The organism is Parapontixanthobacter aurantiacus, from assembly GCF_009827635.1.
GTDB classification, from domain to species: domain Bacteria; phylum Pseudomonadota; class Alphaproteobacteria; order Sphingomonadales; family Sphingomonadaceae; genus Parapontixanthobacter; species Parapontixanthobacter aurantiacus.
In genome coordinates this window covers 1-57671 of sequence record NZ_WTYW01000002.1, presented here as the reverse complement: position 1 = coordinate 57671, position 57671 = coordinate 1, and the positions used below count along the sequence as shown (strand labels likewise).

Here is a 57671-nt window from a genome sequence, read left to right as displayed (position 1 = left end):
ATGCCGACGAGGGAAATCCCGAGCATCGCGAACAGCTTGCCGAGGAAGACGGCATCCATCGGGATTGCGGCGGCGAGGATTTCGATGATCTTGTTCGCCTTTTCCTCGACGAGGTTCGACAGCACCATGCCGGCAAGCAGCATGGACAGCAGGAACAGAAGGAGCTGGCTTGCCTGCGCCGTGACGAGCTGGTCGCGGTTCCGGTCGGCGGTCGTGGAAGTCGTAGGCTGCAAGTCGATCGACGAGAATTCGGTCTGTGCGCTCTGCCGCGCCTCGGCCAGCATGACGGCGACCGCCCCTTCCCAGCGTTCCAGCTTGTCAGGCGACCCGGCGAGCACCGGTTCGTCGAGCGAGCCTGATAAAACCGCTCCGTAATTGCGTTCGTCGCTCCGCAGGATCGCCGCGGTATCGCCAGCTTCTGCCTCTACCGAAACGACCTCGGGCAAGTCGAGCCGCCCGTTTTCCGTGAGATTGCGACGTGCCGCCGTAATGCGCGCATTTTCTTCGGGCGAAAGACTGCTCGCGAGAACCGGCTGATCGACCGATTGCCTCACTTGAGTGCCGATCCCGCCTGCGAGCCCCCCGACCACCAGTGGAAAGAGGGGGCCGAGCAGGAAGAAGAAGAAAGCGCGGCTGAACAGGATGGCGACGAAATCCCTGCGCGCGACGACCCAGGCCGCCCGCCACAGAGGCAGGCGTTCGCCCGATGCGCCCCGTCCCGTGCCACTCATGCTGCCAGTTCCGCCTGCGTATCGGCTTCCAGCGCGCGGGCCGCCGCCTCTCCGGCGATTTCGACGAACGCGTCGTGCAGACCGGCGCGCTCGATGGACAGTGACAGGATGCCCGCCTGCCCCTCGATCAGCTCGCGCAGGAGCGGTTCCGGGCCGGTTTCCGGCAAATCGAAGCTCCACAAATGGGTCTCGGCATTCTTCACGTCATGCTCGGTATCGGGTGGCAGGGCCGCGCGCCAGCTGCCATCGCCGCGGCGCGTCTCCAGCCTGACCTGCGCCGGGATCCGGTCGCGTGCCTCGTCGACGCCGCCGGCGAAGGGAACCTTGCCGCCCGCGATGATCGCGATTTGCTCGCACAGCCGCTCGGCATGGGCGATAACGTGGGTCGAGAAGATGACCGTCGTGCCCTCGTCCGCCAGCCGCCTGATGAGCCGCTCCAGCTTGCCCTGGTTGATTGCGTCGAGCCCGGAAAACGGTTCGTCCAGAACGACCAGGCGCGGGCGATGCACCAGCGTTCCCAGTAGCTGGACGGTTTGCGCCATGCCTTTCGACAACTGCCTGATTTGCTTTTCGACCGCGTGTCCGAGGCCGTGCTCCTCGAGCATCAGCCGCCCCCTCTTGCGCCCCTCACCCAGCGGCAAACCGCGCAATGCTCCCATGAACGCGATCGCCTCATAGGCCTTCATGCTCGAATAAAGCCCGCGCTCCTCCGGCAAGTAGCCGACGGCGCGAGCCACCTCGTAAGGCTTAGGATTGCCGAGCAGATGCCGTTCTCCGGCATCCGGATCGATGATGCCGAGGAGCATCCTCAGCGTCGTCGTCTTGCCCGCGCCGTTCGGCCCGAGAATACCGAAAATGCTGCCTTCCGGGACGGAAATGTCGACCCCGTCCACCGCCACCGCGCCATCGAACCGCTTGACGAGGCCGCGCGCCTCGATCGCCAGCCGACGGTCCGGAACTGCGCGGGGATTGCCCCTTTCAAGAGGTTCGCTTAGCGTCTCGCTCATGGCGTCCCGGTTACATCCCTTTGTCGTAACGGAGCAAGGCCAAGCATGGTGAATCCGGCGCTAATCACCCAATTGCAGCAGTTTATGCAGGATGAGGCGGCGCAACTCGGCTTTTCCGCCATTGGTTTCGCCTCCGCCGAGACCGACGAGCAACGAAGCGCCAATCTTTTCAAGTGGTTGGACGAGGGCCATCACGCCAGCATGGAGTGGATGGAGGCCCGCGCCGACCAGCGCGATGCCCCCCGCCACCTCTGGCCCGATGCGCGCAGCGTCGTCGCGCTCGGCATGAGTTATACCCCGGCAGAGGACCCCCTCGCGTTGGAAAACGCCCCTGAAAAGGCACGCATTTCCGTCTATTCGCAAGGCGCGGACTATCACGACGTCGTGAAAAAGGCGCTAAAATCGCTCGCGCGCTCAATGATGTCTAAAGTGGCCTCAATGGCACCGAGCGACCAGTTCACATCGTTCGCAGATGTCGAGTGCAAGGTCTTCGTCGATACCGCGCCGGTGATGGAAAAGCCGCTCGGCGAAGCCGCCGGCATCGGCTGGCAGGGCAAGCATACCAACCTCGTCAGCACCGCCCATGGCAGCTGGCTTTTCCTCGGTGCGATCTACACCAACATTCCCTTCGAGCCGAGCCGTCCCCATGCCGATCGTTGCGGCTCGTGCCGCCGGTGTCAGGACGCCTGCCCGACCGACGCCTTTCCACAGTCCTACCGGCTCGATGCGCGGCGCTGCATCTCCTACCTGACGATCGAGCACAAGGGCCCCATTCCGCACGAGTTTCGCAAAGCCATTGGCAACCGCATCTATGGCTGCGACGATTGCCTCGCCGTATGCCCCTGGAACAAGTTCGCCGACACCGCCGCGCGCCACAGGAAGTTCCTGCCCCGCGCAGAGCTGGCCGCCCCTGCCATCGGCGATTTCCTTGACCTCGACGATGCCGCGTTCCGCCAGCTTTTTTCCGGCTCGCCCATCAAGCGGATCGGGCGCGATCGCTTCGTTAGAAACTGCCTCGTCGCAGCCGGCAATTCCGGCGAGCCTGCGCTGCTCGACAAGATCGAGCGTCTGACCCGCGATGCGAACCCCGTCGTGGCCGAGGCCGCCCGCTGGGCGAAAGGCGAACTTACAGCATCTCCTTGAGCGGAATATCCGCATCGGCCAGCGTTTCGGGGGCGATTTGCACCCCCGCCTCGACCAGCTTGCGCCCCTGCGCATAGTCGCGGGTATTGTTCACGCAGTCGAGCGCAATGACCTGCCCCTCGCGCAGATAGACGACCGAGAACTTGCGCGCGGCCGGGTCGCCCCGCACCACGGTCGTATCGAAATCCGCCGCGATGCCGACCGTCTGCAGGCGCAGGTCATACTGGTTCGACCAGAACCACGGAAGCGCCTCGTAAGGCGTCTTCGTGCCGCAGATCGCTCGCGCCACGGTGGCCGCCATGTCATGCGCGTTCTGGACCGATTCGAGCCGGATGACCGCGCCGTTGGCATAGGAGTTCACATGGGCGGCACAGTCGCCGATGGCGTAGATGTCGTCGAGCGAGGTGCGGCAGAACTCGTCCACGTCGACCCCGTTCGCCCCGACCGCGCCTGCGGCGATCAGCGCGCCGACGCTCGGCACGATGCCAATGCCCGTGACGACGAAATCGCAGGGCAGCACGGTGCCGTCGGCAAGCGTAACGGCTGCGACGCGGCCGCCCGAGCCTTCCTCGATGCTCGCGACCTCCGCCCCGAGATGGAACGCGACGCCCTGCGCGCGATGTTCGGCAAGGAAGAAGTCGGAGAGATCCTGTCCGGCCACGCGCGACAACAGGCGGTTGCGCGATTCGACTACGAATACCTCGCAGCCGAGCGAGCGCAGCACCGCCGCCGCCTCGAGCCCGATATAGCCGCCGCCGATGACGACGGCCCGCGATGCGCCATTGGCGATGTCAGACCGGATCGCGTCGACGTCCTCGATGGTCCGCACGGTATGTATGCCTTCGAGATCGGCACCCGGTATCGAGAGGCGTCGCGCCTCGCCACCGGCCGCCCAGACGAGCTTGCGATAGGCCATGCGGCTGCCGTCGCCGAGCACCGCCTCCTTCGCGAAGGGATCGATGGCCGAGACGTTCGTACCGGTGCGAATGACGATGTCGCGCTCTTCCCAGAACGATTCGGGCCGCACCCGGATACGCTCGAAGGATTTCTCGCCCGCCAGATATTCCTTGGACAGCGGAGGCCGTTCGTAAGGAAGGCTGCGCTCCCGCGTGAGCATCAGGATCGAATCGGTATGCCCGTTCTGACGCAGGGCGATGGCCACCTGAGTGCCGCCATGCCCCGAACCCACGATGAGAACGTCTGCCCTATCCATTGCGGGTGAGGGTTTGTCCGCGCGCGATGTTCGGGTCAAGACCGAAGGGTGCTGGCCTTGTCTCGTGGCGTACCGGATAGGAGCATTCCGGTCGACTGGTTCGAGATTCGCCCCCGAAAGGTCAGCCACGATAAATGTCCGGCAAAGCATGAAAGACACATGATGAGGAGCAGTGCAGTGGTAAGATGGTTCGCGCCGGTATTGATGATGCTGTCTGGCACCTTCGTCGCGGCACAGGAGCGACCGGTTTCCGTATTGGATTTCGGCGCAGTTCCGGGCGACGGCAGGGCGGATGACGAGGCGATCGTTGCTGCCCTGCGATACGCGCGCGACCGAGGTTTTAACGAGGTCGTCTTGCCGCAGGGCGAATATCTTATCGCGGCGCAGATGTCCTATGTTTCAGGGGTCGATCTTGTCGGTGCAGGATGTGGCCGCACGGTTCTGAAACGGAGCGCTGGTTCGCGTGGTCAGATGATGTTCGAACTCGACGGTACGTCCGATGCAAGCCTGCGCGGGATGACCTTCGAATATTCCGGAGCCCCGGAATTCTATCGTGCGATAGGCTTCAGGGGGGCCGGTTCGCAAAATATCGTAATCGAGCGAAATTGCTTCTCCGACCGAAACCCGACGGGTGTCGGAGGAGACCGCTGGGCCGTCGAGCTATCGGCAGAGGACAGTCCCAGCAGAAATGTCACGATCTCGAACAACGAGGTGCGCGGCAGGCTGCAGTTGACCGCCGGTGGCGGGGCGGGGGTTAGTCGGCTAAGGCTTTCCGAAAATACGGTGATTGGCGCCACGGCCAACGGCATCGGGCTTTCCACGCTCTCGGACAGTGCCGTGTTCGACGATATCGAGATACGTGACAATGATATCCGAAACTCTTCCAGCATCGGCATTTTTATCGGCCCGGATCAGCCTTACGCCGATGGCGGGAAATTCAACAATATCAGAATTATCGACAATCGTATCGACGGCCTGACGTCACGTTTCGGCTACGGTATCTTCCTGCGGGCATCCCGCAACGGCTTCTCGCAAGTGTCGATAAACGGGAATTCGCTGGACGGCGGCGCTGCCGAAAAGACGACCGCGATAAGACTGACCGACGATCACGGTAAGGGTCAGCGGAACTTTTCCGGGGTGCGCATCTGCCAGAACGACGCTCGGCGCTTCTCGCGCGGGCTATGGCTGGAAAATGTAGATACCGCGGCGATTGACGGTAATCGGGTGGATACGGGGCGGCCCTATCTCGTGGAGCCGTCCGTCAACCACGATGTTCGCTTCGACAGCGCCGGTGGCTGCTGAACGATGAGACGCCTCTCCCCACCCGGCGATCTTTCCGATTCGCATGCGAATACGGCGTTTGACTGTCCGGCGCGCAGGGTTCACAAGCGCTCGCGCTCAACCTAGCAAAGAAGAGGGGCACATCATGAAGTTCAGACTGATTACCGCAGCCGCATCCGCAGTCGCACTGGCCGGGCTTGGTGCCTGCGCCGAAAGCGAACAGGAAGCTCAGGAAGATTTCGTCGAGCAGAGCTACGAATCGCAGGAAGACCTGCTCGAAGAGCAAGCCGACCTTGCCGAAGCGCAGGGCGACGAAGTACAGGAAGAAGTCCTCGACGCCGAAGCCGACGCCATGGGCGAAGCTGGCGACGCGGCTGAAGACGCCGTCGAATAAGCCGACAGGCGTTAACCGGTCGGCATCGTCCGACCGGCTGAGAATTGGGGCGGCACCTGTCTTTGCGACGGGGCCGCCCTTTTCTTGTCTGGCGTTTGATTTTGACGACGGAGGGGCGATGGCTCCCCCTTTCGATCAGGCGCGCGCTTCTTCGACGCCGGCGGAATTATGCCGCAGCGCCTTCAGTACGGTCTCGACAATATGGGGCGCGTTGAGCCCGGCCTCGTCATACTGCTTCGCCGGATCGTCGTGATCCTGGAACAGGTCGGGCAGGCGCATCGTCCGCACCTTGAGGCCCGCATCGGTCAGCCCGGTATCGCTTGCATAGGTAAGAACGTGTGCGCCAAGCCCGCCGATCGCCGCTTCCTCGATCGTGACGACCACTTCATGGCTGCGCATCAGCCGGTCGATCAGTTCGGTGTCGAGCGGCTTGGCAAAGCGCATGTCGGCGACGGTCGTCGACAAGCCCTTGGCCTCCAATTCTTCCGCCGCCTTCTCGGCTTCGGCAAGGCGGGTGCCGAGCGAGAGAATGGCGACCTTCTTGCCCATCCCTTCCTTCGGATGGACGATCCGGCCCTTGCCAATCTCCAGCTTTTCGGGCGTTTCGGGCAGGGGAACGCCTGTGCCCGCGCCGCGCGGATAGCGAAAGGCGATCGGCCCTTCGTCATATTCCGCCGCCGTGTAGGTCATATGGACGAGCTCCGCCTCGTCCGCTGCCGCCATGACCACGAAATTCGGTAGCGTCGCGAGGTAGGTAACGTCGAAGCTTCCCGCATGGGTCGCGCCGTCCGCCCCGACGAGCCCCGCTCGGTCGATGGCGAAGCGGACCGGCAGGTTCTGGATCGCGACGTCATGGACAACTTGGTCGTAGGCGCGCTGGAGGAAGGTCGAGTAGATCGCGGCGAAGGGCCGCATTCCCTGTGCGGCGAGGCCCGCGGCGAAAGTCACGCCGTGCTGTTCGGCAATGCCGACGTCGAAGGCGCGGTCGGGATGCGCTGCCGCGAACTTGTCGACGCCCGTGCCGCTCGGCATGGCGGCGGTGATGGCGCAGATGCGCTTGTCGGTCTCAGCAAGCTTCGCCAGCGTCTCTCCGAAGACGTTCTGGTAATTGGGCGGACCGCCCGAAGATTTCTTCTGCTTGCCGGTGACGACGTCGAACTTGGCGACCCCGTGATATTTGTCGGCGCTGGCTTCGGCGGGTTCGTAGCCCTTGCCCTTTTGCGTGACGACATGGACCAGCACCGGCCCCTGCTCGCTGTCGCGCACATTTTCGAGGACCGGAATGAGGTGGTCGAGATTGTGCCCGTCGATCGGCCCGACATAATAAAAGCCGAGCTCTTCGAACAACGTCCCGCCCGTCACCATGCCGCGGGTGTATTCCTCGGCCTTTTCGAGGCCGTTCCAGACCTTGCGGCTCAGCTTGCGGGCGACCTTGCTCGCGAGGCTCCTGAGGCCGAGATACTCGCTGGAGGACACCATCCGCGCGAGATAGGCCGAGAGCCCGCCGACCGGCGGGGCGATCGACATGTCGTTGTCGTTGAGGATCACGACGAGGCGGTTGCCCGCCTGTTCCGCATTGTTCATCGCCTCATAGGCCATCCCAGCGCTCATCGCGCCGTCGCCGATGACCGCGATCGCCTTGCCCGGCTTGTCGTTAAGCTTGTTCGCGATGGCAAAGCCCAGCCCTGCCGAGATCGAGGTCGAGCTGTGCGCTGCGCCGAACGGATCGTATTCGCTCTCGCTGCGCTTGGTGAAGCCCGACAGGCCGCCGCCCTGCCGCAGGGTGCGGATGCGATCGCGCCTGCCGGTCAGGATCTTGTGCGGATAGGCCTGGTGGCCGACATCGAAGATCAGCTTGTCCTCGGGCGTATCGAACACATAATGGATCGCCGCCGTCAGTTCGACCACGCCCAGCCCCGATCCGAGATGCCCGCCGGTCGAGCCGACCGCATCGATCATCTCGGCCCGCAGCTCGTCAGAGAGCTGGCGCAGCTGGTTCTTCTTCAGTTTGCGCAGGTCATGCGGGGTATCGACGGTGTCGAGAAGGGGCGTATCCGGTCGGTTGTTCATGGGCAACGGGCATAGCCGCCCCGTGCTTCGTTGTCGATGAACGAAAGGCGAGGGTGCGCGGCGTCAGGCGCAGTCGCTGCAAATCCCGCGCAATTCGACGACCGGGCGAACGTCGCTGAACCCCTCGGCCCGGCCACTGTCGCGCAATGCGTTGGTCAGCTTGTCGTCGTCGAAATGACTGGCCGCGCCGCATTCGTCGCAGATGAGGAAGATACAGTCGTGGCGGCATCCCGGATGCGTGTTGACGAGATAGGCGTTCGCGCTCTCGATCCGGTTGGCGAGATTGGTCCGCACGAACAGGTCGAGGATGCGATAGACGCTGTTCGGCGCGACCCGCTTGCCACGCGACTTCGACAGGTTGTCGGCAATGTCGTAGGCCGAGGCCGGGCGCTCGGTCCGCGCGAGTTCCTCGAACACGGACTGGCGCATCCCGGTCCACTGCTCGCCCGCCTCGATCAGGCTGCCGCGAGCCGCGGCGACGAGGTCGGTGCCGGTGTGTTCTTCATGCGAATGAGCGTTCATGGCAGAACAATAAGCCTGCGGGCCTCACCCTTCAAGCCGGGGGCAACCGCGGGGAGCCAGACCAAGCGGTCAGTTGCGAACGAAAGCGGCGCGGTAATGTTCGGGATACATCGCCTTCAGCGAGGCGATCTTGGGCTTGTCCCAGCGCTGGATGTATCCGTGGCGCGGGTTCTTGGCCGCGAAATCCTGATGATAGTCTTCCGCCGCGTAAAAGGTCCTGGCAGGCCCGATAGAGGTCACGATCGGCTTCTTCCAGACGCCCGACGCTTTCATCTGCGTGAGATAGGCCGCGGCGACTGCCCGCTGTTCCGCACTCAGCGGCACAAGTTCCGCATTGTAATGCGCGCCGCGATCGGGGCCCTGCCGGTTCTTTAGCGTCGGATCGGCCACGACCGAAAAGAAGATCTGCAACAGTTCATCATACCGCACGAGCTTGGGATCGTAGGTAACCTTTACCGCCTCGACATGGTCGGTCATGCCGGACGAGACGAGGCTGTAGGATGCCTGCCGCTTCGTGCCGCCGTGATAGCCTGAAACCGCGCTCTTCACCCCGTCGACATGGCTGAACACGGCCTCGACACCCCAGAAACAGCCGCCCGCGAAGATCGCCGTTTTGAGCCCGGCCCCCTCGGATGCCTTGCGTTTCGCGGCAGGTGCCTCGACCGCCTGCTCGGCAGCGAGCGCCATGTCGCTGCATCCCGAAAGGGCGAGCGATGCTGCCGCGAGCGCGGAAAGAAGTGCCGTCTTGCGTGCTATCACGGAAGGATCGTAGCGATCGCCTGTGCGATGGCGTCGCCGCTCAACCCGAAGTCACCCGTCACGAGAACTGCGATGCCGCCGAGGAGGAAGCCGAAGCCGAACTTGCGGCTCAGATCTGATGTGAGGAAGGACATGGGCGAAACTTTCTGCTCTTTGGATTCAATTTTCCGGTTGCGTTATTGCTATTGTTTAACACGCATCCTCTTTCGAGATGGTGAACGCGCTGTTTAGATGACGTTCGGCATACGCGCCGTGACCTGGCTCACGATGAAGCCGCTGACGACGCTCGCGACGATTGTCGAAACGCAGCCGTAACAGGAAGATGGGTGCGCGCGTTGCGCCGATCAATGGCGGAAGTGGCGCATTCCGGTAAAGACCATGGCGAGACCCGCCTCGTTGGCTGCCGCGATCACCTCGTCGTCGCGGATCGAACCGCCCGGCTGGATGACCGCCGTCGCCCCGGCCTCCGCGGCGGCAAGCAATCCGTCGGCAAAGGGGAAGAACGCATCGGAGGCGACCGCGCTGCCTTTCGTGCGCGGCTCGGACCAGCCATAGGTCTCGGCTGCTTCCGCCGCCTTCATCGCAGCGATGCGCGAACTGTCGCGCCGGTTCATCTGCCCTGCGCCGATGCCGGCGGTCGTACCGTCCTTGGCATAGACGATTGCGTTCGACTTCACGTGCCGCGCCACGGTCCAGGCGAACAGGCAGTCCTTCAACTCCTGCTCGGTCGGCTCGCGCTCGGTCACGACCTTCAGGTCCTCTGCCGCAATCGCACCGTTGTCGCGCGTCTGAACGAGCAGCCCGCCCGCAATGACAACCTGGCTGATGCCCGGACGGCGGGGGTCGGGCAGGCCGTCCGTGATGAGCAGGCGCAGGTTCTTCTTCTTCGCGAAAGCGGCGCGGGCGTCGTCATCCGCGCCGGGCGCGACCACGACTTCGGTGAAAATCTTGCAGATCGCTTCTGCCGTGGGTCCGTCGAGCGGACGGTTTGCCGCGACGATCCCGCCGAATGCCGATACGCTGTCGCAGGCGAGCGCCGCTTCCCATGCCTCCAGCAGCGTTTCCGCTTGCGCCACGCCGCAGGGATTGGCGTGCTTCACGATGACGATGGCCGGCTCGCCCCCTGAAAATTCCCCGGCCAGTTCGAGCGCTGCATTGGCGTCATTGTAATTGTTGTAGCTGAGTTCCTTGCCCTGCACCTGCTCGGCTTGCGGCAGTCCGGGCGAAAGGACCCGCTGCGGAACGTAGAGCGCTGCCTTCTGGTGCGGGTTCTCGCCATAGCGCAGGGAGGAATGAAGGCGCGAGGCCATCGCGCGCCGCTCGGGGAATGTCTCGCCCTGATCGGCATAGGCGAACCACTGGCTGATCGCGGCATCGTAGGCGGCGGTCGCGGCAAAGGCCTTCGCCGCCATGCGCTTGCGGAATTCGGACGAGGTTGCGCCCGACCGCTCGCCGAGTTCAGCGGCCAGCGCATCGTAATCGGCCGGATCGGTGACGATCGTCACATAGGCGTGGTTCTTCGCCGCGCTGCGCACCATGCTCGGTCCGCCGATGTCGATATTCTCGATGATTTCGGCCCGCTCCGCACCCTTCGCCACGGTATCCTCGAACGGGTAGAGATTGACCACCACCAGATCGATTGCCCCGATGCCGTGCGCGTCCATCGCGGCCGCGTGTTCGGGGTCGTCGCGCACGGCGAGCAGGCCGCCATGCACCATCGGGTGCAGCGTCTTCACCCGTCCGTCCATCATTTCGGGAAAGCCGGTGATCTCCGACACGTCCTTCACGGCAAGGCCCGCCTCGCGCAACGCCTTCGCCGTGCCGCCCGTTGATACGAGTTCGACACCGTGATCCGCGAGCGATTTGCCGAGTTCGACGAGGCCCGTCTTGTCGGAAACGGACAGCAGCGCCCGCTTTACGGTTACGTCGTTCACGTCACTCATCCCATTTTCTTGAACAGCCAGGGGAAACGCCCGCCGCCGCGCGAGATCAGCCCGCTGATTACCAGTTGCTGCGTCGGATGGGGCCGCCCCTGTCCGTCGATCCAGAGGCTTTCCTCGATCTGCAATTCGCCTTCGTCCCCGTCGCTGCCGAACCGCATCTGCCAGTAGGTGCCGTCCGGCAGGGCAAGACCCGCGCCGCGCCCGTCCTCCGACAGGCCTGCCTCGATGCCATGGGCAAGATGGAACCGGATGGCGAAGCCGATCTTGCCGCGCTTGCCCTTCTTGCCCGACGGAATGAGCACGTCCTCGCCGCGCAATTCCTCGCCATCGTCGCGCAGCATCAGGATCCGCTTGTGAACGAGCCCGTAGCGCGAGGCATAGCCGTCATGGCTCGCCTCGAGCTTGGTCGCGCCCGTATCGCCCCGGCGGACGGTCGAGCGCGCGATATCGACTTCCTCGACGCCCTTGCCGATCTGCCCCTTGATGAGGATCGCGGTCGAGTTCGCATCGTCGAGCGTCAGCGTGGAATGGGCCGCCGTCGCGCGCAGGCCTTGTTCGATCCGAACCGGGGTGAGGCCGCCCGCACATTCCGCTCCGCCGCAATTGACGATGATCCGGCTTGCCGCGTGCGAGAACTCGAAGGCCAGCGTCGATGCGCAACCGAAGCGCGCATGGCGGCTGGACGGCGGCGGGGCGGCATCGAATTGTAGGTTTGCCTTGCGCGCCGTGACCAGCTGATAGCCCCATTGGCGCATGTCCTTGCCGGGCCGGGCACGAATACCGCTCGCATCGAGCAGCGCGGCGACCTTTTCCGCAGTGACCGCCGGGGCACCCTGCCAACTGCCGAGACCGCCGTCGCCATGGCGCAGGGTGAGCAGCGGCGGGACGAGCAGCGCCGTCATCGTTTCGATCGCGGGAGGCATTTCCCGCTCAGCCGCGGCATAGACGGCGGTAAGATCGACGAGCATGGCGATTGCGTCCATCTGCGCCACCGGACTGCGCGACAAGACGCCTCCGTCCTCGCTTGCAAGATCGCCCAGGGCGCGCACGAGGCCAGCTTCTCCGAACAGCCGCCGCGCCTTGCCCTCCGCCATCAGGAGGCCCGCCGCCGTGATGCCAACCCAGCCGGCGAGCCGCCCGAGATTGTCGTCCGCCGCCTTGACGTTGCGGTCGAGCCAGCGGGCGGTCCGCTCCATCTCGGCCAGCAGGCGGTCGCGCTCCCGCTCGTTCGCGCCGGTGAGCAGGATATGCGCAAAGACGAGCCAGTTCGTCAGGCGGCGTCCGGCATTCTCGACTGTCCAGGCCGTGCCTTTCGTATGCTCGCGATTGGCGTCGAGCCAGGCCTTCAGAACGCGCTGGGCAGGGGCGGCACATTGTTCGCACGGCGCGCTGCTGGAGAGATCGCGCAGCCAGGTGAAGCCGTGGATCGCCCGCTGGAAGGGCGGCGTCAGGCGCGAGGAGGATTCCATCGCGACCTGGCTAATCGGGGCCTTGAGCCCGCAAACGAGGAAATGCCCTGCGCGCAAGGCGACACCTGCCGAGCGGTCGCCCGCAAGCGAGGTCGCGACATTCGCGACGAGGCGCGGCTTTGCTGCCTTGCGGAAGGGCGCGGCGAGCAACTGCCCCGATACGCCGAGGCCATAGGCGAAGCGCGTAAAGGCCTCGATCGGATTGGCGGGCGGTGCGCGAAAGTCCGCAACGGTCAGCGACTGCGAAGGATCGAGGGGCGCGACCTTTTCGGTCAGCATCCGCGGCGGCTCCTGCAAATCCTTGACCATCAGGTCGCGCGCGGATCGCCTGCCTCCATCGAGCGGCAGGGCGGGCTGGATCGGCTTGGGCGCACGCTGCGCGCCCTTCCGCTGCTTCACGGTTTTCTCGCCCTGCTTTGCAGGTTTCGCGCGCTCCTGCTGTTCGGCAGCGGGAGCAGCCTTGTCGGCCTCAGCCGCCGCCCTTTCATCGTCACGCTCGCGGCGCATCCGTATCTCGCGGGGCAGAACCGTCTCGTGCGAAGAACCGGTTTGCTTGCCCATTACCGCCCCTTCAATGCCGCGATGTTGGCGGCGTAGCTGTCCGGGCCGCCCTTGAACGTCGCCGAGCCCGCGACGAGCACGTCGGCCCCCGCCTCGACGCATAGCCGCGCCGTGTCCGGATTGACCCCGCCATCGACTTCCAGCCGGATGTCGCGGCCCGAAGCGTCGATGCGCCCGCGGATGTCGCGGACCTTCGCCAGCTGGCTCTGGATGAAGCTCTGTCCGCCGAAGCCGGGATTGACGCTCATGACGAGGACGAGGTCGATCGTGTCGATCAGATAGTCGAGCGTATCGATCGGCGTACCGGGATTGAACACGACGCCCGCCTTCTTGCCGAGCGACTTGATCGCCTGCACCGTGCGATGGATATGCGGTCCGGCCTCGGGGTGGACCGTGATGATGTCCGCACCCGCCTCGGCAAATTCTTCGAGATACGCGTCGACCGGCGAAATCATCAGATGGACGTCGAACGGCTTGTCGCTATGCGGACGCAGCGCCTTCACCACGGCAGGACCGATGGTGATGTTCGGCACGAAATGTCCGTCCATCACGTCGATATGTATCCAGTCCGCTCCCGCCGCGTCGATCGCCCGCACCTCTTTGCCCAGCCGGGCAAAGTCGGCGGACAGGATGGATGGGGAAATGAGCGGTTCGGTCATGGGTCTGGTCGAAACGAAAAAGATGCGCTCGGACGGATGGTGCCCCGCTCGTTAGCCGAGCCTGCGCCCGAGTTAAAGGCATGCCTGGCGTCAAACCGTCATTCGCCGCCCCTTTTCCACATCGCTTTCCCGCGCCGCCCCGCTTCGGGACAGTGGGTTAATCGTCGACCTTGTCGCCGGGACGCGCCGCGCTTATCGCCGGACGACATGACGGCCCTTAAGAAACGCGACGACCGCTACATCGCGACCGAGGTCGATGACGAGCTCATCCTGCTGGACATGGAAGGCGGCGAACTGTTCTCGCTCACCGGAACAGGGCGGGAAATCTGGGTAGCGATCGACGGCACGCGCGATGCGGACGCAATAACCGCCGAGGTCGCAGGCGGTTACAATGGCGACAAAGACGCTATCGAGAGTGACGTTCGCACCTTCCTAAAGGAGCTCGGCGCGGTCGGGCTCGTCGAATAGCCGAAGCTCATACCCACCCGACTTGCTCGCGACATGAAACAAGGCTAGTCCGGGTCATCGGGGAAACAAACGACGATGCACGACTACATGGAAAGCCATAACCGCAAAGACTCGCCGCGCTGGACGAGGCCGCAACTGCGGCGGCTGGGCAGTGTCCGCGACATCAAGCAGCCCGGTCTCGACCTCAATCAGGGCGCAAGCGGCAAGGGCGTTCCGATCGCCAGCTGACGACGCGCGAGCCGGCGCTGTTCGATGATTGCCGCCGCACTTTTCCCCAATTCCACTCCGCACTGGTTCAGACAGGACGTCACTGCCGCTTCGCTCGGCCTGTTCGCCGGCGGCCCGGCAGCATTCGCCGCGAACCTGCATTCCTGTTTCGCGCAACTGCACGGTCCCCGCCGCCACGCTCGCCCCAGCACGTCCTGGCATCCCTACCGCAGCGAAACCGGCGCCGCAGTCCTTTTTGACGGGACGATCGACAATAGCGAGGAACTTGCCCACCGCCTCGATCTGCCTTCGGATGCGCCGGTCGAGGCGCTCTACGTCGCTGCCGTCGAACGATGGGGCACGAGCGCCGATGCTCGGATCGTCGGCCAATATACGAGCATCGTTGCCGAACGCGGCGGCTCGCTCCGGCTCGCACGCAGCCCGTGGAACGGCCCCTCGCTCTTCTTCATGGTGCATGGCGGCGTCGTCATGGCCGCTTCGATCCCGCGCGTTTTCTTCGCCGCCGGCTTTCCCAAGCGGTTGAAGCGCGACCAGATCGCGGAAAGCCTCTATCTGATCGAGGATCTGTCCGGCGGCTACTGGTACGAAGGGCTGAATTATGTCGGTCACGGCACGACCGTCACGATCGACCCCGATGGTCGTTGGCACACGCATCGCTGGTACAATCCTCATGCGATCGAGCCTGTCCGATATGCGAGTGATCGCGACTATGTGGAACGCGCGGAGGAGTTGCTCCGCGAGGCCGTAACCGCCGCCCTTCGTCCGGCAAGGAAACCGGGCATTCTCCTGTCGGGCGGTCTCGATTCGAGCATCGTCGCCGACGAGATGTTGCGCCAATTGCAGCCCCATGAAAAGCTGCACAGTTTCACCTTCGTCCCGCGAGCCGACTTCGAAGAGACGCCGCCGCCCGGTATGTTCTTCGACGACAGACCGCTGGTGGAGGCACTCGCCGCAGAGCACCCCGGTCTGGAAGCGCATTTCAGCGACAATGCGGATTACGATTTCGACGGCCTCTATGACCGTTTCCTGCTTGCCGGAGATATCGGGCGTCCCTCTTCCGCGATCTCGGCAGCCTATCACGGTCCCGCAATGTTGGCGGCAGAGAGAGGCTGCGACTGGCTGTTTCACGCCGCGATGGGCAATAATTCCTTCAGCCAGGACGGCCGCTGGGCCTATGTCGAATTTGCGAGGACAGGCCGATGGCGCGAATTGTGGCGCATGGCGCGCTATCATCCCGGCGACGCGCGCCCCATGTGGCGGCGCATTCTCGCTCGCTCCATCCTTCCGCAATTTCCGGCGAGCATGCGCGAAGCGGTTCGGACAATAATTCATGGGCGTCAGCCGCCGCTCAATCGTCAGGCTTCGCTGCTGAAGGACTCGGCGATCGAGCGCCTCGATCTCGATCGACGGGCGCAACGAACGGGCGATCGCCGCTCCGGCGAATGGTTCAGGTCGCGGCGGGAATGGCTGGAGACGATCTGGCGGCTGCACGATCTCGGGGCAGAGCAGCATCACGCCGCAGAACAGGTCTATGGGCTGAAGATGCGCGATGTTACCGCCTACCGCCCGCTGATCGAGTTTTGCGCCGCCATTCCCACGCAGCAATTCGTCGCGGGCGGCGTGCAGCGCCTGCTCGCGCGGCGAATGGCAGAGGGGCGTCTGCCCGAAATTCAGCGTGCGAACACGGATTACGGCCAGCACAATGTCGACTGGCATCTGCGCATGAGCGAGCGCCTGCCGGAATTGCGTGAAGAAATCGCACGGATGGAAAGCGTGCCGGAACTGGCGCAACTTATCGATACGCGGCGAGCATACGCGCTGCTCGATCACTGGCCGGACACGACCCCGCGCGATCCTAAGACGGTCAAGGCACATTTCCACGCCCTGACGGGTGCCATTCTCACCGCACGGTTCCATCGCTATGTCAGCGGGACCAATCACTGAGGCGACCCGTCGCTGAACGGTAAATTCAGCGGTAATTCAGGGGTCGGGCGCTAGTTGACGACGTGTATGAACGCGGTCGAAGACTGCGGCGAAACTATCAATGGGGCATAGAATGAACGGAATGCAGACAATTGGCTGGGCGGGCACCGCTCTGGCATCGCTGGGACTTGCCCTGTCCGCAACGCCCGCCTGGTCGCAGGCGAAGAGCGGTACGGACTATCGCAACGTCATCTCGAATAATCTGTCCGCCTGTGCGCCGGGCAACGGCACGGGCACGATGATCACCATCACCAACATTTCACAGAGTAAGGGCAAGCTGCGGATACAAGCTTATCGCGGCGTGAAGAGCGATTGGCTCGAAGGCGGCAAGTGGCTCAACCGGATCGAGGTTCCCGCTCGTTCCGGCACGATGCGGGTGTGCATGCCGTTGCCTGGACCGGGCACCTACGCGATCGCGGTGCGCCACGATCTCAACGGGAACGGCAAGACCGACCTGACGGAAGATGGCGGCGGAATGTCGAACAATCCGAGCATAAACCTCTTCAATCTCGGCAAGCCGAGCTACACGAAGACCCGCTACACCGTCGGCGACCGGGCCAACAGCATCACCATCCAGATGCGTTACATGTAAGCCTATGAGCGGGGAGAGGCGTGCCGCTTCCCCCGCCATAGCGTCCAGAGCACCTGCGGCGCGGCGAGCAGCGGGTACTTACGCCGCCAGGGGGTCACTTCGAGCGCGATGCCCGTATGCCGCTCGATCTTCCAGGCGGCGTAATCCGCCGCCCCGTCGAAGGTCGTCGAGGCTTTCGACAGACGTAGCAGGTTGAGCGGCTTGCCGAGACGCCGGCGCCGCGCCCACCAGCGCAACCGTTCGCGGCGGCGCTCGGGCTGCAGATGAGGGCACAGAAGGCCCCCTGCATCACGCCAGGCTATCCCGGCAGCTTCCCATGCAAGCGGCAGGAGACCGTCGAAATGCTCCCGGTTGACGGCGAGGATGGATTCCTCGCGTCCCGACTTCTCGACGCGAAATTCCGCACTGTAGGTCGCCCGGAACAGGGCGCGCCAGTAATCTTCCGCCCGACCACATTCCGGGCCGAGCGCGGCGGCTAGCGTCGCTGCCGTTCGTGCAGCATCGGCAATGGCGGCGATGGTGCGATCCGCTGCATCTTCGCTAGCTTGCCAGACGAGCGCCGAGGGTTGCACGAAGCGGGTCCAGATCGTCGTATCACGCGTGTCGCCTCTTGCTGCCTCGGCGAATTTCTCCAGTGACATGGTGGCGATCTTCGCCCGCAGGACTTCGCCCTCATATGTCCACTCGCGATAGCCGATCCGCGGCCATATCCTTTCCTTTTGGACGCCCGGCAGCAGGACGTAGAAATCGAGCACCCCCTCGCGCGATCCGGTCCGCAGGTTCGAACCGTAGAACAGGACGGCCAGCGCTCCGGCCTCCTCGCCCAGCAGTTTGGCGAAGTGGGCGACTGCCGGATCGACCTCTTGCGACAACCGCTCCGCGATGCGCTGCGTCAGTCCTTCCGACGGGGCCGCGGTCATCGTCAGGGCGCCGGGGTCTGGAACCGGAGCGGCGGCCCCTGTTCCACGCGATAGCTTCCGGCCGGAAAGATTTCTCCGTCGAGAATGAATTCGTCGTCCAGCGCGATGTCGAACCCTTCGCTATCGACGCGGTGATAGCCCCAGCTGCCCAGCCAGCCGGGCTCCCAGCCGCGCAGAAGGGCTGGCATTATCGCCCAGATCAGACGCCGCGGCCGATCGATCACCGCGAGTTTCAGGCCGGGCCTGCGCTTGCCAAAGACCGCGAGGCCGAGCGGCATCGACCAGAGCGTCGAGGCAAGCATGATGCTCCGCCGAGAATGCTCGCCCTGTCCGCTATGCACCAGCGGCAGGTCGCCCGGCTGCAGCCGGATGTCGATGGCAACGCCGCGCCGCCAATCGTTGCGATTCGTGCCGAAAATCGTCTGCAGCGCGCCCCAGACCGCCGTCAGCGCGACTGCAAGGCCGCCGAATGCGCCCAGCCGGTGCGCATCCTGCGCGACCCTGACCCCGGTCGTGAAGGAGCCTGCTCCCATGATGAAGCCGGCGACCGGCGAACGCATCCCATCTCGTCGGGCGATGATGAGCGGTCGGCGCTCCGCTTCGAACCCGTTTTCCAGCGCGGAAACCGCGTCGGCGACCGTCCAGTCCTCCGGAATGCCGAGATCGTCGGTCAGCGCGTTAGTCTTGCCGCGCGGCAGCACGGCGAGGGCGGGCCAGCGCTCCTCAAAGACTGGCATTCCCGCGGTCAGCACGTCGCGCACCGTCCCGTCGCCTCCATCGACGATCAGGTAGTCGATGCCCTGCTCTGCAAATTCGCGCAGGACTTGCCGGATATCGTCCCGGTCGACGGGGCTGACGAGCGCAATATTGTCGCGATCCGCATGGGCGAGCGCGGTTTCGTGCGAACGCTTGCGGTTGCCGTGGCTTTTCGGGTTGAAGATGATCCCGATGCGCGCGGCCTCGTCCGCTGCGCAGTCCCAATAGCGCCGTGCCTCGCGCCGTCCCGGCGTTGCGCCGAGTGATTGAGCAGCGGACGGGACGGAGCTGCGATCCGGGCTTGCTGGATCGACCGGCTGACCGTCGGGGCCGTCTATGTCGTCGTTACGATCCATGGATGGTTTTGTTCTGCAACATCGCGAATTGCCGGCTCTTGACCTGATGCTCCCAAGCGGAGCGCCCAAAATCGCTGCCGGTTCGGAAAAACCGTATATGGCCTTATCGTCGTTTTGCGAACCCCGCCCGATATTCGGCTTTTCTCGCTAGCTGCGATACCCCTTCGCCCCGCGAAAGCCTCACAACCGCTTCTAAGCGTGTTCGATCATTTCGGCTAAGTGGTCGATGATCGCCGCGCGCGAGGCCGGTTTCTTCAGGCACGTCGTTTGGCTGAGGTCATCTGGCACGACGGATTCGTCGTAACCCGTAAGGAAGAGGATCGGCACCTCGTCCTCTCGCAATTGCCGGGCAACGTCGAAATTGGGACCGCTGCCCAAATTGATGTCCAGTACCGCCGCCTCCACGGGATTGTCCTCAAGCAAGGCCGGAACTTCGCTCCATTTCCCGGTAGGTCCGACGACGTCCGCACCCCCGCTTTCGAGAAAGGATTTCATCTCCATTGCCTGGAAATATTCGTCCTCGACCAGCAATATCCGGCGCCCTTGCAGTCTCTGATCCGTCATGGCCAATGCTTCCCCTTCGCGCCCGATTCGAAGATGCTGGCACCTTCCGTCAGCGGAAAGGCTATCTCTGCCAGAACGCCCTGTTCGGTCAATGTTATGCTGCCCTGCCCATTGAGTTCGTAAGGAACGCGGTCCTCGATCAGCTCGCTACCGAACCCCTTGACCGAGCCATTCGCGATCGGCTTGCCTCCATTCTCTTCCCACATGAGTTCGAGCCATGGGCCGTCCTCGCGTTTGGTCGCGAACCAGCGGATAGCCAGACGCCCTCCATGCCCGAGAACGCCGTATTTTATCGAATTCGTCGCCAGTTCGTGAACGGCCATCGTCACGACTTCGGCAGCCTTGGCAGACAACTGAACCTCGGGCCCTTCGAGAACCATCAGTTCCTCGTCGGCGACGCGGGCGAGTTCGTCGCGCAGCAGGCTGTCGAGATTGACCGAAGCATCGACGGCCTGCGACAGGATAACCTGCGTACGTGCCATCGCATCGATGCGTCCGAGCAGATGGGCGACATACTCGTCCTTCGTATCGTAGCGGTCCGACGACTGCCGGACGATCGATCGCACCATCCCCAAAAGATTGCGCACGCGATGTTGCAGCTCTTTCAAGAGGAGCCGGGAATACCGCTCGCTCGTCTTTAGCGCCTGCTCTCGCTCGTGCTCTTCAGTGATGTCGCGGGTAATCCCGCCCACCCGCCGGATCCGGCCATCCTCGCTTCGTATCGGAAATCCGCTGTCGCGCAGCCAGCGCAGCGAACCGTCAGGCTGAACGATGCGATATTGCTCGACGACCGCTTCGCCGTCCAGCGTTCGCGGCATGGCCTGTCTTACTCGCTTCCGATCATCCTCGTGGACATGGTCGTGGAATCTTGCAGGGTCCGAGACGAGCTCTTCGCGCGGAAAACCGAACCACGCCTCGAATTGCGGGCCCAGATACTCGAACCGGTTTTGTTCGGTATCGAAGATCCAGAGCAGATCGGAACTTGATTGCGCGAAGTGCCGGAACCTCGCCTCGCTTTCCCGCAGCCGGTTTTCCGCGTAGGCCCGCTTGACTGCGGCCCACAGGCGTTCGGCGACTTCGGCGGTGCGTTGGACGTCCTCATCGCTCCATTCCCGCGGCGAAGTCTGTACAACGCACAGGATGGCCTCGAGCTGGTCGTCCTTCACCAGCGGTACGTTGATCCATGCCATGACCTCCCGCGCTATGTAGTAATCCCTTTCCTGAGCGGCGATGTCCTGTTCCTGCCTGACATCGTCGACGATCCAGACATTGCCGGTTCCGACGATGTCGTAGGTCGTGCGGAATGCCTCCAGCGGATAGGTTCCGGCAAGGCTCGGCAAACCCTCGGCGGCATGGTCGTCGGCAACGACCCCGCAGTCTTCGGCTTCCCGATATTCCACGTAATAGACGCGGTCCGTCGAAAGATTGGCTGCCAGCAATTCACAGGCCATCCGTCGGATCGCCCCGGCATCGCCCAGGGTTCTGAGCCGGTCGCTGAGATCGAGCAGGAACGCCTGCCGCTCTTCCCTCTCCTGCGCAGAGCCTTTTTCGGCGTTCGGCCGCAAGACAGTCATCGCACGGCCATAACCACAAATAACCTCCGATCCAGTCTTTCGACTGCGCGAGCGCTGATCTGCATGATCAAATCAAATGGAGGTTTGAATGGTGTCGTCATTTGCTTGCGATGCGACGAAGTCCTTGTGTTTCGCGATGTTGCGCAGATGACTCTGATAACCCGGAGCCTTGGGCAAGGAAAGGCGTGCTCAACGGGGAGCCGGGTCATTCGCGGCGTAAGAGGAACGTTTCAAAGAACAGGCGCGGCATAGCCGGCGACCCGAAGCACGGTTCGCATCCGGAAATGTCTGTAATCTGAAAAGCTGGCGCACCCGACATTGCTAAAACTTCTGTCGCAGACAGTGTCGGGACGTCCATAACTACTCTGTAAAATCAGGGATTTGTCTTCTACCGTGTTCACGGTTGATCGCCCCCGATTGCCTGCATTTCGATCATCATGTGGGGTCGAAAGTTGGAACAATTTTTATGGTGTGTATAACCTATGGCACTGACAGCATTGAAGGTGAAGAACGCCAAGCCCGGTCGCTACGTTGATGGCCGTGGCTTGTGTCTTTTCGTGAAGGAAAGCGGCTCCCGCAGTTGGGTCTTGCGGATGCAGCATAACGGCAGGCGGCGCGATTACGGATTGGGATCGGCGCTCGATGTGACGCTGACCGAGGCGCGGGACGCCGCAGCCGCATTGCGCCGCCAGGTTCGCTCTGGGATCGATCCGGTTGCCGAGCGACGCAAGTCGCGCAAAGTGGTGCCGAGCTTCGAAACCGCAGCGCGCGAATGCTACGAGGCGTTGAAGGACGGCTGGAAGAACCAGAACTACCGCAACTGGATTTCCAGCATGGAAAACCACGTCTTCCCGCTGATCGGCAGGAAGCCCGTCGATCAGGTGGACAGCACCCACGTCGTCGAGGTGCTCACGCCGATCTGGCTCGAAATCCCCGATACTGCTCGCAAGATCTTGCAGCGCATCGGTGCCGTGCTCGACTTCGCGCATATCAAGGGATGGCGTGAAGAAGAGGCTGCGCTGCGCTCAGTCCGCAAAGGATTACCGCGCCAGACCGACAAGGTCGAGCACTTCAAGGCCATGCCCTATGCCGACATTCCAGCGTTCATGAAGGAGTTGGCGGCCGCATCACCCACCACGGGCCGCGATGCCCTGCGTTTCACGATCTACAACGCCGTGCGGTCGAGCGAGACGCGCAAGGCCGTCTGGACCGAGATCGATTTCGACAAGGCAACCTGGACTATCCCCGGCGAGCGCATGAAGGCAAAGGAAACGCATGTCGTGCCGCTCTCTAAGGCAGCGGTTTCGATTCTGCGTCGGCGCTGGAAACTGCGGACGAGCGACGCTGGCCTCGTGTTCTCGAATAATGGCGAGAAACCCATCAGCGACATGACAATGACCAAGCTACTGCGCGATGCCGGGATCAAGGGTGCAACCGTCCACGGCTTCCGTTCCGCGTTCACCGATTGGGCAGCAGAGAAGACCGACTTCCCGAAGGAGGTCGCGGACAAGGCACTGGCGCACAAGCTTAGCAACCAGGTTGAAGCCGCCTATCGCCGCACCGACTTCTTCGACAAGCGGCGCGACTTGATGGTTGTGTGGGCAGAGTTCCTAGGTCAAATGTAAGTGGATGAGACTTCCACTTGTAGAACGTGGCCGAACTGATCCCATGGCGGCGGCATACCTCCGCCGTCGGCATCCCCGCCTCCTGCTCCTTCAAAACCGCGATGATCTGCTCTCCGCTAAACCTGCTTCGCTTCATTTGCGTCCGACTCCTTCGCGTCGGACTCTACCAATTTGCGGTCACATTTCAGGGGAGCACGTCACGACTGACATGGCATTGATGAACGAATAGCTTGCGAGGTTCGTTTCGGAATTGACAGAGTAGCGCTGTAAATCTCCACAATGCTGCTGCCGACAGCCGATCATTAAGCATGATCAGATTGAGCACTCTACCAGTGCCCAGCTCGGCATATCTAAATCATGTGACAGCGAGCAAGGAATTTTGCTCAGGAGCCTGGTTTCTCCCGTACCTTGCCCGAGGAAATATCGACCGATACCACGCCGTCTCTGACCCTAGTGTCGAACACTTTCACCGGCTTTGTCGCCGGTAGCTTATCCGGCCAACCAGTTTTGAGATCGAATGCTGAACCATGCAGCACACATTCAATATGACAGTTCTCCAGAAAACCTTCCGACAAACTCCAGTTTCCGTGAGAGCATTTATCTGAAACCGCGAAAAATTCACCATCGGACTTACAGACTGCCAGGGCTTCGTCTAAACCGTCAGGCTCGAAGCGCAGAACCTCGCCATCCGCTAAGTCGTCACTTCTGCATACGTCAACGTACACGTTTTTTCCTTATCTTAACTCGGTGAGCGCATTGCTAGTGGAAGCCGCATGGTCTCATTTCAGCACGAAGCTGAACAAACTATGGATCCGACCTCGGTCTAAAAGCGGGGGGGGGGGGGGGGCAAGGTGCCCCCTATCGGCAAAACCCTCTTCGAGTCTCCAGTCAATCCTGATTCTCAACTTAGTAGTCGAATTGAACCGTCAAACCATAAGTCCGTGGCGGCGCGAAAGTGCCGAAGGCTATCCGATTACCACGTTGCGTGAAGACATGGGTGCGATAGACCTCGTCCGTGATATTTTTGACCCAAGCCTGGACCATCCACCGGTCATCGTTGGAATGCCAAGCAAGCCAGGCGTCTGCCACGGTGTGCTCGGGGATCACGTCCAGCGGATTATTGTCGACATTCGTATATGAGAGACTCTGGTATCGTGCGTTTGCATTGGCAACCAGATACCCGCGCTCACCACCGAGATCGAATTCATACTGTATGTGCCCGCCTGCGCTATGCTCAGGGGCCTGACGCAGGACGTTGCCAGAAAAATCACCCCCTCCGGAGATATCAGGGGTTCCAAAGAAGTCCTCGAACGTAACGTCGAGATAAGAATAGAACCCGCCGATCTCCAAGTTATCGGTTAGCAAGGCTGTGAATTCCGCCTCCAGACCAAGGATCTCAGCGTTGGCAGCGTTCTCGGTGATAAATTCGCCCGCACCCGATGTGGGAGGCTGAAAGAAGCGCGTAACCTGAAGGTCCTTGTAATCCACATAGAAGCCAGACAGATTAACACGCAGGTGGCTATCGAAGAAATCACCCTTCAGACCGACCTCGTAATTTGTGGCCTCTTCAGGTTCAAACGGCGTAGTCGCCCCGGCGGCAGTAGTGGCGGAGCCAGTATATCCACCGCTCTTGAAACCGGTCGACACCGTACCATACAGCATCACGTCGTCTGCAATGTCGTAATCGACAGCAAGCTTCCAAGAGAAGTTCTCCCAATTGTCGCTGCCACTCGCCGGATCGAACTGGGAGAGGACAAGTTGTAGTGAGGGGGATCGCGGCATGTCATTAAACGCTACAATCTCCTTTTCTTCGTAGGAGAACCGCCCCCCGGCCGTTAGAGTTAAACGAGGCGTAATCTCGTAACTACCCTGCGCAAAGCCCGCGACTGCCCAACCATCGAAAAGCATGTTTGCAATTGCATAATTCGGTTCAAGCGATGCATCCGCAAGCGCTGTAAACAGAATTCCTTCTGCACGGTTTATTTCTTCGGACGTAGCAAAGACACCGACTACCCAGTTGAAGGGCCCGTCGTTCGACGCAAGGCGCAGTTCACCGGTAAACTGTTGGGAATCTTCCCAAATGATATCCGTATTGTCGAATGTGAATCCAATCGAAGGATCGCCAAGCAGGAGATCGTTCGGATTTCCATTGGAGCCGGTGAGGTCTACGACCGGAGAAGGAGGCAGACCAGTATCGTCGTGCTCGAAGAAATAATCGGATTCCCGGTAGGCTCCATTGAAGGTCAAGGTGCCGATGGAAAGCTGCTTGTTGACCTCAATCATCGCACCGAAAGCCTCGCGGCTCCCGCCATTGTCATCCTCACCGAGATATGTGCGAACGGAGTCCGCTCCTCCCAGCGCAATATCCACGGCAACAGGATCTGACGCGCACCCACAGTCATGGAGCGGTCCTGCAGAACCGACCGGCTGTCGGTTGATGTTGCCAAGCTCTTCGTCCACGCCGTCCAGCGATAGCAGGACATCCAGTGTATCAGACGACTCCCAGCGGGTCTGCCAGCGCCAAGAAAACTGGTTGTTCCCACCTATTCTCTCAACCGTCCCCGGCACCCTTGACTGCTCCACCACCTGTTCGGGAATGATCCAATCGTCATATCCATCGAACGTTCGGCGACTGAAGGAAAATTTGGTGAATAGATTATCCGCCAGCGGAACATTGATAAGTCCGGCAGTGTCAAACTGGCCGTAATTGCCGATGGTCTGCCGCAGGCGCGCCCGGAAAGTGCTATCAGGCTTGCGCGTGACGTAATTGATAACGCCGCCAATCGAATTCTTGCCGAAGAGAGTACCCTGCGGACCACGTAGAATCTCTACCCGCTCCAGATCGAATATATCGACATTCGATGCGCTACGTGCAGCGAAATAAACACCATCAACCATCACCAGAGTGGAATCCGATGCGCCTGCACCATCTTCCTTCGTTCCGATTCCACGGATTGAAATCTCCGGCTGGCCAGGCTGGAAAGTGTTGAATGCTAGACCGGGTGTTATCTGAGCGAGATCGGTCACGCTGGTAATGCTCCCGGCTTCCAGCGCTTCGCCCGCGACAGCGGATATGGCCACTGGGATGCTCTGGAGCGACTCCTCCCTTTTCTGGGCAGTCACGACGATTACACCGAGACCTGTCGAATCCTCGGCCTCCAGGGCGTCCGTCTCGGTTGTCCCATCATCTTGGGCAAAGACAGTTGCCGGAAACATTGCGAGTGGCGCGCAGGCCGCCAGCAACCAGTAGCGTCCAATTACCTTTTTCGCAGGCTGTTTCTTTATCATATTTTCCCTCCCGGTGCTCCGTGTGACTGACCAAAACAATCAGGCGCATTTCTGCTAAGCAAGCGCTTAATTAGCCGGGCTTCGCGATATGTCAAGATTCCCGTTCGTCGCATACACGCGATGCATCATGAGATGTCGCACCGAGGTCCTAGGGTGGATCGCAGGTGGAGTTTCTTGGCAGCAAGACGTTGGTCATGATGCAATCAGACCGCCTTGAATTCGATCCATATTTCTTTGGGGAGGGGTGTGATTCGATTGCGGACGAGGCCATTCACGATCAAGCAAGACCGTCATTTCGCTCACCTCTTAGCTCGATCGAACATCTTCATCGGAGCAATGGCCTGTATTGACGGCCTGGATATTGAGTAATCCGTGAGAGCCGAAGGTTCCTACCTTTTAGCTGGTCCGCGCCACCATATCCCGGTCTTGGGTGTCAGTCGTCAGAACATTTGGCACCACTCGCGGCGTAAATTAGCGAAGCAGCGTCGGCCTTATCTTGGGGTTGATGTTGGGCGGCAAGCTTGCGGTGCTGCAAGCGCCGATGTGCGATGGTCTTGCGTTTGATCCTTTCTCGTTGTTGGATGATGGCTGGAGCTCTGCCGAAGTAGGCGCCTGCGGGCGTCACGTTGCTCAGGCTCTCATGGTAGCGCTGGTGATTGTAATGCTCAACGAAGGCCTCGATCTGCGCCTCCAGATCGCCAGGTAGGAAGTAGTTCTCCAGCAGCACGCGGTTTTTCAGGGTCTGGTGCCAGCGCTCGATCTTGCCCTGAGTCTGGGGATGGAACGGAGCGCCGCGCACGTGGCTCATGGCTTGCGCTTCGATGTATTCTGCCAGTTCGCACGCGATGTAGCTCGGACTATTGTCCGAGAGCAGCCTCGGCCTGTACTGAACATGCGCGTTATCGCAGCCGAGGCGGCCAGAGCCATATCCAGCGTGTCGGTGACGTCCTCGGCCCGCATCGTGCTGCACAGTCGCCAGGCGATGATGTAGCGCGAGTAATCGTCGAGCACCGTCGACAGATACATTCAGCCCCAGCCGATGATCTTGAAGTAGTCGAAGTCGGTCTGCCACATCTCATTGGGCCGGGTGGTCTGGAAGCGATCGGCCGCCTTGATCACCACATAGGCCGGGCTGGTTATCAGGTCGTGGGCCTTCAATAGCCGGTAAACCGTGGCCTCCGACACGAAGTAGCGCTGCTCGTCGGTGAAGCGCACCGCCAGTTCGCGGGGGCTCAGCTCCGACTGCTCCAGCGTCAGTTCGACGATCTGGCCCTGGATCCCGGACGGGATACGGTTACACACCCGGCTCGGCGCCGATGGCCGATCGGCAAGCCCTTCCGGCCCGCTTGTCCGTTATCGGTCATTCCAGCGGTAGAAGGTCCGCCGCGGGATGCCGAGCTGATCCAGCGTGCGCTTTGCTGGCAGGTGCGATTGCTCGACCAGCTTGGTGATCTCGAGCTTTTCGGTTGCGGGATACCTCATTCTTGGCCTCCCCCATCCGCCAGCATGCTTTTTTTGAGCAGACGGTTCTCGAGCGTCAGGTCGGCGACGCATTCCTTCAGATCGCGGGACTCACGGCGCAAATCCTTCATCTCGTCTGTCGTCGCCGCACGGGAAGTGTCGCCAGCCAGGCGGCGCTTGCCAGCTTCCATGAACTTCTTCGACCAGATGTAATATAGGCTCTCGGCAATGCCTTCCTCGCGGCACAACTCGGCGATGCTGTCTTCACCGCGCAGCCCATCCAGCACGATCCGGATCTTGTCCTCGGCCGAGAAATGGCGCCGAGTGGCACGGCGGATGTCCTTCACCACCGCTTCCGCAGGAGCCTTGGCGCGCGATTTTGTATTGGAGGGTTTGGGTCTCATCTTATGGGATGGACGCCTCCCGCAATCGGGCCAAGAAGATTGCAGCAACAATTGGGCAGAGGAGTTCGTCACATGCACATGCTGGCGATCGATTTGGGCAAGCAGTCCTTCCACATCTATGGGCTAACTGACGATGGCGAAGTGGTTTCGCGCAAGGTTGGGCGGGCCAAGCTTGTCGACGCGGTGACCAGATTACGACCACAATTGGTCGCGATGGAAGCTTGCGCTAGCTCGCACCATTGGGGTCGCACCTTCGAGTCTTTGGGGCACGGTGTGCGTCTCATCCATCCGCGTTTTGCAAAGCCGTTCGTGAAGGGATCGAAGAACGACGCAGTCGATGCCGAAGCCATTTTCGAAGCAGCTGCCAGACCAACCATGCGGTTCGTGCCACTGAAGAGTGTCGAGCAGCAGGATCTTCAGTCACTGCATCGAACGCGCGACAGGCTGGTCGTCCAGCGGACCGCTTTGATCAACCACACGCGTGGGCTTTTGGCTGAGTATGGCATAGTCATGCCCGCTGGTGCGTCCCGGTTCCGCTTGCAGATCGAGAGAATCATTGAGACCGCCGAACTCTCGGACTTGGCCGAGCCCCTGTTTCGACAACTCGTTGAGGAGTATCGCGACCTTGATGCCAGAGTGTCGGCTCTTGATGACATGCTGGTCAAGATCTGCCGCACCGACGAACGTTGCAAACGTCTGACCACGCTACCTGGCGTAGGACCGATCGTCGCGACCTCCTTGGTGGCCGCGATTGACGATGGCCGACACTTCAAATCAAGCCGGAGCCCTCTCTGCCTGGATAGGTCTGGTACCGCGACATTACACGACCGGCGACAAACCAAGGCTGGGCGGCATCGGAAGCAGGGCCAACCATTATCTCAGACGGCAACTTATTCACGGGGCTCGATCAGCATTGCTAAGGATCAGCAAGCACGAAGACCCGCGATCAAAATGGGCGCAGGACCTGCTAACCCGAGCTGGGCACAACAAGACGCTCGTCGCCATGGCGAATAAGACGGCTCGCATGGCATGGGCGATATTGCGCAGCGGAGAGAGCTACAAGGTCGCGTGACCATGGCTCAGCGCTGAGCGGGATCACGAATGGCTTTAAATGCGAGGTGAAGACTTGATGGTGTAACGGCACGGACCGCCGCTTCACAGCCTGTGAGGAACGATGGCCTTCGAGGCCGCTCATCTTAGAAGGCACTGAACCGCGCGGATTCGCATCATGGCCAGAAGCAAGTTTGCTTCGATCGATAGGCCGGATAGATTCACGCATCCAATGCCGCAGCACGATCAAAAATCCACCTTGCGCGGGAGGCGTCCATAGATTCGTTCCTTCGTCACTACGACGAGACCCAAACCCCCCTTAAATCACAACCTCAAACCTGTGCCATGGGTGCTGACGGGGGACAGATCTAGGGCACCTTCTCTGGCCGGGCACAGCCATTTGCGTTCATCGAGCCGGTTTGAGCAGCTCGCGAAGAGAAAAATCTGGATCACCAAGTTGATCTGCCGAGGCGTGGTGTCGGCGTTCGACCAGGCGTTTACCGATGCTCATCTCGGCCGGACGGTTGACCGTCAACGCTCCTACGATGACGTCATCGAAGCGGAAGAAAGCGGCGAAGGCGTTGCTTTCGATTTGACCTCGCACGGTTACTTCCGCATCGACCGGAATGTGACCGCAAAACTGGATGTTGAGATCGAACTGGTCGCTCCAGAACCATGCGGGGCGGCAATAATCACTTTCGTGACCAAGCATCGCCAAGGCGGCCGCATCCGCCTGTTCTGCCGCGTTCTGGTAGGTTTCGTGACGAATTCGGCCGCCAAAGAAACTTTCTTGCTGAGCCACATCACCCGCCGCGAAGACGTTCGGGTGACTGGTACGGCACTCACGGTTAACGACGATACCATTATCGGTTGCAATCCCCGCCCCTTTTGCCAAGCCAACTTCCGGAGCGATGCCCACGCCGACCACCACAGCATCGCAAGCCACAAGCGATCCATCGTCTAGCTCGACCTCACTCACCCGGCCGTCAACCACCCTCATTCCACTCACACCTCGGCCGAATCGGGTGTCGACACCGCGATTGCGATGTTCCTCGCCCAACCATTGGCTGAATTGCGGCCCAAGGGATCGAATCATCGGTCCCGCCAAGGGCTCGATGGCAGTCACCTTGCAACCGAGCTTTGTTGCGCTCGCCGCCACCTCCGCCCCGATTACACCCATTCCGACGACCACTATTCGCGCTCCGTCCACCAAATCAGCCGCCATGCGGACTGCGTCATCGCGCGTGCGGAGATAATGTACATTTGCAGCATCAGCTCCCCGGATGTTCAGCTTGCGAGCTGAACCACCTGTGGCCAGCAAGATCCGATCAGCCGGGATCAGCCTGCCATCCGACAAGCTGACCTCGCCGGAAGCCAGGTCAAGCGCTTCGGCGCGCATTCCCAGATGCAGATCAATCTTGTTGTCAGCGTACCATGAGTCATCTTGCAGAAAAAAATTGTCTGCTGTGTTCGAAGGATCCCAAAGCATCTCCTTTGATAATGGCGGCCTTTCGTAGGGCCTCCACGGTTCTTCACCAATCAATACGATCTGGCCATCGAACCCAGACTGCCGTAACGCCTCCACGGCACGGCCTCCGGCGAGATTTGCTCCGATGACAGCAATCGAGCGGATACCCATTTTCTATCCTTCCTTGGGGCAAATTGATTGCTCTTGCCTCTTAAGTGTTTGTGCGACGACCACTTTGCTCGGTCGCCATCAGTATTTATGAGCGCTGTGCAAGAGCTGAAAAAGGCTAATGAGGATCCAAGCATGTTTCCTGAAAAACATCTCCGGATCCACTTGCCGCCTGCGATCCCGTATCCGAACTGATTTCGTAAAGCCCGGTCAGTGAGCATTTATCCGCAGTCTTGCAGCATCGGTTGATCCATCAGTTGCCGACGCTCTCCGAATACACATCCGAAACAACACGTTTTCAATTCTGCTCGACTTCGAGCTTCAGGTCTTCCAACGGATAGAGCCTGCAAGCTAGCACAAAACCTTTGGCCTGGTCCTCGGGAGATATTTTCGAGACACTCATCTTGCCCGTCTTGTATTCGCCTTCGACCACCCGAACGCGACAGAACCCACATCCTCCTCCGCGGCAACCCACGCCGATATCGGATAACCCTCTGCGTTCCATTGCGAACAGTACGCGTTCCTCTTCGGAGCACGCGAACTGGCTGCCGCCGACGATCTCTATTTGATAAAGCTTAGCGCTCATTTCTTCATATTTTCGGCCGCTTTGGCCGCCACGCTCTGCCCACCGACTGCGAAATGCGCGGGCGGCATCTCCCGCAGAATGATGCGAACTGATTCGCGCGGAGCGCCGAGCGACTGGATGGCCGCTTCGGTCAGGGCCTTTATCAAGCGTTCCTTGGCTTCAGGCGGACGTCCTTCGAGCAGATTGACTTCAATTATCGGCATATCACGCTTCCACTTGGAACATGACCGCGCCAAGATTTTGCACTGTGCTTCGCACAGTCTGGCCTGGTGCCAGGTTAGGCGCAGCGGTAATTCCTCCGGCCATCACCAGATCGCCGGCTTCAATTCGTTCGCCTGCTTCAGCGACCAGCCGCGCCGCCGCGACTAACGAACGTACTGGATTCCCCAGGATCGCTGCGCTTGAACCCACTTCGACCACTTTGCCATCAATCTCGAGAATGACGCCGAGGTTCGAAAAATCGATTCGAGGATCGCCCCATGAGCCGATGACCAGGCCCGACGAAGAGGTATTATCGGCGATCACATCCTCCAACGTAAATTTGAAGTTCTCGTACCGGCTGTCGATAATCTCCATTGCCGGAGCAATCGCTTCAACCGCTGCCATTGCTGCTGCTGGCGTCACATCACCGGCCAGAGGTGCCTTCATCAGAAAGGCAATCTCCGGTTCGACGCGGGGATGGACAAAGCGTTTGCGCGACAGTGCTGAGCCTTCCTCTACAAGCATGGCATCGGTCAAGCGCCCCCAGGCGACCTCTTCAACCCCGACTTGCTGCATCTTGGCCCGACTGGTCAGCCCCATTTTTACACCAATGCGTTTCTCTCCGCGCGACAAACGGCGATCTACAGATAATTTCTGGACCTGATATGCTTCGGCTACGGTGAAAGCGTGGTCTTGAGGCTTTACCTGTGCAGTCGCCTTCGCCTCTCGTGCAGCTGTGTCGAGCGTTTCGGCGTAGCGTAAGAGCCTATCCATTTCAGCTAGCCTTCGCCTTGATCAAATCAAGCGCAACATCGGTGATCATATCCTCCTGGCCACCAACCATGCGACGGTTGCCAAGTTCGACGAGGATCTCACGAGTATCGATTCCATATTGCTCTGAGGCCTTCTCCGCGTGGCGCAGAAAACTGGAATAGACACCAGCATAGCCAAGGCTAAGCGTTTCCCGATCAACTCGAACCGGTCGATCCTGCAGGGGTCGGATCAGGTCGTCCGCAGCGTCCATCAATGCCATTACATCGCATCCATGCTTCCAACCCTTGCGGTTCGCGGCCGCGATGAAAACTTCGAGTGGCGCATTCCCTGCTCCCGCCCCCATTCCGGCAAGACTCGCATCGATCCGCACCGCCCCCGCCTGAGCCGCGACGATCGAATTCGCCACGCCGAGCGACAGGTTATGATGCGCGTGAATACCGCGTTCGGTTTCGGGCTTGAGTACCCGCTCATAAGCCTGAAGCCGCTCCGAAACGCCATCCATATCAAGCGCGCCACCACTATCCGTGACATAGACACATTGCGCGCCATAACTTTCCATCAGTTGCGCTTGTTGGGCCAATGCCTCTGCATCGATCATATGGCTCATCATCAGGAAGCCAGAGACATCCATGCCCAAATCGCGGGCAATACCAATGTGCTGTTTGGAAACGTCAGCCTCGGTACAATGCGTCGCAACACGCACCGAGCGAACCCCCATCGAATAGGCCTGTTTGAGTTCCTCGACCGTGCCGATACCAGGAACAAGAAGCGTTGTCAGGACAGCGTTTTGGATAACCTCGGCTGCCGCCTCTATCCAGTCCCAGTCGGTATGTGCACCGAAGCCATAATTGAAGGTCGATCCGTTCAGGCCATCGCCGTGCGATACCTCGATCGCATCGACTCCCGCATCATCCAGCGCTTTGGCAATCGTCCGAACGCTGTCCGTTCCATACATGTGAAGGATGGCGTGCATCCCGTCGCGCAAGGTCACATCTTGAATGTAAAGGCGGTCGGATTCGGGGTTGAACGTCATGCTGCACTCTTTTCCATGTGTGCTTTGGCCAGACTTTCTCCCGCGGCCTTTGCAGCCGCTGTCATGATGTCGAGGTTGCCCGAATAGTTAGGGAGGTAGTCCCCTGCTCCCTCGACTTCGAGAAACACGCTGGTCTTGAGACCTTCGAATTCACCGTAGCCCGGAATCTTGAGCGGTCGGTTCGAGCCGAAACGTTCAAACTGGACGTCCTGTTTGAGTCGGTACCCCGGCACATATGACTGAACCCTGGCAATCATCGCATGAACAGAATCGCGGACCTTGCCCTCATCGACCATCTCGGACAGCGTGAATATGGTATCGCGCATAATCATCGGCGGTTCGGCGGGATTGAGTATGATCACCGCTCTGCCTTTGCCCGCGCCACCTACCGTTTCGATCGCTCTGGCGGTTGTGCGAGTGAATTCGTCAATATTTGCGCGAGTTCCTGGCCCAGCAGAACGCGAAGAAACCGACGCCACAATTTCGGCATAGTGCACCGTCGCGACCTGGGATACCGCCGCCACGATCGGGATCGTTGCTTGGCCGCCGCAGGTCACCATGTTGATGTTTCGCACTGAAGGGTCGATTGCCGGGTTGACCGGAGGGATGGTGGCTGGTCCAATTGCCGCCGGCGTAAGATCAACCATTAGCTTTCCTTCGCGAGCGAAAGCTTCATCGTGCGCCTTGTGCGCATAGGCTGAAGTAGCATCGAAGGCGATGCCGATTTCCGCATATTCCGGCATACGCATCAGGCCCTCGATCCCCTCATGCGTGGTCTTAACGCCTCGCTCTTGTGCCATAGCCAGACCTTCAGATGCCGCATCGATGCCTACCACCGCAGACAATTCCAGTGTGTCTGAACCCTTGAGCAGCTTGATCATAAGATCAGTTCCGATATTTCCAGACCCGATAATCGCGCATTTCATTTTGGTCATGTGACCAGTCTCCACTTCATGTTTTAGTTTGCGTCTGCAGCAAATACTGCCCGGACTATTCCAAGGCCGTTGATCCGCGCTTCTACGATATCGCCTGGCGAAACCCCGGCCATCGGCCCAAGCGCTCCTGACAGAATGATGTCACCTTCCATCAAAGGGCGCCCGGCCTTGGCCATCACTTGGGCCAGCCACAAGGAAGCGGTAATCGGGCTATGCAGGCACGCAATTCCGGCACCCACCGAAATCGGTTCGCCTTTTGATTCCATAACCATGCCGCAGCTGCGCAGGTCGATCCCTTCGAGCTTGCGCGGTACCGCGCCCAGGACGAACAGGCCGCTTGAAGCATTGTCGGCAATCGTATCCCAAATCTTGATGTCCCAGTTCGCAATCCGGCTATCGACGATTTCGATCGCAGGCACGACGTATTCGATTGCCCGGATCAGCTCAGCAGTCGTCAGGTCAGGGTGCGGAAGATCGCGGCCAACGACTATTGCGATTTCTGCCTCGACCTTGGGCTGGATAACCCGATCGAGTGAAACAGGCATGCCTTCTGCCACGTCCATATCTGCGAACAGCATGCCGTAATCGGGCTGGTCTACCCCGAGCTGATTCTGGACAGCCAGCGACGTCAGGCCGATCTTGCGCCCAACCAGACGCCGCCCCTTGGCCAAATAATGTCTGGTATTGCTCTCTTGCACAGCATAGGCCGCGTCCAAACCGCCTGCGCTGATCATATCCCTGACAGGGTCGATTTCCTTGCCGCTCTTAGCCGCCTCGCGCAAAGCACAAGCGGCCCGATCAATGATGGCTGGGTCAATAGTCGTGTTGGTAGTCATGATCTTACAGCTTCACGCAAATGTTGTTAAGTTCGGTATAGAATTCGAGGCTGTGCACCCCACCTTCGCGACCAATTCCCGAATGGCCAGAGCCACCAAAGGCCGTGCGAAGATCCCGCAAGAACCAGGAATTCACCCAGGAGACACCGACATCCATCGCTGCCGCGACGCGGTGTCCGCGAGACATGTTCTCAGTCCAGATTGAGGCACATAGGCCGTAGGGCGAATCATTCGCCAGCGCGATGACTTCGTCCTCCTCGTCGAAGGGAATTACCCCGCAGCAAGGACCAAAGATCTCCTCGCGCATCACTGTGCTGTCGTGTGAAAGTCCGGTCCAAACGGTGGGCTGAACAAAAAAGCCTGCCCATTCTGGCCCGGAAAGCTCAGGAGTGCCACCGCCGGTCACCACGGTCGCGCCTTCTTCAACGGCGCGGCGATAGTAACCCAGAACTTTATCGCGGTGCTCAGCGCTTATCAGCGGACCAAGGTAAGCGGGATCGTCGATCGCACCTGGCTTGAATCCTTCCGCGGCCTCCTTCATTCGCGCGACGAACTCCTCGTAGACAGGACGTTCAACATAGACACGCTCCGTCCCCAGACACACTTGTCCTGTATTCATGAAAATCGCGCGCGACAGCCCTTCTACGGCCTTATTCAAATCAGCGTCCGCGAAAACAATCCCTGGGTTTTTTCCTCCCAGTTCGAACGATACGTCCCGCACGCCGACTGCTGCCTTTTGCATAATAGCTTCGCCGGTGCCGGTCTCTCCGGTGAAAGTGATCGCGTCGACGTCGCTATTTGACGTAAGAAACTCACCCGCCGAGCCAGGCCCGAAGCCATGAACGACATTATAGACGCCATCTGGCATTCCGACTGCGTTCATCACCTCACCAAGCAAAGCGGCCGTCCGGGGTGTTTCTTCCGAAGGTTTGACGACTACGGTATTACCACAAGCCAGTGCCGGGCCGACCTTCCAAGTCATCAGCAATAGCGGGAAGTTCCAGGGGCAGATTACCGCAATTACCCCTTTTGGCTTGCGAACCGTGTAATTGTTGGCCTGCCCTCCATCGGGCGTGTCTGTGATGAAGCTCTCGCCGGGCATGGTCGAAATTACATCGGCGAACATCCTGAAATTCGCTGCGCCGCGAGGTATGTCGATATGGGCGGCGACAGCGCGAGGTTTGCCAGTATCGGCCACTTCCGCCGCCAGAAAATCGTCGGATCGGCGCTCAATCTCTGCCGCCACGGCGGTGATCAGCTTGACACGCTCAGAAGTAGTCATGCTGCCCCAGCGCCCATTGAGCGCATTCCTCGCAGCGGCAACCGCGTCCGCGACATCGTCGGCGCTTGCCTCCTGAACGAGACCTATCTGCTCCCCAGTGGCTGGATTAAAATTGGGGAACGACTTGCCCTCGCTTCCCTCGCGATAGGTACCGTCGATAAAGTTGAGAACAGTGTCTGTCACTGCAGGGGAAGCATAGGATGTCATTGCTACGGAATATCCTAGAATTGCAATTCGGACTGATTGTTAAAACTGTCGGGCGTCAATCGCGGCGAGGCCAGCATTGGCGCATTCTACATCCTGTTCTTCTGATCCGCCCGAGACCCCGATTGCGCCGACACACTCTCCGTTGATTTCGATCGGCAATCCACCGGCAAACATAGCAATCCCGGGCTGCCTTCCAATCCCGTCTCGCAGCGCTGGATTGCCCGAGACCATCACGTAAAAGTCCGGCGTAGGAACCCGAAAGCTGGCTGCGGTGCAGGCCTTGTCCTGGGCGATCTTGTTTGATGGTGCAGGCGAACCGTTGGCACGCAGAAAAGCGAGCAGATCTCCTCCCGCACCGACGACGGCTGCAGCCACCGGACAGTCCATGTCTGCCCCCCTGGAAACAGCCGCTGCTACGGCCGTGAGTGCCAGTTCATGACTGACCGTCTGGATCGAAATAACACCCTCCATGATCAGGTATTGACCGTCATGAAGCGATCATTGAGTGCCTTTTCGTAGTAAAAGACCGCTTTACCGGCATTTTCGGCCTTCCACGTGCGTCGAGGGTTGTCGGGATAATAGAAGTACCCGCCACTGAAGGTTTCGTTGCGATTGCCTGACGGGTCGAAGAAGTAAATTGTCTGACCGCGGGTGATGCCGTGGCGCGTCGGGCCGATATCTAGCGAAATATCGTAGCGGCTGATGATGTCCGCAGCGTGGCCCACATCGTGCCACGATTCCAGGTTAAAAGACGTATGATGTATCTTGCCGTCTTCCGGAGCGCCGAGGAACGCGACATCGTGCGCCTTGTTGCTACAGCTGAGGAAGATTGCCATGCGTCCCCCGCTCGCCTCATCGACCAGTTCCTCAGTGATCGAGAAATCGAGAGCATCGACCAGGATCTTGGCTGAAGCAGCGATATCTACCCCGTTGAGTGCGCAGTGATCGAACCGGGTCACACGCATGCCTCGCGGTTCAACCACCCAGACATCCGGGTCGCTGATTGCTGGGCCGGTCTGCGACAGTTCCATCTCGGAATAGAGTTCGAAAACATGTTGCGTTGGAAGTTTGAACCGGATCTTGCGGCCAACACCAGGATCTTCACCTTCCGGAAGCACATCCACATGAACGCCCATATCGAGCAAACGCTCGGCAAAATGATCGAGATCTGTATCCTTAGCGACCTTGAAACCCATCACGTCCATGCCCGGATGGTCGGCTTCGCGCAGGATGATGCTGTGCCTGTCGAATTCATCAAAAGCCTGGAAGAACGCACGGTCGCCCTCGCGTGAGACGAGATTAAGGCCGATACGATCGCGATAATGCTCAATCGCCTCCTCGAGATCCAGAACCCTCAACTGTACGTATCCGGGACGAATAACTCCGGTAACTGCCATGATCGATCTCCTCTCTAATTAAGCCTTGAGGCCGTGTTTGAAGAATTCCGTCACCATCCGGTTGAAGCTCGCCAGGCGTTCAATCTGGACCCAGTGACCACATTCGGAGAACAGATGAAGATCTGCTCGCTTCATCAGGCCGGCCAGACGCACGGTTGAGTCCAGCGGTATTACCTGATCGGCAATTCCATGAAGAATTAGCGTCTCGTGCTCGATATTGCCGATGTCCTCTTCGCGACTGGCAAGCATGGCGACATTGCTCTGGCGATCTTCGCCACCAAAGGTTTCGCGATAGGGTTCCAGCATGCCGGGACGGATGCTGGCCTCGTAACGTGATTGAATTAGATCGTCCGTCAGGCGAGAATGGTCCCAGGCGAGATATTTGAGAGACTCTCTCATCGCTTCAATCGATGGCTCGTATCCCCAGACCTTGTCCAGCGCCGGGGTGATGGGGAAATTCAGACCTGCTGGCCCCATGAGAACTGCACGATCGACCCGATCAGGATGCGCAATCATGAAAGCGAGTGTGACCCCCCCACCGAACGAATTTCCAACCATCGAAATCTTGTCGATACCCAACGCATCGAGAAGGGAGGCCAATTGATCGACCCAGACCTGCTTGTCCTGAATTCGGCCTTTGCTGTCAGAATAGCCAAAACCAAACATGTCGGGCGCGATGACGCGAAAACTCTCGGCAAGGACCGGAATATTCAGACGCCAGTTTGCCCAGGCGGTGACCCCTGGGCCAGAACCGTGAACAAGGAGAACCGGCGGGCCTTCACCGACATCGTGATAATTCGTCGAGGATCCTCCAACGTCTAATGATTGGCCAACTTCTGCGCGCGCGGCTTCTTGGTTCGCATCTACCATGATTTTAAGCCAATCCTTTTCTATTACTGACAGTGCAAGCCGTTCAGGAAGGCAACAACACCAACCTTCGGATTGCCGATCTATTTCACCCTTCGAGATCCCAAGGTATGTCCTGCGGCCTCGACATCAGCAGATTGCGAACATCATTTTTTCGCACTTTGAAGTTTGTCGTCAGCGGAAAGTCTTCTTGTGTGAAGACAATGTGCTTTGGAACCGAGGGACGGTTGAGCTTGTCCCTGCAGAACTCGATCAATTCAGTGTGGCTCAGCTCGGGATGGGAATCAGCGCGATGAACAACCGCTACAACAGCTTCACCCCATTCCGGGTGAGGCAGTCCCACAACGCAAATATCCGCGACACCCGGATGCTTAACGATCACTTCCTCGACGGAAGCGGGATAAACATTAACTCCCCCGGAAATTATGAGAAACTTCTGTCGATCCAGAAGATATAGGTAGCCTTCCTCATCTAGCGAGCCGATATCATTCGTGCGGAGCCAACCCTCACTCTGCACTTCTTGCGTTTGCTCCGGCAGATTCAGGTATTCGGCCATAACCGTGGGCCCGCGAAGCCAAACTTCACCGGGCTCCCCAACGGCCACTGGTTGCCCGTCTTCGCTTCGGATTGAAATTTCAAAATGAGACGCAACTCGCCCGACTGAAGAAAGCAGCTTCGGTTTTGTGCTCAGACCACGCCGATGGTCTTCCGGCGAGAGGAAGGAGACCCCGCCCCAAGTCGTCTCGGTGAGCGCATAGACATTGATCATGTCTTTACCGAAAGTCTCATGCACGCTCCTGATGAGGTGCGGAGAAGCGGGGGAGGAGCCATAGACAATCAAGCGGACGGAGGAGAGATCGAACGGCGTCGCCTTGTTGTCCTCAAGTGCCCATTTGAGCATTGTCGGAGCGAGAAGAAATGCCGTGACCGATTTCTCTTTCACGGTATCGAAGAAGGTGCCCCGATCATAGTCGCCATCAGCAATAATGTGCGTCATTCCATTGCCAAGACCGAGAAACGCGAGAACCACAGCAACCCAGGCATTTCCGGTTGGAAGGAAGAATCGATCATCGCGAACGAAGCCGAATTCCGCCAGCGCATGAAGTATTGTGACAGTCACCGCACCGTGGGTTAAAACAGCGCCCTTTGGCACACCGGTAGTTCCCGAAGTATAGCTGTAGAACAACGGATTTTCGGATGAGAGCAAGGGCATATCCGGCACTGAGGCTACGGCATCCGTCAATGTATCAAGGTCGCTCGCGAAATTATGACCACCGCCGAAACCGATGACCCCAATATCGAGCTCATCGAGAACGTCTCTGATAATTTCAATTTGATCAGTACAAGACGCGTGAACAAAGAGATACCTTGCGTTGGAATCTCTAAGCACATGAATCATTTCAGTAGGAGTGAATCTGCGATTTATTCCCACCCGGATTGCGCCCGTCTTCATGCAGGCGAAGAAATGTTCATAAACCTCAATGCATTCAGGAGCGATGATGGCAGCCGCGTCGCCGACACGGCATCCCATCGAAAGCAGGACGGCCGCAATGCGATCCGAGCGAGCATCCATTTGACCCCAATTCGCTTCGCGGTCCCCGCAGACATAGGCGACCTTTTTCGGATTATTGCTTCCGGTTCGACGTATCAATTCACGCGGCAACATCTGGACATTCACGTCTTCGGTGGCATTTTGCCCCGCCCGATCGCATCCAATGTCCTTGGGGAACTGATCTCTTGCCTCTGAAACTCTTCCCATGACAACCTCGTGTTTTAGTTTTGATGAACAACTTACTTGCTCTATTAGTTATTTGATCGGCATGATTGGAACCAAACCCTGCCGTTCTGAATTTCTTTGAAACTTACTGGATCCCCAATCGTAGGCGCACCCGAACCGTCATCTTCGAGTAACGCGGTGAGCCTGCACCCCTCATCAAGCTCGACGAGAATGGTAGTATAGGGAGGATCGAGTTCCGGATCGTATTTTGTGTGATATATGACGAAAGAATATATCTCCCCGAAGCCCTTTGTTTCCGAGACCTCAAGTGGACCGGCACATTTCGGGCATATCCGCGCGGCATAATCGACCACGCCGCAACCGTCCGCGCATTGCAGGCAACATAGTCGCCCCGCCTCCGCAAGCTGGCGGATCTTGCCCGAGAACGGATCGTCGACTGCATTCGGGATACTGCTACCGCCGCCCGACATCTTTATAGCTCCCTGTGCGGACTGATGGTCATCGCCGAATGATATTCCATCCTTCCGCCAAAGCCGGTCACAAGTCCGATATCGTTCTTGGGCACCTGACGCTCCCCGCCATCGCCACGGGCTTGAACCACGGCCTCATGAACCGGAGTCATGCCTTGCAGATAGTAGGAGGAAAGATGGCCTCCTCCGGTATTTACTGGAAGCTTCCCGCCCGGTTTTGTCGTGCCGCTGGCAATAAGGTCTGGTGCTTCGCCAGGCTGGCACAGGCCATACCCTTCGAGTGCAAGTATCGAGGTGATTGTAAATGGGCTATACAGTTCACAATAATCGTAGAGTGCCGGTGTGGCACCAAGTGTCTCAAGCAATTTAGCTGAAGCAATTTCGGCACCGGTCTGCGTCTCAGGACTATTGCCGGCAAGGTTGCGCGCTCCAGAATGACCTTGTCCGAACGCATGGAGGTAGGCTGGCTGCTTAGGGCAATTGTCCGCTTCGTCCAGCGAACTGACGATTACGGCAACCGCGCCGTTGACCGGAAAGGCACAGTCGAAGAGCCTTAGCGGCTCCACAATCCAGCGAGAGTTGAAGTAATCATCCTCCCCCAGTGGCCCTCTAATAAACGCCTGCGGGTTAAGCGATGCCCAAGCCCTGTCGGCGGAGGCCGCAGCATAGAGAGCCCGGTCATCAGCTCCATAAACATGAAAATACCGCTGCGCAGAAATCGCGAATGCGCCGACCGCGCCATGCAAACCGCTGCTCGCATCCCAACCAGGAAGGCCAGTCAGATCCATCGAGCCAGAATAGGTTTTGGCCGCCCCGGCGCTTCGGACAGGAGCATCTGCGAAAACGCACAAGACATTGCTTGCGCAACCAGCTTCGATAGCGAGCGCCGCATACTGGATCATCTGTATTGCCGAACTGCCTTCTGCCTCAATGCTCGCCAGCAATGACAGATCGCCAAGACCCAGATCGCGCTTAAGATGCAGTGGTAGAACCTCACTTGGCTCGATCGGGCTTCTGTTCAACAGCAGCCCATCAATTATGTCCACTCCCGCTGACCTGTCAGCCAGCGCTGCGAGACAGGCTTGCGCAGCAAGCGCCCTAGGCGAAGAGCCCGGTTCGCGGGAAAAAGTGCTTTGCCCCAGCCCGGTAATCGCGGCCTTCGCTACGAATTTTCTGACTGCCTTCACTTTTCCCAAACCAAGCTCCATAAAAACTAGTCGACGGACCCTAGATGATGAATGAAAGACCCCGCACCGGTCCTTCAGAATTGAGCAGGAGGATGTGCTTGCTGAACATTTTCATCTCGCCATCTCGCATTCGAAGTTTATGCTCGACACGCGCAGGCCAAACTTCCATCTCTTTGTCTGCCTGAATGCGATATTCGTAGAGAATCACATTCGAACGAACGAAATACTCACCATCAGCAATTGTTTCGATTTCAACGTTCGATATGATCCTGCACATACGAGAAGGTGGAACCTGCGCATGCCGCACACCGGTGTTCAACTGGCGGATACGCGTGGCCAGCCTGGTGCGGTTGTCGTTGAGGATAGAAATCCGACCATCATCCGGATCCTGTCCCGCCTCGGCAGGAACCCAGTAATGCATGTCATCCTCCGCCAGAGCCTCCCATTCCGAATAGCGCGATTCGTCTGCGAGACGCGCCTCCTTGAACAAGAATTCTTCAACCCGCAGGCGCTCTTCTATTGTAACCATTTTTCGCAATCTTTTTACTTGGGGAATCAAGGTCGACCTGAATAGTCGCTAGAGAATCCTGAGGCTTCGATATCAAGCGGCGGCAGCAGCAGCGGTCGGAGAACTTTGATCTGGACCCTGCATCACTTGCTTGTAGTGTCGCCAAAACCCTCGATTGGATGTCTCATCGGTCAAATGGCCCACTACGACACCATTATCGTCAGTTACCTCTCTTTCGGCGCCACGGCTGAGATCAAGCCAGCCACCCTTTCCGGCCAAGGCGAGCTGCGTCCGCTCCGCGATCACGCTGTCATCAGCGAGCAAAAATGCCGTCGGACCCAACGCCCCTTCTGATTGACGCAAGATCCGCTGATTTACATCGTCATCCACGCCTTCGAGATACATCGGCGTGTGGATGTGGAGGCATACGCCCGGCGCGACGGGCTCAAACCGAACGATGTTCATTTCCCCGAGGAACAGGTTGGGGAAAATTACCGCATGCGGCGGCCCATCGAGCAATATCTTATCACCCTTTTCCTGACCGTACGCTTCCCTGAGGGCTTTTGAATAAGAAGGATACCTATCCTCTGCACAGCCAAACCATTCGAGCGGGCGGGAATATGACGGCGAAAAGTTCAGCTCAGTGTGACCATTTCCCCAGTCCTTTGCCTCGGATTTCAGACTTTCCTCATCCTGCAGCACCGCTTCGTCATAATTGGATCTGATAGCCTGCGCGAAGGAAGGGTGGACGAAGTTCACATGGTAGCCATCGGTGTCATTCTCTGGAAGCATCTTCCAATTGCAGTTCAATTGATGGCGAACCCAACCGCCTGATAAATTGATCCTCCCTACCGGCGACATCTCGACCGCACGATCGATCAATTCTGTCGCGCGACCCAGATGGTCGCCCAACGATGGCACAGTGGGGTTAAAGCTTGCGAACACGAAACCCTGATAGCTGTCCACTTTCGCGAGACGCTCCAGACCGTGACAAGAAAAATCGCCCTTGAAACCGGCTGGATACGGCACATCAACAAGTCCACCCTTCGTGTCGTAAGCCCAACCATGATACTGGCAGACAAACGCCTTGGCATTGCCACGTTCCTCTTGGCAGATGATATTGCCGCGATGCGCACAGCGATTGACGATGACGGAGATCTCGCCATCACGACCGCGGACGGCAAAAACCGGGTCGCGCCCCACATTACGCCTTACGAAATCGCCCGCCTTGGGAATTTCCGAATCGTGACAAATGAAGACCCATCCATTGCGAAAAATGGAGTCCATCTCGGCCTCGAATACCTCGCTGTCGGTGTAGAGAGTAGAATGTACGCGGTCGTCGAGAATCAGTTCTTCGAAGCGAATTCCTTCGGATGGCCTGGAATTATCTAGCACTTTGAGCCTCCTGTCCTTTGTTGCACGCCGCCTGATGGATGTCGAATCGCTAATCGAGCGCTTGATTAGAAGCTAGGTCGCACCTAACAGCTCGTCAAGGGGCCTCCGCCCGTCACTTGTCGGAGATAAGCGAGGGAAAGAGAGCAACCGTGGCTGAAGCCATTAGTGAATATATCTGTATATTCAGATCGGCAATTTTTGCGAAAAATATCACTATATTCGATTTTTAGGGAGATCGGAATGACGAAGGGTAGCGGGAATCCAGAGAATATCGGTCACCAGGCCAATTATTCACCGTTGACGCCGTTGAGCTTTCTACAGCGCACCGCACAAGTCTTTGGTCATCATGTGGCTGTGATCTTTGAGGAGCGTAGCTGGACCTGGGCGCAATTCGCAAACCGCTGCTACAATCTGGCTGGAGCTCTGGCCGGAAGAGGCGTTAAAAGCGGCGAGAAAGTTTCGATTTTGGCAGATAATATTCCCGCTGCGCTGGAGGCCAGTTTCGGAATTCCTATGGCGGGGGGTGTCATCAATGCGATCAACACGCGTCTTGACCCCGATGCAATTGCTTTCATTCTTGAGCATGCAGAAACGCGAGTCTTCCTCGTCGACCGGCACTATGCAAAGGTTGCCGGTGAAGCGATTTCCAATTGCACACGCAACCTTCTGGTGATCGACATTGAGGACGCGGCGAGCGGCAGCAAACCTACTTTTGCGCAATTATCCTACGAGGAATTCCTGAGCGAGGCGATCACCGATCTTCCAGCGCCCAATCTGAACGAACTTGATCCGATCGCTCTTAACTATACCTCTGGCACAACCGGTGATCCCAAAGGCGTTTTACTTCATCATCGCGGGGCTTATCTGAACGCAATAGGCAACTCGCTTTCGTGGGGGTTGCCACGGTTCTGCGTTTACCTCTGGTCCCTTCCCCTGTTTCATTGCAATGGCTGGTGCTTTCCCTGGACAATCGCATTGCAGGCGGGAGTGAATGTTTGCGTTCGCGGGGTCGATCCCAACGCGCTTCTCGATTTGATTGAGAAGCACAAGGTTACACATTTGTGCGGGGCGCCGATCGTAGTGAGAATGCTGGTCGATGCCGCCAACGCAATCACCACTGAGCGGGCACCCCTCTCCATTATGACGGCGGGTGCTGCGCCCCCCTCGTCCTTGTTGGCCAAGGCCAGTGCGACCGGCTTCGATATCACACATACATACGGGTTGACTGAAGTCTACGGACCCTGTGCTGTCTGTGAATGGCACCCGGAGTGGGATGCGTTATCTCAAGACGAGCAGGCCACGCTGATGGCGCGTCAAGGCGTCGGCTACCCAGTTGTGGAAGAGATAGCTGTAATAAATCCCGAGACAATGCTGCCGGTTCCACAAGATGGCGTGACGATCGGGGAAGTCATGTTCCGAGGTAACGTGGTAATGACTGGTTACTATAAAAACCCCGAAGCAACACGGGAAGCGCTCTCTGGCGGCTATTTCCACAGCGGCGATCTGGCCGTCTGGTACCCCGGCGGCTACGTAGAGATCAAAGATCGTTCCAAAGATATCATTATATCCGGCGGAGAGAATATCTCCAGCATTGAGATAGAAGAAGTTCTATATAAACATCCCGCTGTTTCCGCAGCAGCGGTAGTGGCCGCCCCCCATGAAAAGTGGGGGGAAACGCCACACGCTTTCATCGAAACTGTCGCAAACAAAAGCGCTGACCCCGACGAGATTATTGCCTTTTGTCGAGACCATCTCGCTCATTTCAAATGCCCGACCCGCGTCACTCTTCAAGAGCTTCCCAAGACAGCCACAGGAAAGATCCAGAAATACGAACTTCGCGAGAAGGCGAAGGCCTTGTCACCCTTTTCTTGAATTTCTTGCGTGAGAAATTGGCGAGCGTCTTGTTGAGCGCGGATCGGGATAGAAAGCGATGGCTTCAATCGTCGACGGTCAAGATGGAATGAATGCGCCAGCCCGGTCCTGGACCCTCTACCAGCGCTTGAGCGTGGGGCCCGGTTCCAGGCAGGGTCATTCTCTTGTGCAAGGATGCAGATTGGAAAAATTGCGGATCATGTCAGCCTCGCTGAAGGATGCATGGGTCCGCGCTAGATCTGTAGCGCAAAAACAGTAAGACCCTCTTATTTCTACATCAATCTACGTCTTTCGGCTTGTCGCCGCTCTTCTCCGCAGCACAAAGTTTATGAAACTCTTCTTCATCTAGATTGAGCGCAATTGAACAGAAGAGGTTGGCGGCACTTGCAAGTTGAGAAGATTCTGTGAGGTTTTTTCGGGCGGGGCCCCAATTCAGTGCAGCAAGCATGTAAAGCCGACAACGCTCTGGATCGCTGAGCAGGTACTGATTTGATTTGAGTTCGTTCAGAACCTGCATCCACACCTCGCGATACTGTTGGTTGACTGTGCGCAATCGGTCCCTTGCATCGGGAGAAAGCAATTTCCAATCTCGAAAGGAGACCTCATGAGCTGAACCCAACGGTCCCATTATAGCCGTAAGGTGCGCAAGGGCGAGAGCCTGGAATCTAGACAAGGGGCCCGTTGCGGTTGAAAGATGTTCGTGAACAATTTGCAGTCCAGACTTCATCGCCTGCGAAATTATTTCTTCGAGCAAGTCTTCTTTACTTTTAAAGTAGTAAAAGATGCTGCCGGAGGTCAGGCCCGTAGCATCTGCAATCTGTCTCACTGTAGCGCCCTGATATCCATTTTTCTGGAAGAGCAGCGCCGCCGCCTGTAAGAGCTGTTCACGGCGGAGGTTGGGCTCACTATCACAGGCGAGATTTTGACGTGCCATTATCGGCCTTTCGTATCGCTTTTTGGTCTAGGTGATGCATCATTTAGTGGTCTTTTCAGTCTTGACACGGAAACGGACGAACAGAGCGGAGCAGGAAACCGCCATTGCTCGCGAGATAGAGGCGGGATATTGCAAGGATGTCATACCGGCAATGCACTCATGATACCATCAGGCAAGCTCAATCAGCCATAAATCTACGGCTGCGCCCAGAGGTTCGCGTGAACAAAACACCCCAACCAAGTCAGTCGTCAGAACATCTGGCACAATTCGCGGCGTAAATTAGCGAAGCGTCGGCCTTGTCTGGGGTTGATGTTAGGCGGCAAGCTTGCGGTGCTGCAAGCGCCGATGTGCGATGGTCTTGCGTTTGATCCTTTCTCGTTGTTGGATGATGGCTGGAGCTCTGCCGAAGTAGGCGCCTGCGGGCGTCACGTTGCTCAGGCTCTCATGGTAGCGCTGGTGATTGTAATGCTCAACGAAGGCCTCGATCTGCGCCTGTTGATTTTCGCTGAGATGTGACCCGGGTTGCGGGAGGGTTATTTTCTCCCGGCTTCGGATTTGGTCTAGTGTTGTGTGGTCTCCTTTTTCTGTTTGCTCTTGACAGCGGATGCCTTGAAGCGGAAGCTGTTATTGCCGGTTTCGAAGATGTGGCAGTGATGGGGTCAGTCGGTCGAGCAATGCAGTGGTCATCTTGGCATCGCCGAACACGCTGGCCCATTCCGAGAAGCTCAGGTTGGTCGTGATGACGACGCTGGTGCGCTCGTAGAGTTTGCTGAGCAGGTGGAACAGCAATGCCCGCCTGACGGGCTGAACGGCAGATATCCAAGCTCGTCGAGGATCACGAGGTCGAGCCGCAGAAGCCGCTCGGCAAGCTGGCCAGCCTTGTTCATCACTTTTTCCTGCTCCAGCGCGTTTACCAGATCGACCGTGGAAGAGAAGCGCACCTTTTTGCGGTGGTGCTCGACTGCCTAATCTCCCAGCGCAGTGGCGATATGGGTCTTGCCGGTGCTCGGGCCACCGATCAGAACGACGTTGTGGGCGCCATCGATAAACTCGCCGCGATGGAGCTGGCGGATCATGGCCTCGTTCGCTTCGCTGGACGCAAAATCGAAGGTGGCCAGATCCACGTAGGCCGGGAAGCGGGCGGCCTTCATCTGGTAGGCGATCGAGCGAACCTCGCGTTCGGCTACCTCGGCCTTGAGCAGCTGGGAAAGGATCGGAACCGCCGTACCGAAGGCTGGGGCTCCCTGCTCGATCAGGTCGTCGGCAGCCTGCGCCATGCCGTACATCTTCAGGCCACGCAGCATGACCACCACAGCCGCGCTGGCAGGATCATGACGCAAGGCGAAGATCCTTTCCGCGCAGGGTATCGTATCGTGCCACATTGGCCTTTGGCTCGCGGTTCAGGCTGAGCGCCTGCGGGGCATCGATCACCTCGACACTGCTCGGCTTATCATCGATCAGCCGATGCAGCAGGTTGACGATATGGTCTTGGTGGGAACGTCGGCTTCCAGCGCCAGCTCGACCGCACATAGCACCGCCTGCTCATCGGGATGCAGAAACAGCGAGAGGATATCGACCATCTCCCTGTCGCCGCCGGGGTGCTGAGAAGGTGTGACTGCAACTGGCGGAAGGCATCGGGCATCCCGGTAAAGGGGGCGCCGTCGCGCAGGGCTCCGGGCTTGCGCTGGATTACTGCGAGATAATGCCGCCAGTATAGACTGTCTGGCCCCGCAGATGATGCGCCCGCGTGATAAGCCGCCGATGTTCGCATAGCACCTGCCCTTCGGCGGCGATGACAATACGGTCGGGATAGATCCGCAGACTTACGGGCCGGCTCGCGAAGGATCCTGGTCACGTCTGGAGCTATGACTTCGTCATGGATCGCACGCGTGACGGAAAGGTGTTCCGCATGCTGACGGTGATCGATGAGCACACGAGGCAGTGCCTGGCGATCCATGTCCAACGCAAGTTGAAGAGCGATGACGTGCTGGCGGTGCTCACTGAGCTGTTCCAGCGGCACGGTCCGCCCGATCACATCCGCTCGGACAATGGGGCTGAGTTTACCGCACACGCCGTGCGCGACTGGCTTGGTCGGATCGGCGTGAAGACGCTCTACATCGAGCCAGGATCACCATGGGAGAACGGTTACAATGAAAGCTTCAACGGCAAGCTCAGGGATGAACTGCTCAACGGCGAGATCTTCTACACCCTCAAGGAAGCGGTCATCCTGATCGAGCGCTGGCGCATCCACTACAACACCATCCGGCCGCACTCATCGCTCGGATACAAGCCGCCCGCACCACAAACGATCTTGCATCGCCCTGCTAGACTACCTTACGCTACGCTTCAGGCCGCCCAGCAGGGCGACCATAACCGCCGGAACTCTAACTTAACCGTTGGACCACCCTGATGGGGCAGGTCACAAAGGCGTTAACTTCGGTGATTGGCAGACCGGAGATGTCCCATGTTTCCATACAAGGTTTGACGCTCGGATCATCCCTTGTGCGCTATGCTGCACAGGTGAGGGATGCTGCGATCCAAACCGGAGGAAAGTTTTAGAGCCACGTTCTTGCTCAGGCGGCTCAGTTCGAAGCGCGCTGCCTTTTGACCAGGTCATGCAAACTGGAGGTAATGACGCGCGTTGCCTTGCCGATCTTCACGGTTTCGAGTTCGCCCGTCGCAATCAGCTCATAGAGCTTCGTGCGCCCTACGCCGATCATAAGGGCAGCGTCATTGATCCGGACGCAGATCGGCTCGACGGTTTGATGGCCGCTCATTCTGCTGGTTCCTCTTCACGATAGTGAGCGGGATCGGCAATCCAGCGATTGATGGCAGACTCGTGCCAGCCCGCGCCGTGGATGCTGATCTTGACCTGCGACGGAAACGTGCCCTCTGCGATCTTACGATAAATGGTGGAGCGGGAAAGGCCGGTGCGGTCGAGCACGGTCTTGAGGCGGATGATGCGTTCGGTATTCGACATGGGGCATTCTCTCTTTGGTATCGGCAGCCCCTCTCCGGAACATAATGAGAACTTTTTCTGAAAGGCGCAAGCGCCCGGTTCAGTTGGAATTCGGGCAATTCTTCAACGATTTGCACGATTTGAACCGACTATGGACGGTTCGAGACCTTTACGGACAAACCGCTCCGTTGCCCTTGGTTTTGAGATTTTTTTCGTTCGACGCGAATTTACGGCTGGCACGCGCGAATTTGCGACGGCAGCGACGGATTTCCGCGCCAGCGTTGCCGGATTTCGCGCACGAATCATGTCTTCTTTCGCGCAGTCGGCTTGGTTAGGCGGTTTGATTCTTTGCCAGAACGCTAAGTTAAGCTTAGTCTTTTGAGGTTATTTCAAACTGGACACGAGTTTACACAAGTGGCAAAACACTAAGCATGGCTACGCGTTTGGACAGCAAGCTAAACCAACTCCAGCAGGAGCTCCCGGAAGGACTTCTGGTCGATGCCGCCTGGCTGGAGGCCAATGGCTATTCGTCCGCGCTGCGTAGCCAGTATGTAAGTTCCGGCTGGCTGGATAGCCCAGCGCGACGGGTCTATCGCCGTTCACGCGGGCCTATGACCTGGCAGCAGGTCGTAATCTCGCTCCAGACCATGCTTGACCTTCCACTGACCGTTGGCGGTCGCACCGCGCTCGAACAGCAAGGCTATGCCCACTACCTTTCAGCAAACGTCCAGACAGTTCACCTATACGGACCGACACGACCGCCAACCTGGCTGGGTGATTTGCCGCTCGAAGTGACATTCGCATGGCACAACAGCTTGCGCCTGTTTCCGACAGATGCCGACACGCCGCCATTGCCAAGCCCTACCATGTATAGTGCCGCTGGCGTGCAATTGCCTGTTCGCTATTCGAGCAAGGAGCGCGCCGTTCTCGAATTGCTCGACGAACTGCCCAGGCATGAGAGCTTTCATCAGGTCGATGCCTTAATGGAAGGCTTGAGCGATCTCAGCCCTCGTCGCCTGCAAACTCTTCTCGAAGCCTGCTCCAGCGTCAAGGTGAAGCGGCTGTTCCTGTTCTTTGCCGACCGGCACCGCCATGCTTGGCGATCGAAACTCGACTTGGCCAAGATCGATTTAGGTTCCGGAAAACGGGTTCTGGTGAAGGGGGGTAAGCTCGATCCGCAATACGACATCACGGTGCCCGCCGATCTTGGAGGGCAATAGGAAATGGCCTTCCAGGACGCTTATCGGCAGCAGGTTGCCCTCCTGATCCGCACCATACCGTTCGTGGCGCAAGAGCAGTGTTTCGCGCTCAAGGGCGGCACGGCGATCAACCTCTTCGTGCGCGACTTGCCGCGCCTCTCGGTTGACATCGACCTGACCTACTTGCCGGTCGAGGATCGCGCTTCATCACTCGCCGCTATCGACGCGGCGATGGTGCGGATCAAGGAGCGGATCGAAGGCGGGATACCGGGCGCGGCGGTCGCTCCATCACGTTCAGCAGGCGATAACATCATCACCAAGCTCATCGTCCGCTCTGAAGGTGTGCAGATCAAGATCGAAGTCACGCCTGTCTTGCGTGGCACCGTCTACGACCCCGTGGTCATGAGCGTCGTTCCCGCAGTCGAAGACACGTTCGGTTTCGCCGAAATGCAGGTTGTTTCCTTCCCCGACCTTTATGCGGGAAAGATCGTGGCGGCGCTGGACCGCCAGCACCCGCGTGACCTGTTCGACGTGCGAGACCTGCTGGCGAACGAAGAAATAAGTGACGAACTGCGGCGCGCATTCCTCGTCTACCTCATCAGCCACAATCGCCCGATGGCCGAGGTGCTCGCTCCGACCCACAAACCGCTGGCGGAGGAATTTGAGCGCGGATTTGTCGGCATGACGCAAGAGAATGTCGAGCTTGCCGATCTAGAGGCTACCCGCGAGGCACTCGTCGCCACAATGGTTGGCGAGATGCCAGACGCGCACCACCAGTTCCTGATCGGCTTCAAGCGCGGTGACCCGAATTGGGAACTTCTCGGCATACCGGAAGCAAGGCACTTGCCAGCAGTCTTGTGGAAGCAGCGGAATCTGGAAAAGATGCTGTCTGAGAAGCGGAAAGAGCTGATCGAGGTTCTGGAGAAAGTACTTCTCGGCTGACCGAATATGCGCTTGGCGAAAATCAGCGTGACCTCTCATCCGCAAAATGGCAGGCAGTGCGCATGTCGATTGTCTGGAAAATCATCCGCATTATCGGGCTTTACGTCGCCTCTTTCTTTGTTTGCGTAATAATCGCGGCAATTGCATTGGACAGTCTACCCGATGCGCTTGAAGCATTGTTCGCACTCCTCGCGCCGATTGCTTTTGTCTGGTGGTACGAAAAGCGTCGAAGCGCGCGAGTTGCTGAGACGACCGCCCCTGAAAAGCTGCAATCTCCCCCATTTTCGCGCGAAGTTAGAGCGTCTACGAATTCGAGACCGGATCAGCTAGCTCAGTTTGATCCCCACCTCGGAAACGTGGCACAAATTGCAGCGGAAGCAGTGCCCCGATCTGCAGAACTACAGCGTCGGTCGGACCAAGAAGAGAAGCTTTCGCCTGAAGCAAAGAGGCCAAAGCAAGGTTCATCGGAGAGATCGCAAGGCCATCACCAAGGTTGGGTGCGCAAAGGGCAATCCGTCACCATTGCAGGTCGCACGATCGATGGGATGGTCTATGTCGGCAAACCGCCTCGCATCGGCTCAACCCATTATGGCGAGAGCTGTCGAGCCTACATCGATCCATCGTTGTCCGTCGCGCAGGTTGGATCGGACAGGAATGGCGTTAACATGTCATATTGGCCGGGCTATTCGAACATCCCGGCTGTTTGCCGAGCCACCTATCTAAATTGGCTTGCGGATGGGCGACAAGACGGGACGATCGACCCCGGCTACATGTTCCTGTTCTTTTATGGCTTGGAGCGGCGGTATCTGGTCGAACAGCCATCTGAGGATGAGAAGCAGGAAATCGTAGCGGAGGTTGAGCGCCTCAAGATCCTCTTTTCTCACAACCATTCCGCACAAAGGTATCTCGGTGAATTCCTCAATATCGCCCGCGCGGCGGCACTGGGTGGCTTTTCAACAGACGACCCCACCCTAAAGCAGGCGATTTTGGAGAATCGCAGCTGGGATTTGCCCCTATTGTTGAAGCTCGCCCTCGGAGGCATGATTTCCGAAGGCGAAGCCTTGGACTCAGATTGGGTCCTCCTGTGGTTGCTGTGTTATCCAGAACGCCGCCTCCGCACGCCTGCCGAGCGTTGTGACGAAGAGTTCCGAGCACTCTTCAAGCTTAAGTTCGGAGCGCTGCATCCCGATGGCTTGAAAGTGCGAGCGCCTCGGAAAATGCTGGCTATGACGTATCGCGCCGCCTCCAGCGAATTCAACTGCTCGGTTAATCTTAGCGCGAAAGGCGGCCGAGAAGCTCAAATCCCCAACGTGTCTGATTTGCGGTCGCCAATGCAGAAGGCGCAGAAGATCGCAGATGAGGCTATGGATGAACTCGACAAGTTCAGCCGATATCTTGGACGAAATCCAGATGGTCGGGGGACCATTGAAGCACAGGCGCTGCTACCCGCTGAGCTTTGGAGTCTGTTCCCATCAGACGAGTTGGAAAAACTCAAAGACTGGGCGCGCGAACAAGTAGCCGCAGGCGGGTTGGTCCCAGCACTTGATGTGATCTCGCGCCTAGAAGGAGAAACGCCGGAGAAGCTTGGCAAGCGGAACCTCACCGGCGCAGCAGATGCACTCGCCCGTATCGGATTCGGTATGGCTCCAGACCCAAGATTCTCGCTGCGCGGACCGAAGATCGACGAACCCGTTGTGATCTTCGAACTCGGCGAGCCGGTCGAACAGCTTGAAGACGTATCCCCGGCCTATCGAACCGAATTGTTCGAACTAGCGCTGGCGACCTTCGTCGCACATGCCGATAGCAAAATTGTGGAAGCCGAACGCAGGGCACTCCGTGAAAAGATCGATGCTGTTAGCGGCCTGACTGAGCTTGAAAGAAAGCGGCTTCACGCCAACCTCGAATGGTATCTCGATGTTCCGCCAGACATGTCATGGCTGCGCAGCAAGCTGAAAGATGCGGACGCTGAGCATCATCTAGCCCTGCGCGCGGCAGTTGTCGCGATTGCCCACGCTGACAGCGTGATTCAGTCTGAAGAAGTGGCTTGCATCGAGAAGATCTACAAGGCTTTGGGGATCGATGCTGGCCTCGTTTACGCCGACCTCCATGCTGGCGACGTGCCAGACGGCCCTGTTCGCGTCAAAGCCGCCGAAGCTGAAGCACCAGGCGAACAAATACCGGACGAGCCGAAAGCCAAAGCCGGTTCGCTCGATGCAGCGCGTATTGCCGCTATTCGAAATGACACCGAGCGCGTTTCAAGCGTACTGGGCGAGATTTTCTCGGCCGACGAAGACGTGAGCGACGAGGCCGCCGCAACACATGCTCTTCCATCGTTAATGGCTGGCCTCGATCCCAAGCACGCGATGCTTGTAGAGCAGATAATCCAGCGCGATCACTGGACTGACGAAGAGTTTGACGAGATCGCCAGTAAGCAAGGGCTCATGCCCTCTGGCGCGCTTGAGGTAGTCAACGAGTGGGCTTTCGAGAAATTCGATGAGGCCTTGCTCGATGAATATGACGGATATGACGTATCGCCGGACATAGCCGATACGTTGCGAGCCGAGATGGCGAAGGGGGATTAATTCATGTCGAGACTGAAACCGCGCGAACGCGACGCCATCGCTCAGGCGCTACGCGCCGGTGTTGTTCCCAAATTGGGGCTTCGGCACATCCAGGTTGGACGAGCTCGTGAGATCGAGGAACTCGTCAAGGACATGGACCGGATCGCCGATGGCGGTTCAGCCATTCGTTTCATCATCGGCGAGTATGGCTCCGGCAAGACCTTCTTCATGAACCTGATCCGGCTTGTCGCGCTCGAAAAGGGGCTGGTCGTCATGTTTGCCGACCTTGCCCCGGATCGCCGCATCCACGCGACCGGCGGGCAAGCACGGGGCCTCTACGCGGAGATGGCGCGAAATCTTGCAACCCGTACCAAGCCAGATGGAGGTGCATTGTCGAATGTTGTCGAGCGGTTTATCAGCCAGGCCCAGCACGATGCCGAGGCGCAAGAACAATCGACAGATGACATCATTCGCCAGCGCCTTGCCCATTTTGAAGAACTGACTGGAGGCTTCGACTTCGCGCAGGTGATCCGCCGGTATTGGGAGGGGCACGAAACCGGCGATGAAGAGCTGAAATCGGCGGCGATCAGATGGCTGCGCGGCGAATTTGCAACCAAAACGGATGCTCGCAAGGCTCTTGGTGTTCGCACTATCGTCCATGACGCCAGCGTCTACGACCACCTCAAACTGATGTCGGCCTTTGTCTGTGCCCGAAAGCTGGCAATGGCCCGAAAGGATCGCTCGCAAGGCGGTTGGCGAACCGACCATTTTGGAAGCGGGTATACGGTTGATCCGGTCACAGAACCCGGAAGCGTGGGAAGAATTGGCGGCAGCGCAGCGCATCTTCAGCGCAAACCGTGAAGCCTTCGAACGCTGCATTGAAAAAGCGGGAAAGGTTGAGCGTTCGGTCGGTTGTAAGTTTCAGATCGAGCCGCAAGGACGCCCATGAAATTCCTATCCATTGGTTTCTATCCGGTCTCGAATCTTGCTCGATCCCTTCTCCAGATAGGCTATAGCGCTTCCATTCGCAGGTAAGGCAGGCAAATCGCCTCTATGGTCGCAATTGACGTGTCAATCGCATCCGACACCTCGTTTTCCTCGCCCGCGGTGCGCTTGTTGGCGGCAAACAATGCCCGGCGAATCTTGACCGTGAAATCGCGGTCGGTGCCGTTGTAATCGTCAACGTAGGCGTCGGCGTATGTCCGCACGATATGGAATTGATGGTGCAGCGTCTCGATCGCGTTTTCCAAGTCCTCGCCGAAGAGCGCGCGCGCCATCGGCAGGCAATCCTCTAGCTTCGTCCGATCGTCGAGCAATTGATTGGCCCGCATGTAATAGGCTTGAGCGGTGATGAGACGCTTTTGCTTTTCCTCGACGATGCTGTTTCGCCATTTCGGCTCACTGCTGTTCAATTTTTCTTCTGCTGCCGCTAGCTCCCCTCCAGACATCCATGGCGATCGAAGGTATCCCAGCGCACGCCTCGCGTTGTAGGCCGCGTGCAGGATGACCTCGGCTTGATCCCGATTCCGCTCTGCCAGCTTTTGATGCTTCCAAGCTGACAAGCCCATCCTTGCGGCAGCATAGACGGCGACCGCCCCGCCAAGCGTTCCCACACCTTGCATCATCGTCCCGGTGGCGGCCCAATCAATATTCGTCCAAGATTCCACAAGGCACATCGTCACTCGCCCCTGATTTGATCGCCTGATTGCAGCTCTAGCCTCAATTCAACGATTGAAGAAAGTTTAGCACTTGATCGACATCGTTCGTCACCACGCATCTATAGAGCTGATCGAGCCTGAGCCCCTGATGTCTAATAGACCGGGTAACTCCGGCCTCGGTGAAAAACGCATCGCAATAGCCCAGCGCCGCAGCCGCATGGCCAAAATCGAATAGATCATTTCCGGTCATCGCCTTGCTGCGATAATCCCAACGAAAGAGGGCATTCAGGCAGGCGTGCACATGGATTGTCGGCAGTCGGCTCCGATGCTCCCCGCCTAGCATGGCGTGCACGAGATTCACGGCCATTTGGCTGTTCTGTTCGGAGCGCTCCACATCAGGTCCGAAATTGCCTAGCCGAGCGATAATCTGCCCAAGAATGGGCTCAGCCACCTCAGCGACGCCTCGCAACTCATCCGACAGCACGGATTCGAACGATGTCATTTCCGCCTGATGGACACGATTGCCCTCATTGAGCTTGTCGGCCAGCGCGGCCATGTCGCGGGTCATATCGAATTCGGTGCGATCAAGGCCTCCAGCGACGGCGGCGAGCGGCTGCTGCCAGACATGATCGAAGAACGCCTTTTGGATGGCCAACTGCGTTTCAGGCGGGAATCGATCGTCGCTCACATGGAAATTGCCCATGGTGTAGGCGAGGCGCGTCCACACGCGCGGCAGGGCTGTCGCGTTCGGTGCAAGCGACCAGTGAATGACAGCCTCAAGCTCATCCTCGGTTCGCTCCGGCTCGGGCATCAATGACACGCCCAAGCTCAATTCCTCGATGACCTCCAAAGTCGCCTGGCGACGGGCATCATCACCGATTTTCATCAGCTCCAAGAATGACGTCGCTGAGATCGGGCAAAAGATGCGACCTTGGTGTGCCAGTCGCTCTAGATGATGGACTAGCTTTCTCTCGCGCGGGTCGGTGCGGATGCCGCTGCGGACCTCGCGGGCAATTACCCAAAATCGAAGGTCGAGATAGACCGGCGTGCGCTCGGCAAGGTCATCGCTCAGCGCTTGGCAGCATTTCCCAATGTGCGCCTCGATCGAGACATCGGGATGCGCCATGTGATGCTCTATGGAGGCCATCAAGAGCGAATATCACGAACGGCAACGTGCAACTAACCTTCTCAGGTGGAAGGTAGAGGCGAATCCTACTCGATCTCCCGCTATGACCGAACATTGTCTCTCAATTTGAATCCCGGGTTCGGGCCAAGATGTCTCGAACGGCCCCAGAATGTGCCGGAAAAGCCCGCACATTGTGTGGGGTCAATCGTAGGAACGCTTTTTACAAGTCAGCCAAATTCTGTTTGAAAACAACGCACTGAGGCAGTTGACTGGCGCACCCGACAGGAGCGGGTGATGGTCCTTGATCATTTTCGCCAACATCTTTGGCTTCTGCGATGTTCTGTGCG

Annotated in this window: 50 protein-coding genes and 7 pseudogenes (1 of these 57 running past the window's edge); 15 read left to right on the top strand and 42 right to left on the bottom strand. The window is 58.8% G+C overall.

The annotated features are described in order from the left end of the window. Both GRI38_RS08475 and GRI38_RS08470 read right to left on the bottom strand, forming a co-directional pair. On the bottom strand, nt 1–731 hold the 5' portion of the coding sequence (locus tag GRI38_RS08475; RefSeq protein ID WP_160682606.1) for an ABC transporter permease. It extends 508 nt beyond the left edge of the window; only the first 731 of its 1239 coding nucleotides appear in the window; it begins with the start codon at nt 729–731; its stop codon lies off the left edge, out of view. After that, complete coding sequence (locus GRI38_RS08470; protein WP_160682604.1) at nt 728–1738, bottom strand: ABC transporter ATP-binding protein; 1011 nt, start codon at nt 1736–1738, stop codon at nt 728–730. The genes GRI38_RS08475 and GRI38_RS08470 overlap by 4 nt, the downstream gene beginning before the upstream one ends. Before the next feature lie 45 nt (nt 1739–1783). Here GRI38_RS08470 and queG point away from each other — a divergent pair, with 45 nt between their 5' ends. Then, nucleotides 1784–2881, top strand: coding sequence for a tRNA epoxyqueuosine(34) reductase QueG (gene queG, locus GRI38_RS08465; protein ID WP_160682602.1), 1098 nt, complete (start codon nt 1784–1786; stop codon nt 2879–2881). Here the strand turns inward: queG and GRI38_RS08460 are convergent. After that, the gene (locus tag GRI38_RS08460; RefSeq protein ID WP_160682600.1) at nt 2865–4094 is read right to left on the bottom strand and encodes an NAD(P)/FAD-dependent oxidoreductase; all 1230 of its coding nucleotides are present in this window, start codon (nt 4092–4094) and stop codon (nt 2865–2867) included. The two genes, queG and GRI38_RS08460, sit on opposite strands and share 17 nt — an antisense overlap. A gap of 177 nt (nt 4095–4271) precedes the next feature. On the opposite strand from GRI38_RS08460, the gene GRI38_RS08455 reads away from it, so the two are divergent. Continuing rightward, nucleotides 4272–5396, top strand: coding sequence for a glycosyl hydrolase family 28-related protein (locus GRI38_RS08455; RefSeq protein ID WP_160682598.1), 1125 nt, complete (start codon nt 4272–4274; stop codon nt 5394–5396). A gap of 124 nt (nt 5397–5520) precedes the next feature. Beyond that, nucleotides 5521–5769, top strand: coding sequence for a hypothetical protein (locus GRI38_RS08450; protein ID WP_160682596.1), 249 nt, complete (start codon nt 5521–5523; stop codon nt 5767–5769). Nucleotides 5770–5904: 135 nt separating this feature from the next. Here GRI38_RS08450 and dxs read toward each other — a convergent pair whose 3' ends face one another. From dxs to rpe, 7 genes are all read right to left on the bottom strand, one after another. Beyond that, on the bottom strand, nt 5905–7839 hold the full coding sequence (dxs, locus tag GRI38_RS08445) for a 1-deoxy-D-xylulose-5-phosphate synthase (RefSeq protein ID WP_160682594.1): 1935 nt from the start codon (nt 7837–7839) through the stop codon (nt 5905–5907). A gap of 63 nt (nt 7840–7902) precedes the next feature. Continuing rightward, a complete protein-coding gene (locus GRI38_RS08440; RefSeq protein ID WP_160682592.1) occupies nt 7903–8361 on the bottom strand; it encodes a Fur family transcriptional regulator in 459 nt (152 codons plus the stop codon). A 69-nt stretch (nt 8362–8430) separates the two neighbouring features. After that, nucleotides 8431–9048: a peptide-methionine (S)-S-oxide reductase MsrA gene (gene msrA / locus GRI38_RS08435; RefSeq protein WP_160683288.1), complete on the bottom strand. Its 618-nt coding sequence runs from the start codon at nt 9046–9048 to the stop codon at nt 8431–8433. 68 nt (nt 9049–9116) lie between these two features. Then, nucleotides 9117–9254, bottom strand: coding sequence for a hypothetical protein (locus GRI38_RS13950; protein WP_202389928.1), 138 nt, complete (start codon nt 9252–9254; stop codon nt 9117–9119). Nucleotides 9255–9464: 210 nt separating this feature from the next. After that, nucleotides 9465–11063: a bifunctional phosphoribosylaminoimidazolecarboxamide formyltransferase/IMP cyclohydrolase gene (gene purH / locus GRI38_RS08430; protein ID WP_160682590.1), complete on the bottom strand. Its 1599-nt coding sequence runs from the start codon at nt 11061–11063 to the stop codon at nt 9465–9467. Further along, a complete protein-coding gene (locus tag GRI38_RS08425; protein WP_237487463.1) occupies nt 11060–13093 on the bottom strand; it encodes a heparinase II/III family protein in 2034 nt (677 codons plus the stop codon). The genes purH and GRI38_RS08425 overlap by 4 nt, the downstream gene beginning before the upstream one ends. Then, nucleotides 13093–13752 (bottom strand): ribulose-phosphate 3-epimerase, encoded by a 660-nt coding sequence (gene rpe, locus GRI38_RS08420; RefSeq protein ID WP_160682588.1) that lies wholly within the window; start codon nt 13750–13752, stop codon nt 13093–13095. Before rpe ends, GRI38_RS08425 begins: the two co-directional genes overlap by 1 nt. Before the next feature lie 207 nt (nt 13753–13959). Between rpe and GRI38_RS08415 the strand changes: the two genes are divergently transcribed. The 4 genes from GRI38_RS08415 to GRI38_RS08400 all read left to right on the top strand — a co-directional run bounded on the left by GRI38_RS08415 (nt 13960) and on the right by GRI38_RS08400 (nt 17023). Then, nucleotides 13960–14220, top strand: coding sequence for a PqqD family protein (locus tag GRI38_RS08415; RefSeq protein ID WP_160682586.1), 261 nt, complete (start codon nt 13960–13962; stop codon nt 14218–14220). Nucleotides 14221–14295: 75 nt separating this feature from the next. Further along, complete coding sequence (locus GRI38_RS08410) at nt 14296–14448, top strand: hypothetical protein (protein ID WP_160682584.1); 153 nt, start codon at nt 14296–14298, stop codon at nt 14446–14448. Nucleotides 14449–14472: 24 nt separating this feature from the next. Beyond that, nucleotides 14473–16392 (top strand): asparagine synthase-related protein, encoded by a 1920-nt coding sequence (locus GRI38_RS08405; RefSeq protein WP_160682582.1) that lies wholly within the window; start codon nt 14473–14475, stop codon nt 16390–16392. A 112-nt stretch (nt 16393–16504) separates the two neighbouring features. Then, nucleotides 16505–17023, top strand: coding sequence for a DUF2141 domain-containing protein (locus GRI38_RS08400; RefSeq protein ID WP_237487462.1), 519 nt, complete (start codon nt 16505–16507; stop codon nt 17021–17023). Between the two features lie 2 nt (nt 17024–17025). Here GRI38_RS08400 and GRI38_RS08395 read toward each other — a convergent pair whose 3' ends face one another. The 4 genes from GRI38_RS08395 to GRI38_RS08380 form a co-directional block, all read right to left on the bottom strand. After that, nucleotides 17026–17943, bottom strand: coding sequence for a hypothetical protein (locus tag GRI38_RS08395; RefSeq protein WP_160682580.1), 918 nt, complete (start codon nt 17941–17943; stop codon nt 17026–17028). A gap of 2 nt (nt 17944–17945) precedes the next feature. Beyond that, nucleotides 17946–19055 carry a diacylglycerol/lipid kinase family protein gene (locus tag GRI38_RS08390; protein ID WP_160682578.1) on the bottom strand — a complete coding sequence of 370 codons (1110 nt, stop codon included), beginning with the start codon at nt 19053–19055 and terminating at the stop codon, nt 17946–17948. 192 nt (nt 19056–19247) lie between these two features. Further along, the gene (locus GRI38_RS08385; protein ID WP_160682576.1) at nt 19248–19619 is read right to left on the bottom strand and encodes a response regulator; all 372 of its coding nucleotides are present in this window, start codon (nt 19617–19619) and stop codon (nt 19248–19250) included. Then, nucleotides 19616–21193: a sensor histidine kinase gene (locus GRI38_RS08380; RefSeq protein ID WP_160682574.1), complete on the bottom strand. Its 1578-nt coding sequence runs from the start codon at nt 21191–21193 to the stop codon at nt 19616–19618. The genes GRI38_RS08385 and GRI38_RS08380 overlap by 4 nt, the downstream gene beginning before the upstream one ends. Before the next feature lie 482 nt (nt 21194–21675). On the opposite strand from GRI38_RS08380, the gene GRI38_RS08375 reads away from it, so the two are divergent. After that, on the top strand, nt 21676–22818 hold the full coding sequence (locus GRI38_RS08375) for a tyrosine-type recombinase/integrase (RefSeq protein WP_098106031.1): 1143 nt from the start codon (nt 21676–21678) through the stop codon (nt 22816–22818). A 7-nt stretch (nt 22819–22825) separates the two neighbouring features. Here the strand turns inward: GRI38_RS08375 and GRI38_RS08370 are convergent. From GRI38_RS08370 to GRI38_RS08355, 4 genes and pseudogenes are all read right to left on the bottom strand, one after another. Further along, nucleotides 22826–22954 (bottom strand): annotated as a pseudogene (locus GRI38_RS08370) (transposase); the annotation flags it as partial. A gap of 247 nt (nt 22955–23201) precedes the next feature. Next, the gene (locus GRI38_RS08365; RefSeq protein WP_098106029.1) at nt 23202–23543 is read right to left on the bottom strand and encodes a non-heme iron oxygenase ferredoxin subunit; all 342 of its coding nucleotides are present in this window, start codon (nt 23541–23543) and stop codon (nt 23202–23204) included. Between the two features lie 181 nt (nt 23544–23724). Next, a complete protein-coding gene (locus GRI38_RS08360) occupies nt 23725–26106 on the bottom strand; it encodes a TonB-dependent receptor (protein ID WP_160682572.1) in 2382 nt (793 codons plus the stop codon). A 511-nt stretch (nt 26107–26617) separates the two neighbouring features. After that, nucleotides 26618–27971, bottom strand: a pseudogene (locus GRI38_RS08355) (IS3 family transposase); the annotation flags it as partial. A gap of 72 nt (nt 27972–28043) precedes the next feature. Here GRI38_RS08355 and GRI38_RS08350 point away from each other — a divergent pair. Further along, nucleotides 28044–29043 (top strand): annotated as a pseudogene (locus GRI38_RS08350) (IS110 family RNA-guided transposase). Between the two features lie 384 nt (nt 29044–29427). On the opposite strand, the gene GRI38_RS08345 reads toward GRI38_RS08350, so the two are convergent. From GRI38_RS08345 to GRI38_RS08270, 16 genes are all read right to left on the bottom strand, one after another. Continuing rightward, nucleotides 29428–30660 (bottom strand): NAD(P)/FAD-dependent oxidoreductase, encoded by a 1233-nt coding sequence (locus tag GRI38_RS08345; RefSeq protein WP_202389927.1) that lies wholly within the window; start codon nt 30658–30660, stop codon nt 29428–29430. 295 nt (nt 30661–30955) lie between these two features. Beyond that, on the bottom strand, nt 30956–31243 hold the full coding sequence (locus tag GRI38_RS08340) for a 2Fe-2S iron-sulfur cluster binding domain-containing protein (protein ID WP_098106027.1): 288 nt from the start codon (nt 31241–31243) through the stop codon (nt 30956–30958). Continuing rightward, nucleotides 31240–31446 carry a 2-hydroxymuconate tautomerase gene (locus GRI38_RS08335; protein WP_098106026.1) on the bottom strand — a complete coding sequence of 69 codons (207 nt, stop codon included), beginning with the start codon at nt 31444–31446 and terminating at the stop codon, nt 31240–31242. Before GRI38_RS08335 ends, GRI38_RS08340 begins: the two co-directional genes overlap by 4 nt. Nucleotide 31447: 1 nt before the next feature. After that, nucleotides 31448–32218, bottom strand: coding sequence for a 2-keto-4-pentenoate hydratase (locus tag GRI38_RS08330; RefSeq protein ID WP_098106025.1), 771 nt, complete (start codon nt 32216–32218; stop codon nt 31448–31450). Nucleotide 32219: 1 nt separating this feature from the next. Continuing rightward, nucleotides 32220–33251, bottom strand: coding sequence for a 4-hydroxy-2-oxovalerate aldolase (dmpG, locus tag GRI38_RS08325; protein WP_098106024.1), 1032 nt, complete (start codon nt 33249–33251; stop codon nt 32220–32222). Continuing rightward, nucleotides 33248–34186 carry an acetaldehyde dehydrogenase (acetylating) gene (locus GRI38_RS08320; RefSeq protein ID WP_098106379.1) on the bottom strand — a complete coding sequence of 313 codons (939 nt, stop codon included), beginning with the start codon at nt 34184–34186 and terminating at the stop codon, nt 33248–33250. Before GRI38_RS08320 ends, dmpG begins: the two co-directional genes overlap by 4 nt. A 23-nt stretch (nt 34187–34209) precedes the next feature. Continuing rightward, nucleotides 34210–35022 carry a fumarylacetoacetate hydrolase family protein gene (locus tag GRI38_RS08315; protein WP_098106023.1) on the bottom strand — a complete coding sequence of 271 codons (813 nt, stop codon included), beginning with the start codon at nt 35020–35022 and terminating at the stop codon, nt 34210–34212. A 4-nt stretch (nt 35023–35026) separates the two neighbouring features. Continuing rightward, the gene (locus tag GRI38_RS08310) at nt 35027–36511 is read right to left on the bottom strand and encodes a 2-hydroxymuconic semialdehyde dehydrogenase (protein ID WP_160682570.1); all 1485 of its coding nucleotides are present in this window, start codon (nt 36509–36511) and stop codon (nt 35027–35029) included. A 39-nt stretch (nt 36512–36550) separates the two neighbouring features. Next, nucleotides 36551–36982 (bottom strand): GlcG/HbpS family heme-binding protein, encoded by a 432-nt coding sequence (locus tag GRI38_RS08305; RefSeq protein WP_160682568.1) that lies wholly within the window; start codon nt 36980–36982, stop codon nt 36551–36553. Between the two features lie 2 nt (nt 36983–36984). Beyond that, complete coding sequence (locus GRI38_RS08300) at nt 36985–37908, bottom strand: catechol 2,3-dioxygenase (RefSeq protein WP_098106020.1); 924 nt, start codon at nt 37906–37908, stop codon at nt 36985–36987. 18 nt (nt 37909–37926) lie between these two features. After that, on the bottom strand, nt 37927–38778 hold the full coding sequence (locus GRI38_RS08295; protein ID WP_098106019.1) for an alpha/beta fold hydrolase: 852 nt from the start codon (nt 38776–38778) through the stop codon (nt 37927–37929). An 85-nt stretch (nt 38779–38863) separates the two neighbouring features. Next, the gene (locus GRI38_RS08290) at nt 38864–40534 is read right to left on the bottom strand and encodes a class I adenylate-forming enzyme family protein (RefSeq protein ID WP_160682566.1); all 1671 of its coding nucleotides are present in this window, start codon (nt 40532–40534) and stop codon (nt 38864–38866) included. 44 nt (nt 40535–40578) lie between these two features. Beyond that, nucleotides 40579–40983 (bottom strand): Zn-ribbon domain-containing OB-fold protein, encoded by a 405-nt coding sequence (locus tag GRI38_RS14345; RefSeq protein WP_119587920.1) that lies wholly within the window; start codon nt 40981–40983, stop codon nt 40579–40581. 2 nt (nt 40984–40985) lie between these two features. Continuing rightward, the gene (locus tag GRI38_RS08280) at nt 40986–42029 is read right to left on the bottom strand and encodes a thiolase family protein (protein WP_237487461.1); all 1044 of its coding nucleotides are present in this window, start codon (nt 42027–42029) and stop codon (nt 40986–40988) included. 181 nt (nt 42030–42210) lie between these two features. Continuing rightward, complete coding sequence (locus GRI38_RS08275; RefSeq protein ID WP_160682562.1) at nt 42211–42699, bottom strand: aromatic-ring-hydroxylating dioxygenase subunit beta; 489 nt, start codon at nt 42697–42699, stop codon at nt 42211–42213. Between the two features lie 72 nt (nt 42700–42771). Further along, complete coding sequence (locus GRI38_RS08270) at nt 42772–44073, bottom strand: aromatic ring-hydroxylating oxygenase subunit alpha (RefSeq protein ID WP_199698818.1); 1302 nt, start codon at nt 44071–44073, stop codon at nt 42772–42774. A 240-nt stretch (nt 44074–44313) separates the two neighbouring features. Between GRI38_RS08270 and GRI38_RS08265 the strand changes: the two genes are divergently transcribed. Continuing rightward, nucleotides 44314–45945 carry an AMP-binding protein gene (locus tag GRI38_RS08265; protein WP_098106015.1) on the top strand — a complete coding sequence of 544 codons (1632 nt, stop codon included), beginning with the start codon at nt 44314–44316 and terminating at the stop codon, nt 45943–45945. Nucleotides 45946–46222: 277 nt separating this feature from the next. Here GRI38_RS08265 and GRI38_RS08260 read toward each other — a convergent pair whose 3' ends face one another. From GRI38_RS08260 to GRI38_RS08245, 4 genes and pseudogenes are all read right to left on the bottom strand, one after another. Beyond that, nucleotides 46223–46879: a TetR/AcrR family transcriptional regulator gene (locus GRI38_RS08260; RefSeq protein WP_098106014.1), complete on the bottom strand. Its 657-nt coding sequence runs from the start codon at nt 46877–46879 to the stop codon at nt 46223–46225. 312 nt (nt 46880–47191) lie between these two features. Next, nucleotides 47192–47374: pseudogene (locus GRI38_RS08255) on the bottom strand (integrase core domain-containing protein); the annotation flags it as partial. 65 nt (nt 47375–47439) lie between these two features. After that, nucleotides 47440–48219, bottom strand: a pseudogene (istB, locus tag GRI38_RS08250) (IS21-like element helper ATPase IstB). Then, nucleotides 48209–48730: pseudogene (locus tag GRI38_RS08245) on the bottom strand (IS21 family transposase); the annotation flags it as partial. The pseudogenes istB and GRI38_RS08245, both read right to left, overlap by 11 nt. Between GRI38_RS08245 and GRI38_RS08240 the strand changes: the two are divergent. Beyond that, nucleotides 48726–49289, top strand: a pseudogene (locus GRI38_RS08240) (IS3 family transposase); the annotation flags it as partial. The pseudogenes GRI38_RS08245 and GRI38_RS08240 sit on opposite strands and share 5 nt — an antisense overlap. Before the next feature lie 172 nt (nt 49290–49461). Here the strand turns inward: GRI38_RS08240 and GRI38_RS08235 are convergent. Both GRI38_RS08235 and GRI38_RS08230 read right to left on the bottom strand, forming a co-directional pair. Next, nucleotides 49462–49656, bottom strand: a complete 195-nt coding sequence (locus tag GRI38_RS08235) for a helix-turn-helix domain-containing protein (protein ID WP_098106764.1) — start codon at nt 49654–49656, stop codon at nt 49462–49464. Continuing rightward, complete coding sequence (locus GRI38_RS08230; RefSeq protein WP_009802104.1) at nt 49653–49859, bottom strand: helix-turn-helix transcriptional regulator; 207 nt, start codon at nt 49857–49859, stop codon at nt 49653–49655. Before GRI38_RS08230 ends, GRI38_RS08235 begins: the two co-directional genes overlap by 4 nt. Nucleotides 49860–50269: 410 nt before the next feature. Here GRI38_RS08230 and GRI38_RS08225 point away from each other — a divergent pair, with 410 nt between their 5' ends. From GRI38_RS08225 to GRI38_RS08210, 4 genes are all read left to right on the top strand, one after another. Next, entirely contained in the window at nt 50270–51058 is a 789-nt protein-coding gene (locus GRI38_RS08225; RefSeq protein WP_098106762.1) for a type IV toxin-antitoxin system AbiEi family antitoxin, read from the top strand. A 3-nt stretch (nt 51059–51061) separates the two neighbouring features. Beyond that, nucleotides 51062–51979 carry a nucleotidyl transferase AbiEii/AbiGii toxin family protein gene (locus GRI38_RS08220; protein ID WP_160682560.1) on the top strand — a complete coding sequence of 306 codons (918 nt, stop codon included), beginning with the start codon at nt 51062–51064 and terminating at the stop codon, nt 51977–51979. Between the two features lie 62 nt (nt 51980–52041). Then, nucleotides 52042–54561, top strand: a complete 2520-nt coding sequence (locus tag GRI38_RS08215; protein ID WP_098106758.1) for a tellurite resistance TerB family protein — start codon at nt 52042–52044, stop codon at nt 54559–54561. Between the two features lie 3 nt (nt 54562–54564). Further along, complete coding sequence (locus GRI38_RS08210; protein WP_237487460.1) at nt 54565–55401, top strand: BREX system ATP-binding domain-containing protein; 837 nt, start codon at nt 54565–54567, stop codon at nt 55399–55401. 149 nt (nt 55402–55550) lie between these two features. Here GRI38_RS08210 and GRI38_RS08205 read toward each other — a convergent pair whose 3' ends face one another. Both GRI38_RS08205 and GRI38_RS08200 read right to left on the bottom strand, forming a co-directional pair. Next, a complete protein-coding gene (locus GRI38_RS08205; protein WP_160682558.1) occupies nt 55551–56207 on the bottom strand; it encodes a hypothetical protein in 657 nt (218 codons plus the stop codon). A 52-nt stretch (nt 56208–56259) separates the two neighbouring features. Further along, nucleotides 56260–57324: a hypothetical protein gene (locus tag GRI38_RS08200; protein WP_141521573.1), complete on the bottom strand. Its 1065-nt coding sequence runs from the start codon at nt 57322–57324 to the stop codon at nt 56260–56262. Between the last annotated feature and the right edge of the window lie 347 nt (nt 57325–57671).

Coding starts and splice junctions, on each gene's coding strand:
- GRI38_RS08360 (WP_160682572.1), bottom strand. CDS start 26,106: ATGATAAAGAAACAGCCTGCGAAAAAGGTAATTGGACGCTACTGGTTG.
- GRI38_RS08440 (WP_160682592.1), bottom strand. CDS start 8,361: ATGAACGCTCATTCGCATGAAGAACACACCGGCACCGACCTCGTCGCC.
- GRI38_RS08305 (WP_160682568.1), bottom strand. CDS start 36,982: ATGGAGGGTGTTATTTCGATCCAGACGGTCAGTCATGAACTGGCACTC.
- GRI38_RS08235 (WP_098106764.1), bottom strand. CDS start 49,656: ATGAGCGGCCATCAAACCGTCGAGCCGATCTGCGTCCGGATCAATGAC.
- GRI38_RS08405 (WP_160682582.1), top strand. CDS start 14,473: ATGATTGCCGCCGCACTTTTCCCCAATTCCACTCCGCACTGGTTCAGA.
- GRI38_RS08220 (WP_160682560.1), top strand. CDS start 51,062: ATGGCCTTCCAGGACGCTTATCGGCAGCAGGTTGCCCTCCTGATCCGC.
- GRI38_RS08460 (WP_160682600.1), bottom strand. CDS start 4,094: ATGGATAGGGCAGACGTTCTCATCGTGGGTTCGGGGCATGGCGGCACT.
- rpe (WP_160682588.1), bottom strand. CDS start 13,752: ATGACCGAACCGCTCATTTCCCCATCCATCCTGTCCGCCGACTTTGCC.
- GRI38_RS08300 (WP_098106020.1), bottom strand. CDS start 37,908: ATGGCAGTTACCGGAGTTATTCGTCCCGGATACGTACAGTTGAGGGTT.
- GRI38_RS08315 (WP_098106023.1), bottom strand. CDS start 35,022: ATGACTACCAACACGACTATTGACCCAGCCATCATTGATCGGGCCGCT.
- GRI38_RS08210 (WP_237487460.1), top strand. CDS start 54,565: ATGTCGAGACTGAAACCGCGCGAACGCGACGCCATCGCTCAGGCGCTA.
- GRI38_RS08290 (WP_160682566.1), bottom strand. CDS start 40,534: ATGGGAAGAGTTTCAGAGGCAAGAGATCAGTTCCCCAAGGACATTGGA.
- GRI38_RS08425 (WP_237487463.1), bottom strand. CDS start 13,093: ATGGGCAAGCAAACCGGTTCTTCGCACGAGACGGTTCTGCCCCGCGAG.
- GRI38_RS08410 (WP_160682584.1), top strand. CDS start 14,296: ATGCACGACTACATGGAAAGCCATAACCGCAAAGACTCGCCGCGCTGG.
- GRI38_RS08330 (WP_098106025.1), bottom strand. CDS start 32,218: ATGGATAGGCTCTTACGCTACGCCGAAACGCTCGACACAGCTGCACGA.
- GRI38_RS08320 (WP_098106379.1), bottom strand. CDS start 34,186: ATGACCAAAATGAAATGCGCGATTATCGGGTCTGGAAATATCGGAACT.
- GRI38_RS08275 (WP_160682562.1), bottom strand. CDS start 42,699: ATGGTTACAATAGAAGAGCGCCTGCGGGTTGAAGAATTCTTGTTCAAG.
- GRI38_RS08450 (WP_160682596.1), top strand. CDS start 5,521: ATGAAGTTCAGACTGATTACCGCAGCCGCATCCGCAGTCGCACTGGCC.
- GRI38_RS08335 (WP_098106026.1), bottom strand. CDS start 31,446: ATGCCGATAATTGAAGTCAATCTGCTCGAAGGACGTCCGCCTGAAGCC.
- GRI38_RS08470 (WP_160682604.1), bottom strand. CDS start 1,738: ATGAGCGAGACGCTAAGCGAACCTCTTGAAAGGGGCAATCCCCGCGCA.
- GRI38_RS08310 (WP_160682570.1), bottom strand. CDS start 36,511: ATGACATCCTATGCTTCCCCTGCAGTGACAGACACTGTTCTCAACTTT.
- GRI38_RS14345 (WP_119587920.1), bottom strand. CDS start 40,983: ATGTCGGGCGGCGGTAGCAGTATCCCGAATGCAGTCGACGATCCGTTC.
- GRI38_RS08225 (WP_098106762.1), top strand. CDS start 50,270: ATGGCTACGCGTTTGGACAGCAAGCTAAACCAACTCCAGCAGGAGCTC.
- dxs (WP_160682594.1), bottom strand. CDS start 7,839: ATGAACAACCGACCGGATACGCCCCTTCTCGACACCGTCGATACCCCG.
- GRI38_RS08345 (WP_202389927.1), bottom strand. CDS start 30,660: ATGGGTATCCGCTCGATTGCTGTCATCGGAGCAAATCTCGCCGGAGGC.
- GRI38_RS08375 (WP_098106031.1), top strand. CDS start 21,676: ATGGCACTGACAGCATTGAAGGTGAAGAACGCCAAGCCCGGTCGCTAC.
- GRI38_RS08295 (WP_098106019.1), bottom strand. CDS start 38,778: ATGGTAGATGCGAACCAAGAAGCCGCGCGCGCAGAAGTTGGCCAATCA.
- GRI38_RS08260 (WP_098106014.1), bottom strand. CDS start 46,879: ATGGCACGTCAAAATCTCGCCTGTGATAGTGAGCCCAACCTCCGCCGT.
- GRI38_RS08230 (WP_009802104.1), bottom strand. CDS start 49,859: ATGTCGAATACCGAACGCATCATCCGCCTCAAGACCGTGCTCGACCGC.
- GRI38_RS08265 (WP_098106015.1), top strand. CDS start 44,314: ATGACGAAGGGTAGCGGGAATCCAGAGAATATCGGTCACCAGGCCAAT.
- GRI38_RS08200 (WP_141521573.1), bottom strand. CDS start 57,324: ATGGCGCATCCCGATGTCTCGATCGAGGCGCACATTGGGAAATGCTGC.
- GRI38_RS08415 (WP_160682586.1), top strand. CDS start 13,960: ATGACGGCCCTTAAGAAACGCGACGACCGCTACATCGCGACCGAGGTC.
- purH (WP_160682590.1), bottom strand. CDS start 11,063: ATGAGTGACGTGAACGACGTAACCGTAAAGCGGGCGCTGCTGTCCGTT.
- queG (WP_160682602.1), top strand. CDS start 1,784: ATGGTGAATCCGGCGCTAATCACCCAATTGCAGCAGTTTATGCAGGAT.
- GRI38_RS08395 (WP_160682580.1), bottom strand. CDS start 17,943: ATGACCGCGGCCCCGTCGGAAGGACTGACGCAGCGCATCGCGGAGCGG.
- GRI38_RS08400 (WP_237487462.1), top strand. CDS start 16,505: ATGAACGGAATGCAGACAATTGGCTGGGCGGGCACCGCTCTGGCATCG.
- GRI38_RS08215 (WP_098106758.1), top strand. CDS start 52,042: ATGTCGATTGTCTGGAAAATCATCCGCATTATCGGGCTTTACGTCGCC.
- GRI38_RS13950 (WP_202389928.1), bottom strand. CDS start 9,254: ATGTCCTTCCTCACATCAGATCTGAGCCGCAAGTTCGGCTTCGGCTTC.
- dmpG (WP_098106024.1), bottom strand. CDS start 33,251: ATGACGTTCAACCCCGAATCCGACCGCCTTTACATTCAAGATGTGACC.
- GRI38_RS08380 (WP_160682574.1), bottom strand. CDS start 21,193: ATGACTGTCTTGCGGCCGAACGCCGAAAAAGGCTCTGCGCAGGAGAGG.
- GRI38_RS08390 (WP_160682578.1), bottom strand. CDS start 19,055: ATGGATCGTAACGACGACATAGACGGCCCCGACGGTCAGCCGGTCGAT.
- GRI38_RS08385 (WP_160682576.1), bottom strand. CDS start 19,619: ATGACGGATCAGAGACTGCAAGGGCGCCGGATATTGCTGGTCGAGGAC.
- msrA (WP_160683288.1), bottom strand. CDS start 9,048: ATGGCGCTCGCTGCCGAGCAGGCGGTCGAGGCACCTGCCGCGAAACGC.
- GRI38_RS08340 (WP_098106027.1), bottom strand. CDS start 31,243: ATGAGCGCTAAGCTTTATCAAATAGAGATCGTCGGCGGCAGCCAGTTC.